Origin of the sequence: Mesorhizobium sp. CA14, from assembly GCF_020165195.1 — a bacterium.
Classification (GTDB): Bacteria; Pseudomonadota; Alphaproteobacteria; order Rhizobiales; family Rhizobiaceae; genus Mesorhizobium.
This window is the reverse complement of sequence record NZ_JAIUHR010000025.1, coordinates 57672-103376: the sequence shown is the minus strand read 5'-3', so window position 1 is coordinate 103376 and position 45705 is coordinate 57672. Positions and strand designations below refer to the sequence as shown.

Below are 45705 nucleotides of genomic sequence, written 5' to 3'. Positions count from 1 at the left end.
GCCATCTTTACTCAGCCGCCCTTGGCAATCCTGCGCCGAAATCTCCATGCCTTGCGACATCGTTGGCGCGAGCCACCACGAAAGCGCAAGTTTCAAGCCATGCCAAACCTATCTTAGCGCATATGCCCTCGAGGGGGAGATCATCCGCGCCAACAAAAAAGCCGCCGGGTTGCCCAGGCGGCTTTTGATTTCGAAGCTTCGAAGTCAGCTCAGTTCAGCTTGGCCTTCACGTCATTGAGCGCCGACTTGAACAGATCGGCGCCAGCCTTGGCATCGACCTTGGCGGCGAGCAGCGCGCGGGCGGCTTCGACGGCGATGTCGACGGCCGAGGCGCGCACTTCGCTGACGGCCTCGCGCTCGGCCTGGCTGATCTTCTGCTCGGCAAGCGCGGCGCGCCGGGCGACATAGTCCTCGGTCTTCTTGGCCGCTTCGGAAGCGAGCAGCTCAGCCTCGCGCTTGGCGGCGGCGACGATGTCGGCAGCCTCCTTCTCGGCTTCCTTGCGCTTCTGCTGATACTGACCAAGCAACTGCTGGGCTTCTTCACGAAGCTTGCGCGCCTCCTCGAGCTCAGCGCTGATCTTGGCCGCGCGCGAGTCGAGCGACTTGGTGAGCATAGCTGGCACCTTCAGATAGATGACGGCGCCGAGGAAGATGATCAGAGCGATGGTGGCCCAAAGCGTGGCGAGTGATGTGGCGTCCATGATCCCTATCCTCACCGGCTCGCGGATTTGACCGCGGCCGCGATCTCGGTCTTGTCGGCCTTGCCGCCGACAAGCGCCTCGACGATGGCCGACGTGGTGTCCTCGGCGATCGTGCCGACTTCCTTCATCGCCTTGGCCTTGATCGAGGCGATGCTCGCCTCGGCCTCGCCAAGCTTCTTCTCAAGCTCGGCCTCGAGCTTCTTGCGCGTGCTCTCGGCGTCCGCTTTGGCAGCGTCGCTTGCCTGCTGGCCGATCTTGTTGGCGTTGGCCTTGGCCTCCGCCAGTTCCTGCTCATAGGCAGCAACTGCGGCATCCGCCTCGTCCTTAAGCCTAGCGGCATGATCGAGGTCCTGGGTGATGCGGTCGTTGCGGACATCGATGATGCTGCCAAGACGCGGCATTACAACGCGCTTCAGGAACAGGTAGAAAAGCCCGAAGGTGATGACCAGCCACAGGATCTGCGACGGGAAGGTCTTGGCATCGAACGGCGGGAACGCTTCATGCTCCGCGGCAGGCACAGCGGTGCCTGCATGCGTATCGCCCTCGGCCGCGGCCGGCGCTGTTTCTTGCGCGTAGGCAGATGTCACGAACATCTCATTCCCCTGTCCATGGAACGGGGCCGCACCATGCGGCCCCTTTCGTCAGCTCTGGCTCTTACTTGAAGACCAGGAGCAGAGCGATCAGGAGCGAGAAGATGCCCAGAGCTTCGGTCACGGCGAAGCCGAAGATCAGGCGGCCGAACTGGCCGTCGGCAGCCGAGGGGTTGCGGAGCGCGCCCGAGAGGTAGCTGCCGAAGATGTTGCCGAGGCCGATGCCCGCGCCGCCCATGCCGATGCAGGCGATACCAGCGCCGATAGCAGCTGCTGCAGTTGCGTCCATTTCAAAACTCCTGTGGTTTCTCTATTCGTTGCAGTTGGTACGTTGGGTATGCTGGCGCCGGGGCGCCGGTGAAAATCAATGGCTCGGGTGCAGAGCGTCGTTCAGATACATGCAGGTCAGCACCGCGAACACATAGGCCTGCAGGAAGGCGACCAGCAGCTCGAGCGCGGAAAGCGCGACGGCCATCGCAAGCGGCAGGACCGAGCCGGCGATGCCCAGGGCGCCAAACGCGCTGAGGCTGACGACGAAGCCAGAGAACACTTTGAGCGTGATGTGGCCGGCCAGCATGTTGGCGAAAAGACGAACCGAGAGGCTGACCGGGCGCGAGACGAAGGAGATGACTTCGATCGCCACCACCAGCGGCAGGAGATAGCCCGGCACGCCATGCGGCACGAACAGCTTGAGGAAGCCGAAGCCGTGCTTGGCGAAGCCGTAGACGATGACGGTGCCGATGACCAGGATCGCCAGGGTGAAGGTGACGATGATGTGGCTGGTGACGGTGAAGAAATAGGGGAATAGGCCGATCAGGTTGGCGACCAGCACGAACATGAACAGCGAGAACACCAGCGGGAAGAACTGCATGCCCTGCTTGCCGGCGGCATCGCGCAGCATGTTGCCGACGAATTCGTAGGCCATCTCCGATACCGACTGCAGCCGGCCCGGGATGAGCGCGCGGCTCGCTGTGCTCATATAGAGGAAGGCCGAGGCCAGCACGATCGTCACGACCATGAACAGGGAAGAGTTGGTGAAAGAGACGTCGTAGCCGCCGATATGCAGCGGGATGATCGGATGGATCTGGAACTGGTGGATCGGATCGACCTTGTCAGCAGCAGCCACTTTAAATCCCCGTCAAAGCCACAACCGGCTTCTTAAGTTCACTTCAGCGCCTTGCGGCGCCCCACTTCATTCTTTCGGCTCGCGCGGCTTGCCGCCCTGGCCGAATTCGGATGCCAGTCCCGCCGAGCGCAGGACATTGAGTATACCGGCGCCAAAGCCCAGCAACAGGCCGACAATCAGACCCCAAGGCGCTGTTCCCGCCAGGCGGTCGATGATCCAGCCCAGGGCGACGCCGACCACCACCCCGGCGATGAACTCGCTGGACAGTTTCAGCGCCTGACCGTAACCGGTCGCAGCTTTCGCTTCGTCTTTCCCCTCGAGCCGGTCCGTGCGTCTCGTCGCAAGCGATGCTTCGAGATCGCGCCGGCGGCGCTCAAGTTCGTCGTCGCGGATAGTGGCTTCTGGCTGCCTGCCGCGGCCGGTTTCTCCGGTTCCGTCTGGCCCGGTTTTGTCGGCCATCGCAACCCCCCTGCCCGGGCAGACGATTGCCGTCCGTCCGCTTCTAAAGTCGCCGGCAACATAGTTAGAGGGTCCGCGCCCGTCAAGCCACGGGCCGAACTTCCAGGCGATCTATTTTTTTTAGGAAAATCAATGAGTTATCGAGGTGCGACATCGTGCCCTTCACGCCCGCGTGAGGACTCGGCGCGAATCCGCGCGACGAGCCGCGTCCGCCGGGGCATTCCGGGCGCCAGAGGAAGGACGGCCGGAGGCGTCGTTCAGGCGCCTCGGCTCGAGCCGCCTAAAGCGCGTCGCGATCTTTCAGATTCGCTCCATGCGCATTGGGCTTTTGATTTCGCGCATGTCTTGTCCCGAAACCGCTTACCACTTTCGGGAGGCATGCTTTAACGGCTTAGCTCCAGCCGCCGCCATAGGTGCGATAGAAGATATGCAGGCCGATCCTGGTCATGCGCTGCATGGCGCGCGCCCAGCCCGGATGGACGTAGTTGGCGTAGTAGTGAGTCGACGAGCCGACTTCGGGAATGAAGATCTTGCCGGCGGTGACGGCCATGGCGACCTCCTGGGCGGTCTTGTAGGAAGCCTGGTCGGTGATGCTCTTCTTCCTGCCGTCGCAGGCGAAGGAGAACTGGCAGCGGTTAAACCAATCGTCGTTCTGGTAGACGACGCCGCAGATCGTCTTCGGATAGGCCGGGTTGCGGACGCGGTTGAGGATGACCTGCGCCACCGCCGCCTGGCCGCGCACCGGCTCGCTGCGCGCCTCGAAATAGACGCCCTTGGCGAGGCATTCCTGTTCCGGCTTGGAGAAGACGGCCGCCGGCAGCGGGTTCTGCATCCAGGCGTGGTCGCCCTTGCCCATCGGCGGGATGAAGCGGCCGTTGTTCGGATCGTCCTGCAGCAACGCCTCGAAGGGCGAAGCCTTGGCGTAGTCGGGGGCCGACTGCGCATAGGCGGCGGCAAGGATGTCCGGCTTGTCGTTGTTGACGAGGGCGACGAGGGCCGCCGGCAAATCCGGATCCGGCTTCTTGTCTTCGCGCAGATGGAAGGCCTGGGCGATCTGGACTTCCTTGCCCTTGATGCCGGGCTTGGCAAAGGTGAGCTTCAGGCCGCTGTCCGTGCTGGAGCGCAGCAGCGAGGAGGTGCGCTTGAAAATCGAGCCGGCGCTGAAATTCTTGGGCGGCGCGACCGGCGAGACCTGGACGATACGGCCCTTCTTGTCGGCGCGCACGACACGATCTTCATCGGGTGTAGCGCCGGCGGCGTTGCCTTTGCCGCGGAAGGCGACGGTGCCCACGCCCGGCAAAATCATGCCGGAGCCGGAGAGCGAGCCGGTGGCGGTGGAATCGACGAAAGGCATTTCGGCGGCCTGCACCGAGCCGGCAGCGGATTTCTCGATATAGGCATTCCAGCGGACGTTGGACGATTCCAGGCCGGAGATCAGGCTTGCCATGTCCTGATAGGCGACGGCCGTCGGAAAGCCGATCCAAATGCCGAGCCCGAGCACCAAAGGAGGAAGAAAGGAACGTTTTTTCGCAACGGCGGCGGCGGCAAGCCGCATGGAAACGCGTCGATGCACTGAACTCTCCAGAACGCTACTGACCCCGGAGAGCCAAAATGAAGCATTAACCTTGATGCGGGGTTAACGACATCGATCATGTTCTTTTCATGTTTGAGGAAAGCCGGCTTGCAATTTCCACAGCGGGCAGATGAGGAAATCAGGCCCGGGTGGGTGCATCAGCTTTGGGTGAATCAAGCCTGGCGCAGGAAGATGGGCCAGGCGAGCGCCGCGCAGATTGCCGCGGCAAGCCACACGCCCGGCCATGCGAAGACCACCAGCAGCCACGGAATGGCGATCGGCACTAGGCAGAAGCCGATGAACACAAAACTGTTGGCAAGGCTGAGCGCGGTGCCGACGTGGCGGGCGCCGGCAAGTGTGGCAAGCTCGGTATAGGCGACCCCATGCCAGGCGGAGACGGATATGCCGGCGACGACGACCATCAGCGGCAGCAGCGGCAGCAGCAACGGCGATCCGGCGGCGCCGATCACCAGCAGCCACAGCGCCAGGAAGGCTAAGGCGCTCAGCGCGCTGCAGACTTTCAGGAACGGCCGGCGGTTGCCGTGGCGATCGGTGAAGCGGCCGCTCCAGACGCGCATCGCCATGGCGCCGGTCTGCACGGCGGCGAGGCTGGCGCTGGTCACAAAGGTGCCCATACCGGCGAAGTCATGCAGGAACACCGAGGCGAAGGTCAGCACCGCAACCTGCGGGAAGCATAGCAGGCCGATGGCGGTCGAGATGCGCCATACCTCGATGTTGCGCAAGGGCGCCGGGCCGCTTGCGGCAGTGGTGGGGTGACCGCCACCTTCCATCGGCGGCTCGTGCAGCCAGCGCCAGGCAAACCAGGCCGAGAGCGCGGAGACCACCGCAAGCAGGCCGAAGACCGCGGTGAAGCCCAAAGCCAACGCCAGCGACGGCAGGACGAGCGCGCCCAGCCCGCCGCCAAGCGGCACCGCCGTCTGCCTGATGCTCATGGCGAAGCCGCGCTCGCCCTCGCCGAACCAGCCCATGATGGCGCGGCCGCTGGAACCGTTGACGCTGCCGCCAAGGAGGCCGACGACGAGCAGGCTTGCCGAAAGCAGCGCGACGCCGGGTACCGCCATTTTTGTCGGCACGACGAGCATAGCCATAACAAAGAGCCATGCCGCCGTCGCGCCCAGTCCGGTCAAGAGCACGCGGCGGTCGCCCCAGCGATCGGTGAGCACGCCCCAAGGCAGTTCGCTCAGCGCCACGCCGAGGCCGAGAAGCCCGAGCGCCAGGCCGAGCGAGGCGTTGTCGAGATGGTAGCCCTGGCGCATGACCACCGCGGTCGCCGGAATGCCCGAGAAGGTGGCGGAGAAGCCGGCATTGGCGGCGACGCCGATGCCCAGAACTTTCCAGCGATGGTTGGGGCCGAAGGCGCGGCGGGCGGAGGCGCCGGCGCATGCGTCAGGCGGTTGGCAGTCGTTGTGTGCGACGATGGCGGACATGGTTCCATTCCCGTGACGGCCGGCTGACGGCTTGACGGACCGGATGTAGCGCCATAGCTTCGTCCATAAAATCAGGAAGTTTTTGACCAACAATCCTGAAAATCAGGATGATCTCATGCGCCGCATCACATTCGACCTCGATGTCCTCAGGACCTTCGTCACCGGAATGGAATTGGGCAGCTTCGCCAAGGCGGCCGAACGGCTCGGGCGCTCGACGTCCGCCGTCAGCGCGCAACTGAAGAAGCTGGAAGAGCAAGCCGCGACGCCGGTCTTCCGCAAGGCGGGACGCGGCCTGGCGCTCACCGAGGCCGGCGAGACGATGCTTAGCTATGCGCGGCGGCTGATCGAGCTCAATGACGAGGCTGCCTCCGCCATCCGCGACGTCGAGCTGGAGGGCTGGGTGCGGCTCGGCCTGCAGGAGGATTTCGGCGAGGCCGTGCTGCCCGAAGTGCTCGGCCGCTTTGCCCGCGCCCATCCCAAGGTGCGCATCGAAGCGCGGATCGGCCGCAGCCACGACCTGGCCGAGCGCGTCCTTACAGGCAATCTCGACATCGCCCTTGCCTGGCATGACGGCACGACCCTGCCTTACAGCCGGCATGTCGCCGACGTGCAGGCGCGCTGGATCGGCCCGGCCAAGCCGATCGAGGCAGGTCAGCGCAATGGCGAGCCGCTGCCGCTGGTGGTGTTCGAGGCGCCCTGCCTCTTGCGCACTGTCGCGACCGAAACGCTCGACCGCGCCGGCATGCCCTGGCGCATGGCTTTCTCCAGCCCCAGCCTCGGCGGTATCTGGGCAGCGGTGGCGGCGGGTCTCGGCCTGACGATCCGCACCGACATCGGCCTGCCAGCCAATGTCAGAGCAATCGCGCCGGGCGTGCTCGGGCTACCGGCGCTGCCGATGATGGCGCTGCACCTGCATCAGAAGGACGCCGAGCTCGACCCGGTGGCGACGCGGCTGGCGGAGATTCTCTTGCAGGCGGCGCTGGAGACGCTGCCGGATGGGGCGCGAGCCGGCGATGGATTGAGGGAGGTCGCTTAGCCTTTTTCGGACAGGCAGCGGCGGATCGGCCTATCCAGCGTCGCGTTCCGTCACACCCCCCTCTGTCCTGCCAGCGTTGCGAGGACTTACCCGCGACGGAGGATAAACATCAGCGCTTCTTCGCTCTGCCCGCAAACGGATTGTCCGAGGTACGCAGCGCCATGCGGATCGGCACGCCGGGCATGTCGAAGGCCTCACGCAGGCTGTTGGTCAGGTAGCGGACATAGGATTGCGGCATCGCGTCCGGCCGCGAGCAGGAGACGACGAAGCCCGGCGGCCGGGTCTTGGCCTGCGTGACGTATTTGATCTTCAACCGGCGACCGGCGACGGCGGGCGGCGGGTGATGCGCGAGGATACCTTCCAGCCAGCGGTTGAGCTTGCCGGTCGAGACGCGGCTGTTCCACACCTTGTGCGTCTTGATGACGCTTTCCATCAGCTTGTCGAGGCCACGGCCGGTCTCGGCCGAGACCGTCACCGCCTGGATGCCGCGCACCTGCGGCAAGAGCCGCTCGGTCTTTTCGCGCAGCTCGGCCAGCAATTCCTGCGGATTGTCGATCAGGTCCCATTTGTTGAAGGCGATCACCGGCGCCCTGCCCTCGCGGATGATGAGATCGGCGATCTGCAGGTCCTGCTTCTCGAAGGGGATGGTGGCGTCGAGCACGATGATGACGATCTCGGCGAAGCGGATGGCGCGCAGGCCATCCTGCACCGAGAGCACTTCCAGCTTTTCATGGATCCTGGATTTGCGGCGCATGCCGGCCGTGTCGAACAGCTTTATCCTGCGGCCGCGCCAGTCCCAGTCGACAGAGATCGAATCGCGGGTGATGCCGGCTTCCGGGCCGGTGAGCAGCCGCTCCTCGCCGATCAGCGCGTTGATCAGCGTCGACTTGCCGGCGTTCGGGCGGCCGACGACGGCGATGCGCAGCGGCTTGGTGTCGTCATAGGGTGTTTCGGCGTCAGGGTCGGCGATGTCCTCGCCGATCAGCACCTCGCTGGCGGCGATCTCATCGCTGTCCTCGTCGTCGTCCTCGCCGAAGGCGCGTTCCTCGCCGAGCGCTTCGATCACCGCGTCACGCAGGTCCGGCATGCCCTGGCCGTGCTCGGCCGAAACCGGGATCGGCTCGCCAAGGCCGAGCTCCCAGGCTTCCAGCATTCCCCCTTGAGCGCCGCGCGCCTCGGCCTTGTTGGCGACGAGCACCACCGGTTTGCCGGATTTGCGCACCACTTCGGCGAAGGTGCGGTCGTCCGGCATCAGGCCGGATTTGGCATCGACCGTAAAGAAGATGAGGTCGGCCTCGCGGATGGCGATCTCGGTCTGCTGGCGCATGCGGCCGGGCAGTGTCGAGGCGGCCGCGTCCTCGAAGCCGGCGGTGTCGATGACATCGAAGTGGAGATCGTAGAGCTTTGCCGCATGTACGCGGCGGTCGCGCGTCACACCAGGCGTGTCGTCGACAAGCGCCAGCTTCTTTCCGACCAGGCGATTGAAAAGAGTCGATTTGCCGACGTTAGGCCGGCCGATGATGGCGACTTTGAAGCCCATCCAGTCTACCGTTTATTTTGCATGTCGTTTGTCCCAAAACCGCTGCGCACTTTTGGGCGACATGCAATCACGAGGCGTTGCCCGACCCGCGGATCAGCTCGGACATCAGCTGTGCCCGCTGGCGCACATTGCGCGGGGCGGCTTCGTCCGAAGAGATCTGGTCGAACAGTTTGAGCGCGTCGGCCGACTTGCCGTCCTTCCAGGCGGCAAGGCCGAGCGCCTCGCGCGCCGAGTGGCGCAGCGGATTGGTGTCGGCGGTGAGCGCCTCGATGCGGCTTGAGACGTCGGCGTAGGAACCATGATCGACGAGCAGCAGCGCGGCCCTCAGCCGCGCGATGTCGCGGATGCCGGCGGGAATTGCGTTGTCGGCGGCGACCTCGTCGAAATCCTTGACCGCGCCGTCGACGTCGCCCTTGTCGGCCTTGACGGTCGCGGCGCGCATGCGGGCGAGCAGCGGATAGGCGCCGTAGCCGTCCTTCTCCAGCTGATCGAGCGCGGCGATCGCCTCGTCGCGCTTGCCGTCATTGGCGAGCTTCAACGCAGCCGAGAAGGCGTCGCCCGAACGGTTGGCGCGGCTCTCGTCCCAGTATCGGTAACCGACGACGGCCGCCGTTCCCAGCACGATCAGGATGGCGATGCCGAGAATGGCCGGGCCAAAACGATCCCACAGCGCCTGCGCCTGCTCGCGACGAATCTCTTCGTTGACTTCGCGGATAAAACTGTCGTCCGACATCAATCAAAACCATTGCTGCCCCGGAAGGGGGCGCTTCTTGAGCCCCGCGTTTTAGCGAAATTTCGTCGGCATGGAAGGGGGCGGGCCGGAAAATCGGCTGGGAATGCCCGGCGCCCACAGAGCTCGCCCGAACGCAACCGCGCCACATTTGCGCGATAGCCGGCTTCCGATCAGCCGGAGACATCCCCGCCAGAAGGTTGCCAATGCTTCGTTCGTACCGCGTCCTTGCATTCAGTCTCGCCTCGCTTGCCTCAGCCAATGCCGCCTTCGCCGATCCGCCGAAATCGCCAGCCGCTTTGCCGGCCAAACCGAAACAGGTCGTGCTGATCTCGTTCGACGCCGCCCGCGAGATCTCGCAATGGCAGCGCAGCCGGGCGCTGGCAAAGCGAACGGGCGCGCATTTCACCTATTTCCTGTCCTGCGTCTTCCTGCTCTCTCCCGAGACGCGGCTGCAATATGCCGGCCCCGGCAAGGCCGCCGGCAAATCCAATGTCGGCTTCGGCGCCTCGAAGCAGGATGTCGCCGAGCGGCTGGGACAGGTTCGGCTGGCCGCGGCCGAGGGCCACGACATCGGCAGCCATGCCTGCGGCCATTTCGACGGCAAGGACTGGAGCAAGGCCGACTGGCTGGCCGAATTCGCGTCCGCGCGGCGCATTTTCGAAAACGCCTATGCGATCAACGGTATTTCTCCCGAGCCGTCCGGCTGGCGCGATTTCGCCCGCCATACCGTAACCGGTTTTCGCGCGCCCTATCTGTCCACCGATAAGGCGCTCTACGAAGCGCTGCCCGAGGCCGGCTTTGAATACGACGCGAGCGGCGTTTCGAACGGCCCGGCCGTGGCGCCAACGAAGAACGGCACCACCCGCTTTGCGCTGCCGCAGATTCCGGAAGGGCCGAAATCGAAGCCGGTGGTCGCCATGGATTACAATCTTTATGTCCGCCACTCGGACGGCACCGAAAAGCCGGCCATGGCGGACGCATTTTCGGAACGCGCCTACCAGGCGTTCCATGCCGCTTTCGAGGCTCAGTACAACGGCAAGCGCCTGCCGCTGGAGCTCGGCTTCCACTTCACACTGATGAATAGCGGCGCCTACTGGAATGCGCTGGAGCGCTTCGCCGGCGAGGTCTGCGTGAAGGCCGATGTGGAGTGCATCAATTTCCGCGACTATGTCGCGCGCCAGCGCGCCGGCCAGGCACAGGCGAGTGTGGGCGGCTAACTGGACTGGCCGCGCTCTAGCTTGCCGGCTGATCTTCGGGACGCATGCCAGCTTGCTCGCGTTCTAGATAGTGCTGATCGATAATCGGCAATTGCTCGCCCTGCAGCGTCGCTTCGAAGGCTCGCAAACGTTTGTGCACCGACTGCAGTTCGACAATCGTCGACCAGGAATTCAGCAGGAACTGCAGCGAATTCGTCACCTTGCCGAAGGCGTTCGAGATCTGGTTCAGGGCGCCGAAGGTGATCTTGTGCGCAACCAGCGAGGGCCCGAGGATGAGCAACGAGAAGATGTTGTCGGCCTGCAGATAGGTGTAACGCACGACGTTGAAATAGATGTAGTGGAAATATAGTTTGAAATAATTGCGGCGGACATTGGCGAATAATTGTGTCGTCGTCGCCGGCTGAGCCCGGTCGGCATGATCTTCGCCGTAGACGAGTTCCTTGCGATAGGCTGCCTCGACGCGCTGGTTGCGGAACTGCAGGCCCGGCAGCTTGAGACCCGCCACCATGACGGAAATCGTCCCGAACAGACACCAGCCCAAGGCGGCAACGACCAGCGGCTGCGGGATCGCGCCGACGATCGGCAATTCGGTTATGTGGGCCTGCAGTTGAATCAAGACCGGCAGAAAGGCGATCAAGGTCATGATCGACTGGACGAAGGTCGAGCCGAGATCTTCCATGATCTGCGAGAAGCGCATCGTGTCTTCCTGGATACGCTGTGAAGCACCCTCGATGTGGCGCAGCCGGCCCCAGTTGGCCATGAAGTAATCGTTCATCGCGGTGCGCCAGCGAAAGATCCAGTGGCTGACGATGAAGGCATTGACCACCTGCACGTTCATGCCGACGAGCGCCAGCCAGGAGAAATCGGCCAATCCTATGTAAAATTCCGAGTCAGTCGATTTCGCTGTGCCCGACATCAGGCCCTGCACGTAATCGAAGAACGGACCATACCAATTGTTGACCGCCACCGAGACCTGAACGTTGAAATAGATGAAGAACAGGATGACGGCGGTCATCAGGATCGACCAGTTCTGCCACGGGTGCGGGGCGTACCAGCTCCAGAAGGCGTAGAAGATCACAACGCAAGCCGCGAAGTAGATGTAGAACCACAGGAACGGCTTCGACCACAGCACCGCGATGCCGATGATGGGCGGCGTGCCGGCCGCTGCCGGCGGCAGGCCGAAGACGGCGCCCAGCTGCTCGCCGCCGAAGAACCAGAACAGGATCGCCGCAAGGCTCCAGACGGCGGCCGATGTGAAGAAAAGCTTCGGCTGCGGGAAGAAGGATACGAACACTGTGGCGGGTTTCCTCGGTCTGACCGCAAATCAGCGGCGTTGCTGTTCGGCGGGCATAAAGTCACACATTAGGGGGAAAGAAAATGCCCGTGCCCGACGCCCGGTATCGAACAAGCCGCAAATCATGGCGATTTTGGCGCAGCCGACCAGGCAATGACGCCGGAGGCGAGCAGCGCCGCCGCCGCCAGGATCGAGGCAAGCACGTAATTGCCCCAGGCCTGGGCGAGCAGGCCGGCGGCGATCGGGCCGACAATCTGGCCAAGACCGAAGGCTGCCGTCATCACCGCGAAGATGCGGCGCGGCGCCCGCGGCGCGAGCTGCCTGCCCATCTGCAAGCCCAGCGCCGTGATGGCGATGAAGGTGCCGCCGAGCAGGACGCCTGCTATCAACGGTCCGGCTGCGCCCTTGACGACGACGCTGGCGGCGACGCCGACCACCTCGACCAGGCAGCTAGCAGCGTAGGCGGCATAGAGCCCTATCCGGCCGGCGAGCTTCTGCCAAAGCCATGTCGAGGGAAAGCCGGCCAGGCCGGCGACCATCCAGACAGTGGCCTCGAAGACGCGCCCGCCGCCGCCCTGGCGGACGATGGCGACCAGGAAAGTGGCCGTCACCACATAGCCGAAGCCGAACAGTCCGTAGGCGACGATCATCTTCACCAGGGACCCGTGCTTCGGCACCGCCGGCTCGCGCCCGTCGGTGACATTGGCCGGGGTGGTCGAGCCGGCGAGCAGCGCGACGACGAGCAGGCCGACGGCCGAAAGCGCTCCCGACCAGAGCCAGCCCGCGGCCCAGCCCGCATGTTCGGAGACGAGGATCGCCAGCAGCGCCGAGGACGCGGCAATGCCCAGGCCGACGCCGCCGAAATGCATCGCCTGCAAATCGCCGCGGCCGGCCTCTGCCAGATGGCTGAAGACGATCGAGGCCATGAACACCATGACGAAGGCGCTGGCGAGGCCGGCGAGGAAGCGGATGACGAGGAAGGCGGCCATCGTCTCGGTGAGCCCCATCGGGGCCGCGAGCACGGCGCTGGCGGCGAGGCCGGCGAACATCAGCATGCGCTCGCGGCCATGCGCCCAGCCTCCGGCAGCGGCCAAAGCGCCGATGAGGTAGCCGACATAATTGGCGGATGCGATCCAGCCGGCATCGGCCGGCGTCAAATGCAATCCTTCCATCATGCCGGGCAGGATAGGCGTGTAGACGAAGCGGCCGATGCCCATGGCGACGGCAAGCGCGACCATGCCGGCGAGAGCAAGCCGCAGGGAGATGGCGAGGCGTTCATTGCGGCGCAGAGTAATTGTGCGCGCAGGCGAAACAACGTGCTTGCGTTGGGCCAGGCGCGGACATCCCCTCACCTAGCCTCCGCTTCGCTCGGCTGACCTCTCCCCGGTGGGGAGAGGAGCCTGTCGGTGCCGGCGCCATCTCTTCTCCCCAAGGGAGGCCGCGAAGCGGCCGGATGAGGGGAGCGCCGCCGAAAAGGCCAATAACTTAGCGGCCAGCCGCGCCTGACGTTTCATATGCAGTGCGGCGGGCGGTCAGCCGGAAGGGCATATCGCCGAGCTCGCGCTCCGACATGGTATCGAGCACCGGATGCGACAACGGATCGGTGATCCAGTGTGCGATCTCGCCGTCCTCGCGCGGCCTCGCCTCGGCGCCGGACAGCCCTTTCAGAAAAGATAAAATCTTCATGGGCCACCTCGTGGTTCAAGGCTGTTCCAGGTAAATTCTGCCGTTTTCTATCCGGTTTCAATTGAGATTTCGGTCCGTTCACTTTAGAAAAACTGGATGGCTATGCTGAACCGCGTCCATCTCAACGGCCTGCGCGCCGTGGAAACCGTCGCCCGGCTGGGATCGCTGGCGGGAGCGGCGGCGGAGCTCAGCGTCTCGGTCAGCGCCGTCAGCCAGCAGGTCAAGCGCACGGAAAAGCAGTTGGGACAGGCGCTGTTCGAAAGAACGCCGGGCGGACTCGTGCCGACCGAATTCGGCGCCGCCTTCACGGCGCGGCTCAGCGCCGGCTTCCGCGAGCTTGCGCAAGCGGTGGCGCTGGCCAACGAGACCAACGAGTGCACGCTGGTCGTCTCGGTGGCGCCGGCTTTCGCCTCGAAATGGCTGCTGCCCCGGCTGTCGCGGCATTTCGCGCGCCATCCGAATGTGCTTTTGCGCATCGACGCGTCGGCCAGGGTCGCCGATCTCGACCGGTCCGACATCGATATCGCCATCCGGCTTGGCGACGGCAAATGGCCTGGCGGACGCGCCGAGCTTCTGCTTGCCCAGGAGGTGTTTCCGGTCTGCGCGCCCTCGATCGCGGCCAAGCTGAAATCGATCGGCGATCTGGCGCAGACCTGCGCGATCACCGACGAGCGGGCGATGTTCAGCTGGGACGGCTGGTTCGAGGCGGCGGGCGTCGAGCCGGTCACCTTCCAGAAAGGCGCGCGTTTCACCGATCCGATGCTTTGCCTGGAATCGGCGATCGCCGGTCATGGCGTGATGCTCGCCTGGCAGTTGCTGACCGCCGACGCGCTGGCCGACGGCCGGCTGGTCGCGCCCTTTGGGATCAGGGCCGAGAGCGGGCTGGGTTACTGGCTCGTGACCTCGGCCACCAAGAGCGAAAGCCGCAAGGTGCGCGACTTCAAGGCCTGGATCCGCGAGGAGATCGAGGCGACCATGGCGCAGTTCCGGGCGCTGGACAGCGCCGCATAACCGCTCCGCACTCTTCAGCGACGCGGTTCGTCCTGCTTGAGAGCAGGCCCAGTCGATCGCGGTGGAAAGGTCAATCGCAGCGGTCTATGTAAGGATGAGAACCCCAACATAACGGCAGGCAGGATCATGACCACACATTCGCGCGGCGTTTCGGCAAGCATCGACCCGGTGAAGCTCGACAGGCTGGCGGAAGTCGCCGTCAAGGTCGGGCTGCAGCTGCAGCCTGGCCAGGACCTTGTGCTGACCTCCTCGATCGCGGCGCTGCCACTGACCCGACGCATCGTCGAGCACGCCTACAAGGCGGGCGCCGGCATAGTGACGCCCATCTTCAATGACGACGAGATCACGCTGGCGCGTTTTCGCTATGGGGCAGACGCCGGCTTCGACCGCGCCGCCGGCTGGCTCTACGAAGGCATGGCGAAGGCGTTCTCCAATAATGCGGCGCGGCTCGCCGTGCGCGGCGAGGATCCGTCGCTGCTCTCGTCACAGGATCCGGCCAAGGTGGCGCGCGCCAACAAGGCGAACTCGATGGCTTACCAGCCGGCGCTGGAGAAGATCACCGGCTTCGACATCAACTGGAACATCGTCGCCTATCCCGACCTTGCGTGGGCTCGCCAAGTGTTTCCGGGCGAGCCCGACGACGTCGCGGTGGTGAAGCTCGCCGACGCCATCTTCTCGGCCTCGCGGGTCGATGTCGAGGACCCGATCGGCAACTGGAAGGCGCATAACGCCGCCTTGGCCGAGCGCACAAAATGGCTCAACGAGCACAGTTTCCACGCGCTGCATTTCACCGGACCGGGCACCGACCTGACCGTCGGGCTGGCGGATGGCCATGAATGGATGGGCGGCGCTTCGACGGCGAAGAACGGCATCACCTGCAACCCGAACATCCCGACCGAGGAGGTCTTCACCACGCCGCATGCAATGCGCGTCGAGGGCCATGTCTCCTCGACCAAGCCGCTCTCCTACCAGGGCACGCTGATCGACGACATCTCGGTGCGCTTCGAAGGCGGGCGGATCGTCGAGGCCAAAGCCTCGAAGGGCGAGGACGTGCTGCAGAAGGTGCTGGACACCGATGAAGGCGCGCGCCGTCTCGGCGAGGTGGCGCTGGTGCCGCATTCCTCGCCGATCGCGAAGAGCGGGCTGTTGTTCTTCAACACGCTGTTCGACGAGAACGCCGCTTGCCACATCGCGCTCGGGCAGTGCTATTCGAAATGCTTTGTCGACGGCGCGTCGCTCAGCCAGGACGAGATCGCGGAGCGCGGCGGCAACAAGAGCTTCATCCACATCGACTGGATGATTGGCTCCGACAAGATCGACATCGACGGCGTGGCCAAGGACGGCGGCCGCGTGCCGGTGATGCGCAAGGGCGAGTGGGCGTAACGGTACTTTGTTGGCGCAATTCCGAACGGACGGCCACGGCGAAGTCGCCGAGCGCTGCACGCTTTTCTTGGAATTGCTTGGCAAAGGAGGCGTAAGTGGCCTTCGACATTGCGGTGAAGCGTGTCTATGAGCCGCCGGCGAAAGCCGACGGCCGGCGGGTGCTGGTCGACCGGATCTGGCCGCGCGGCGTCAGCAAGAAGGACGCCGAGCTGACGCTATGGCTGAAGGAGATCGCGCCGAGCAACGAACTGCGCAAATGGTTCGGCCACGAGCCGGAGCGCTGGCCGGAATTCAAGAAGCGATATCGGGCCGAGCTTGATGCAAATAGCGAGGCGGTGGCGCAACTGCGCGGCCTGCTGCGCGAGGGCAAGGTGACGCTGCTCTACGGCGCGCATGACGAGGCGCACAACAATGCGGTGGCGCTGGCGGACTATTTGCGAGGGACGTGATGTATCCCGCTACGTTGGCGATAAGCGAAGGCGGAAGCGACGTCCGATTTCCCCCCTTGCGGGGGAGATGCCAGGCAGGGCAGAGGGGGTGCTGTCCCTCCAGCCTCTCAATAATCAAACTGCATACCCGAGGCAGCTTCGCGTCGACACGTCGGCCAACGCCGCGTTCCTTCACACCCCCCTCAGGCCTGCCGGCCATCTCCCCCGCAAAGGGGGAGATTGGCAGCTTCGGCGTCCCGCCCCTACTTCACCGCCTCCTCGTAAACCTCCGGCTTGAACCCCACTAATATCCGCTCGCCGACCTCCAGCACCGGCCGCTTGATCATCGTCGGTTTGGCGAGCATCAGCTGCTTCGCCTTCTTCTCGTCCAGCCCGGCCTTATCCGCTTCCGGCAGCTCGCGAAAGGTGGTGCTGCCTTTGTTGAGCAGCTTTTCCCAGCCGACCTTGCCGACCCAACCGCTGAGCCTGTCGGCCTCGATCCCCTCTGCCCGGTAGTCATGAAAGCGATACGGGACGTCATGGCTCTCCAGCCAGACACGCGCCTTCTTGATCGTGTCGCAGGTGGTGATGCCGTACATGGTGATGGTCAAAGCGGGCCTCTGTCAGATGAATTTTCGAATCCGGCAGAAGCCTAGGCCGGCCCCATAAGCTTTGCCAGCGCTTTGCGGCGGTGCGATTTTGGCCTTGCCAATACTAAGGGTTTTTCCTAAGTATCTTCCTGCAAAGATCACCTGACCGCCAGGCGGTCTCGGAAGGAACAGCCATGAGCCTGCAGATAGCAAGCCAGAACCCACCGCCCATCGACGGCATTTTTCGCGCGCTGGCCGATCCGACACGGCGGCGCGTCGTGGAGCGGCTGAACAGAAGTCCCGCCTCGGTCAGCGAGCTGGCGGAGCCGTTCGGCATGGCGCTCCCCTCCTTCGTCGAGCACCTGAAGGTGCTGGAAGGTTGCGGGCTGGTGCAGTCGCAAAAGGCCGGCCGGGTCAGGACTTACAGCCTCTCGCCCGAGCCGCTGAAGCTGGCGGAAAACTGGCTCGTCGAACAGCGCGCGCTGTGGGAGCGCCGGCTCGACCAGTTCGACGCCTATGTGATGAACCTCAAGGAGATTGAAAAGTGAGCTATCCGTTCAAGCCGAACCCGAAACTGGACCTGACGCTGGAGCACTTCCTCGACGCGCCGCGCGAACTCTTGTGGCGCGCCTGGACGAGGCCTGAGCATGTCAAGCAGTGGTTCACGCCGAAGCCGTGGGTCATCACCGACTGCGAGATCGACCTCCAGCCCGGCGGCCTGTTTCGCACGCGCATGCAATCGCCCGACGGCAAGGAGATCAACGACCGCCATTGCTGCTATCTCGAGATCGTGCCGAACGAGCGGCTGGTGTGGACCGACGCGCTGCTGCCGGGCTACCGGCCGTCCGGCGAGCCCTTCATCACCGCGGTCATCGCACTGACGCCCGAGGGCAAAGGCACGCGCTACACCGCTACCGCCATCCACCGCGACGAGGCGACGCGCAACAGCCATGAGGAGATGGGTTTCTTCGACGGCTGGGGCACGGTGGCCGACCAGCTTGCGGATTATGTGAAGACGATTTGAGAAGCAGACATGGCGGCCTGGATATCATCCGAGGTCGCCATGCCTACATCATGCTGCGAAGGGCGTTCGCAGCCCAAGGCCAGCAAGCCTCAGTAGTAGAAACGCTCTTCGCTGATCTTGCCGTTTTTGACCGTGTAGAGGCCAACCTCATCCATCTTTACGCGTTCGCCGGTCGATTTGGGCGTCACGTCGAAGCTGAAGCGTAGCGCGAACTGGTCGCCATTGACGTATGGCCCCTCGATCGAGCCGCCGTGAACCTCGTGGTTGGCTTCCCACCATGCGCCCTTTTCCTTGACGGCCTGCTTGCCGCTGCAGACGGCCATCGGCCCTTCCATCGCCTCGTAGCTGACGATGTCGTCGGCATTGTACTTCGCGGCGGCGCCGTGGTTGTCGCCTCGCTTGAGGAGCTCGGTGAAATCCTTGGCAATTTCGGCAGTGGTCATGATTTCCTCCCGGTTTGGACCAGACATCAAGTAGGTATCGATCGTTCGCCTGCCACCGACAGCCGGCTCCGCAGGTGACAAATCGTGTCAGGATGGTGGCGCCTGGCCTATGGCGCGGCTACCAGCGGCCAGCGGTTCAGATCTTTGTAGATCGTCAGGCCGCGCAGGCTGTGAACGAGAACGAACTCTCTTGCCACAAAACTGATCGGATCGATGGGCTGCCTGGGAATGAATTTCTTGTCATAGGCAAGCGTCATGTGCGGAACGAAATGATCTGCCGATTTGAGACCGTTTGCCTTCATCGCAACGCCAATCAACCGGCTGAGTTCGCAGACCGGTCCATCGTCTGCCAAAAGCACGAACGGACGCGATGGCGGCCTGCCTTTTGCCGCCGGGCGCCCGGGAAAACTCACGGCATAGCTAAACGTGACTTCAAACGCCGGCATTTCAACCAACTGGCCGGCTCGCTTTGCCGCGAATTCGATTTTCGATCTAAGTCTTTTGTAATCACCGACATGTCGTTGACTGACATGAAATCGCTCTTTCAGCAGCAGCGATCCGGTTATCCCGTTGAGATCGCACAGATGTTTCTGCAATGACCAAAACGCGGCACGATTCTTGGCCTGCAAAAACAGCGCGAAGAACACGCGATCCCGCAGCTTCGGCTGCAGTGGAGGAATCGGAATGCCGAAATCAAACTCTTGCTGCCGAGACATCTGTACTCGTTCGGCTGAGAACGCTCCTGTTACAACTCCTTACTAGAACAAAACAGGAACATTGGCGAGAGTCAAGAGCGGACGATCTTCACGTCTGTGAAGTCAATAACACCCGCGCTCGATCGCAAGCCGCCGAACCAGCGCCAGCACGCTGTCGATGGTCGGCGTCGGTTGGCCGGTCAGGCGGCCGAGCTCCTGAACGGCGGTGACCAGCGCATCGATCTCCATCGGACGGCCGCGTTCGAGATCCTGCAGCATCGAGGTCTTGTGCTCGCCGACATCCCCGGCCCCCTTGATGCGCCGGTCGACAGGGATGAGGAAGCGCACGCCGAGTCGCTCGCCGATCGCCTGCGCCTCCAGCATCATGGCGCGGGCGACGGCGCGTGTGGCGTCGTCAGCGACGATGGCCGCAAGCGTGCTGCCGGTGAGCGCCGAGATCGGATTGAAGGAAAGATTGCCCCAGAGTTTCACCCAGATCTCCGAGCGGATGTCCTCGCGCACCGGCGCCTGCAGCCCGGCCTTGACCATTTCGCGGGCAAGCGCGGTCACGCGCTGGCTCTTTTCGCCCGAAGGCTCGCCCAGGGAAAAGCGCGTGCCTTCGACATGGCGGATAAGGCCCGGCGCATCGACCTCGACAGCGGGATAGACGACGGAGCCGATGACACGTTCCGGCCCGATGCGCTGCCAGATCGTGCCGCCCGGATCGACCGCGTCGAGCCGTGTGCCTTCGAGTGCGCCGCCCGCCTTGTGGAAATACCACCAGGGCACGCCGTTCTGCATGGTGACGACGGCTGTCCCCTCGCCCAGGAGCGGCGCGATCTCGCCCAGCGCCGGGGCCAGCGAATGCGCCTTCAGCGCCAGCACGACATAATCCTGCACGCCGAGTTCCTCCGCGCGGGAGGCAGCTCTGACCTGCGTCACCGTTTCCTTGCCGTCCTCGATCAGCCGCAGGCCGTTGGCCTTGATCGCTTCGAGATGCGCGCCGCGCGCCATGATCGACAGATCGACAGAACCGGAGATCGCCAGCTTCGCGGCGAGGTAGCCGCCGATCGCGCCGGCGCCAAAGACTGTAACACGCATCAGCCGAGCCCGAGCTTGGCCGCCAGCCCGATGCGCTGCAGCTTGCCCGTCGCGCCCTTTGGGATCTCGTCGAGGATCACCACCTTGCGCGGCACCTTGAAGTCGGCGAGCCGGGTCGATGCAAAGCCACGGATATCGGCCTCGCTGGCGCTCTGGCCTTCGCGCAGCACGACAGCGGACGCCACCTCTTCGCCCAGCTTGTCATGCGGCATAGCGAAGGTGACGACCTGCGCCACCGCCGGATGATCCATCAGCACCTCGTCGACCTCGAGCGGTGAAATCTTTTCGCCGCCGCGATTGATGATCTCTTTCAGCCGGCCCGTGACGCGCAGGTAATTGTCCTCGTCGAGCACGCCCTGGTCGCCGGTGTGGAACCAGCCATGCGCGAAGGCGCTTGCATTGGCGTCCGGGTTCTTCTCGTAGCCTGCGGTGACGTTCGGGCCGCGAATGACGATCTCGCCGATCTCGCCGGCTTTGAGCAGCCGCCCGTCCGGCGCCATGACGGCGACTTCCGGCCCGGCCGACGCACCGACGCTGCCAGGCTTGCGCAATCCAGGCGGCAGCCGATTGGACGCCATCTGATGCGCGGCCTCCGTCATGCCGTAGGCCTCGATCACCGGACAGCCGAAGGTCTTCTCCAACTCGGCCATGACCTGCGCCGGCAATGACGCCGAGGAAGAGCGGATGAAGCGCAGCTTCGCCTCGGCGAGCTGCTCGGGATTGCGGGCGGCCCGCGGCAGGATCGCCTGATGCATTGTGGGCACGGCGGTATACCAGCTGGGCCTGGCCTCGGAGAGCCACGGGAAGAAACGCAGCGCGTTGAAGCCGGGCGTGCAGAAGACGCTGCCGCCGGCGGCGAGCGAGGAGAGCACCGCCGCGATCAGGCCATGGATATGGAACAGCGGCATGATGTTGAGGCAGCGGTCGGCCGGCGTCAGGCCGAGCGTCGCGCCGATATGCGCGGCCGAAGCGGCGAGATTGGCGTGGCTGAGCGGCACGAGTTTTGGGCGCGACGTGGTGCCTGAGGTGTGGAGGAGAAGCGCGACATCGCCATCTGCGGCCAGACCTGATGCGACTGGTGGTCCGACGGGATCGCCCTCGATCGCGAAGACACCGGAGGGCGCGCCTTCCGGCACCACGAGCCGTAGCACCGGAATGCCGAGGCGCTCGGCGACTTCGACCGAGGGACCTGCCTCATCCTTGCCGACAAGGATCGCCTTGACGCCGATATCGGTCAGGTAGAAATCGAGCTCGTCGGACCGGTAGGCCGGGTTGAGCGGCGCGGTGGACGCGGCCGCCGCCACGGCGATGAAGGCCGTGGCCATTTCCGGACCATTCGGCAGCACGATAGCAACGCGGTCTCCCCGGCCGATGCCGAGCGCGTTGAGCCGCGCCACGGTATCGCGGATCAGGCGGCGCAAGCCGCCATGCGAGAGCGCTGCCCGTTCGGGTGCGGCGATGGCCGGCGCGTCATCGGCGCCGGGCGCAAGACGATGGGCAAGATCGGTGGCGTTTTCGCTGTTTGTCATGGTTCCAGACTATGTTTCGAACGATCGGCTTATGTCCAGCGCCGCTCAATATCCGAGCGCCAGCCCGTCCTTGCGCGGATCGGATGCGCCGGTCAGCGTGCCCTTTTCCCAGTCGATCAGCACCGCCTGCCCGCCGCCCAGCGGGTGGTCGGGCTCGACCACCTTGTGGCCGAGCCGGCGCAGGCCTTCGATCGTCTCGGCGCGCACGCTTCGCTCGGCCTCGACGACGTCGTGGTTGTAGAACACCCGTGCCGCATCGATCGCCTGCTGCGGGTCCATGCCGAAGTCGATCATGTTGGTCAAAAGATGCACATGGCCAAACGGCTGGTAGCCGCCGCCCATTACGCCGAAGGGCATCACAGCGCGGCCGTTCCTCGTCATCATGCCCGGCATGATCGTGTGCATCGGGCGCTTGCCGGGCGCTATCGCGTTCGGGTGCTTCCGATCGAGGCGGAAGCTCGAGCCACGGTTCTGCAGCACGACACCGGTCTTCGGGCCGACGACGCCGCTGCCGAAGGAATAATAGGTCGAGTTGATGAAGCTCACCGCGTTGCGGTCGCGGTCGACGACGCTGATATAGACGGTGTCGCTGCCCGGAAGATCGAGACGCGGCAGATGGGTCATGGCGCGTTCGGGGTCGATAGCGGCGCGCAAGCTGTCGGCATAGGTGGCGGAGAGCAGCGCCTTGACCGGCACGTCGACATGATCCTGGTCGGCGAAGAACGCATCGCGATCCTGATAGGCGAGCCGGCCGGCTTCGATCTCGAGGTGCAGGCGCGCGGCACCCCCGGGATCGAGCGTACCGAGGTCGAAGCCCGAAAGCAGGTTCAGCATCAGAAGCGCGGTCAGGCCCTGGTTGTTGGGCGGCATCTGGTGGATGCCGTAGCCGCGATAGGCGGTGCTGACCGGGGTCCGGTAATCGCCCTTCGTGGCGGCGAAATCGTCGAGCGTATGCAGCCCGCCGAGCGCGCGAAGCCGACCGACGAGGTCCTCCGCGACCGCGCCTTCGTAGAAACCGGCGCGGCCTTTTTTCGCGATGATGCGCAAGGTCTCCGCCAGCTCAGGCTGGCGGTGGACATCGCCAGCTTTCGGCGGCTTGCCGCCGGGCAGGAAGATGCGCGTTGCCACCTCGTCCGCCGACAGGTCGGTCTCGGGGTCCTGCCAGTCGAAGGCGACGCGGTCGTGCACGACATAGCCTTCTTCCGCGTAACGGATGGCCGGAGCGAGCGCGTCGGCCAAACCCTTGCGGCCATGATCTTCCACCAGCCGGCACCAGGCGTCGACGGCGCCCGGGATAGTGACCGCGTGCGGACCCTGCTTCGGAAGCTCGCTAAATCCCTTGTCCAGATACCAGTCGACCGTCGCGGCCTTTGGAGCACGGCCCGAGCCGTTGAAGGCAAGCACGTTCCCGTCCCCCTTCGGGCAATAGAGGACAAAGCAGTCGCCGCCGATGCCGGTCGACTGCGGCTCGACCACGGCCTGCACCGCGGCCGCGCAAACCGCGGCGTCCATGGCGTTGCCGCCGGAGCGCAGCATGTCGATGGCCGCAAGCGTGGCGAGTGGATGCGAGGTCGCGGCCATCACCTCGGTAGTGCGGACCGGCGAGCGGCCGGGGAACTGGAAGTCACGCATTCGGTTCAAGGTATCCCTGTATCAACGTCCACGGCCGAAAAGCTGGGCGGCGGACAACAAGACGATCGATAGCACGATCAGGCAAGTCGAAATGGCGGCGATCGTCGGATCGATCTGATCACGCAGCGCATTGAACATGCGCCGCGTCAGCGTCGTGGTCTCGCCGCCGGAGATGAACAGCGACACCACCACCTCGTCGAAGGAGGTGATGAAGGCAAACAGCGCGCCGGACACGATCGAGAAGCGTATCTGCGGCATCGTCACCTGGAAGAAGGCGGAGAAGCGGCCTGCGCCGAGACTGCGCGCCACCATCTCCTGGTTCATGTCGTAGGAGCGCAGGCCCGAAAGGACTGTCAACACGACCAGCGGCAGCGCCTGCACTGTGTGCGCGATGACCAAGCCGGTCAGTGTGTTGTTGAGGCCGATGCGGGCATAGAGGAAAAAGGTGCCGATGCCGATCAGGATGACGGGGATGATCAGTGAGGCGGTGAGCAGCGCGTTGATCGCGCCGGTCAGCCGCAGTGTGCGGGCGTTGATGGCGTAGGCCGCGGCGGTGCCGAGCAGCGTTGCGACGACAGCCGTCATCACCGCAACCTTGACCGATACGACGGTGGCGTCGCGCCATTCGACCGAGCCGAAATAACTTTCATACCAGCGCAGCGACCATTCCTGCGGCGGGAACTCTAAGAGCGACGAGTCGGAAAAGGACATGATGACGATGATCACCGACGGGGCGATCAGGAACAGCATGACAAGGCCGCCGAGCGCGTAGAGCCAAAGGCGTTGCCGATGCGAGATGGGCAGGGCATTTTCCATGCTCATCGCTGACTCCATACACCGGTGGCGCGGGCGCCGAGCAGCCAGCGGAAGAGGCCGAGCAGCGCCAGCGTGACGGCGAGCAGCACGACGCCGAGGGCAGCGCCCGCACCCCAGTTGGAATAGAGGCTGGTGGTCTGCTCCATGCGCATCGCCCACATGATGACCTTGCCGCCACCCATCAGCGCCGGAGTGACGAAGAAGCCGAGGCACAGCACGAAGACGATGACCACGCCCGAGGCAAGGCCGGGCAGCGACAGCGGGAAGAAGATCTGCCGGAAGGTGGCGGCCGGGCTGGCGCCGAGATTCATACCGGCGCGCAGGCAGTCGACGTCGATGGTCTTCATCGAGGCGTAGAGCGGCAGCACGAGGAAGGGCAACATGATGTGGGTCATGCCGATCACCACGCCCGCGAAATTGTTGGCGAGCGGCAGCGGCTGGCCGATGACGCCGATATCCATCAGCCATGTGTTGACCAGTCCCTTGCGCTGCAGGATGACGAGCCAGGCATAAGTGCGCACCAGCACCGAGGTCCAGAACGGCAGGATGACGAAGATCAGGCAGACCCCGGCGGCGCGGCGCGGCAATTGCGACAGCATATAGGCCAGCGGATAGCCGAACAGCACGCAGGCGCCGGTGACGGCGAAAGCCACCTTGAAGGTGGTGACGAAGGTCTTGATGTAGGAGGCCTGCTCGAAAAAGCGCGCATAATTGGCGGCGCTGAGCTGATCACTCTCGTCGAACAGCGAAAGCCAGAACAGCCAGCCGATCGGCACGATGATGACGGCGAAGACCAGAAGCAGTCCGGGCGACAAAAGCGCGAACAGGCCACGCGCCTCCCGCCGCGCGTCGGCGCTAAGCTTATCGGCATTGAGCGCGCGGTCGGGCCTGCCGACATGGTCGAGACTGACGGATCCGATGCTCATTGGTCCGCCACCAGCACCACGTCCTGCGCATCGATGCCGAGCGTTATCGGCTCGCCCGGCGCCGGCAGTCTCGCCAACACGTCGGAGCGGCAATAGTCGCGCAAAATCACCTGCCGGCCGTCCTTGAGCGTCGCATAGCAGACGAAGCTGTCGCCTTGATAGATGACGTCGCCGACCGTTGCCGGCAGCGCATTGATGTCGCCAGTCTGTTCGCTGGCGATCAGGCGCAGCTTTTCCGGCCGCACCACCATCACGTGCCGGCCCGAGGACGGCATTGCATCCTTCATGCGCAGCTTGTTGCCTTCATGCCAGACGCCGCCATTGCGGCATTCGACCGGAATGAAGCTGGATTCGCCGATGAAGCCGGCAACGAACTTTGTTTTCGGCCTGGCGTAGAGGACTTCCGGCTGATCAATCTGCTCGATGCGCCCGGCATTCATGACGGCGACGCGGTCCGACATGGTGATCGCCTCACGCTGGTCGTGCGTGACGTAGACCGTCGTCATACCGAGCCGGCGGTGCAGGTTGCGCAGCTCGATCTGCATATGCTCGCGCAGGCTCTTGTCGAGCGCGGACAGTGGCTCATCCATCAAGACGATGCGCGGCTCGAAGACGATGGCGCGGGCCAAGGCCACACGCTGGCGCTGACCGCCGGAGAGCTGGTCGACACGCCGCTCGCCGAGGCCTTTCAACTGCACTAGGTCCAGCGCCCTCTCGACACGCTCGGCCGTTTCGGCCGTCGACACGCGGCGCTGCTTCAACGGAAAGGCGATGTTGTGGAAGACATTCATATGCGGAAACAACGCATAGTTCTGGAACACCATGCCGATGTTGCGCTTGTGCGGCGGCATGGTGATGATCTCCTCGCCGCCGACCTTGATGGAGCCGGCATTGGCCCGCACGAAGCCGGCCAGGATCATCAAGAGCGTCGTCTTTCCCGAGCCGGACGGCCCGAGCAGCGTCAGGAATTCGCCCGCCGCCACATCGAGGCTGAGATCGCTGAGGATGGAGACAGCACCGAAGCGCTTCTCGATACCGCTGATGCCTATGGGAAGCGCGGACTGCGCGAGAGACAAGAGCATCTCCTTCAACTCCGGATCTTTTTCGCGAAACGATGCGGAGCGGCATATCGGAAGCCGCTCCGACAGTTTCTTGTTACGCAATTCCGGACGGAAAAACGCTGCGCACTTTTCCTGGAATTGCTTAGCGTTACTGCTGGATCAGGTTGTTGAACTTCTCGGTCGCCTCGACGAGCGTGTCGCGCCAGAATGCGGGATCCTGCAGCACCTGCTTCTTGACGTTCTCGGGCGCGGAATTGATGTCCTTGATCCGCTCCGGCGGGATCTTGCCGGTCTCGAAAGCCTTCTCGTTGGCCGGGCCATTGTCGACATAGAGCGGCAGGTTGGCCTGGAGGTCGGGGCTGACGAATTTGGCCAGCGCCTTCATGGCGATGTCCCTGTTCTTCGAGCCCTTCGGGATGACCATGCAGTCGGCGGTGAGCACGCCTTGATCGAAGGAGAAGCTGACCGGCGCGCCTTGCTTCTTCAGCGTGCCGGCGCGGCCGTTCCAGATGCTCGCCATGTCGACCTCGCCGTCCTTGACGAGTTGCATGGCCTGCGCGCCGGAGGTCCACCAGGCATCGATATGGCCCTTGACCTTGTCGACGGATTGCAGCGCGCCGTCGATGTCGACAGGATAGACCTTGTCGATCGGAATGCCCTTGGCGAGTGCGGCGACGCTCAGGGTTTCCGTCGCCTGGCTGCCGGAGAGCGCACGGCGTCCAGGGAATTTCTCGACGTCCCAGAAGTCGGCCCAGGTCTTGGGGCCTTTGTCGCCAAACACGTCCGTGCGATAGATCAGCACGACGGAGGTGTAGGAGATGCCGACCCAGTCGTCATGCACGAGCTTCGGGTTGATGCCGGTCTTGTCGATGACATTGTAGTCGAGCTTCTCGAACAGGCCTTCCTTCGAGCCGCGCGCGCATTCGTCGGCGCCAAGCTCTGTGATGTCCCATTTGACGGCATTGCCGGTGACCTGCAGGCGCACGTCGTCGAGGCCGTTGGTGGTATCCTGCTTGATGGTGATGCCGAGTTCCTTGGCCGTCGGATCGAAGAAGGCCTTGGTCTGCGCTTCCTGATAGGTGCCGCCCCATGAGGCGACCGTGATGGTGTCGGCGGCCGAGGCCGGAACGGCGACCGTGGCCAGCAGGCCGGCGGCGGCCACGCCATAAATACAGAGTCTCTTCGTCATTTTCGCTTCTCCAACCGGTGTTCCCGTTATCGTTGATTTGGTATGCGAATTTGTATACAATTTTGAGTGTAATTTTTCGGAGGCCGATGTCAACATGGAGCATCGGGTTTTTTGGTGGTGGGGGAGCAAAGACGGTTCGGAGCGGCCGCTCGCCCGAAACGGCTTGTTCAGGCAGACGCTAAAAGGCACTAGACTGCGATTCCATGACTGACCGTTGGAGGCGGACGCTTGAGCAAGGAGAGAAAGAACACGCTGCGCGACTCGGTGTTCGAGGCGCTGAAGGCGTTGATCATCACCGGCCAGATTCCTCCAGGCGGCCGGGTGACGGAAAACGAAATCGCTGAGCGCCTGAAGGTGAGCCGCACGCCGGTGCGCGAGGCCTTCAACCGGCTGGAGCGCGACGGGCTGGTGATCGGGCGGCCGCGCCAGGGCTATTTGGTGGCCGAGTTCAACCTGACCATGTTCCGCGAGGCTTTCGATATCCGCGAATTGCTCGACGGGCGCGCGACCGAACTGGCGGCGGCCAACGCGACCGCCGCCGACAAGGCGCGGCTGCGCGAGATGCTCGCCGAATGCGAGCGACTGGCGGCGATCCCGGATCGCAGCACGCGGGAGAAATTCGAGGAGCTCCAGGTCGGCATCGACCTGCACCGGGTGATCGCCGAAATCAGCGGCAATGAGATGCTGCATGGCATGCTTTGCGGCATCCTCGACAAATGCCAGCAATATGTCTGGACGGAGCTGTTGTGGCTGGACGAATGGAAGCTCACCCGCGAGGAACATGCCGGCATCGTCGACGCGATCTGCGCTGGTGACGTCACGCTGGCCGGCGAGCGCGCCCGCGCGCATGTGCGCGGCTCGCGCGAGAACATATTGCGCCTGCTGCAGGCTAAGTCCGACTATCAGGGATACTTTGCCAAGGCGTCTTGAGCCCAGCCCCGTTCCATCAGCTTGAAAGCATGGGGCAGTTGGCGCCGCGCCGCAGGCTGACATAGGCCACGTCGCCGACGCCGAATTGAGAACCGTCGGCGCGGCGCGGCGCGTCGATGACGATCGGAGTGCCCTGCCCCAGCTCGGCATGCAGGCGCAGCGTGCGGCCGTGAAAGACGACGCCGCTGACCCGCGCGGGCGCGGTGCCTTCGCCGGCTTCACCAGCAACCAGGAGATCTTCCGGACGCACGCCGATGGTGCGCATGTCGCCGGCGGCCGGCGTCTCGCCGCTGTCGGAAGTCGCCTCCAGCGGCAAGTCGCCGGCGGCAAAGTGCAGGCGCTCGCCGTCGCGGCCGAGGAAGCGCGACTGCAACAGGTTCATCGTGCCGATGAAAGAGGCGACGAAACGCGTTGCCGGACGATCGTAGAGCATGGCCGGCGGCGCGATCTGCTCGATGCGGCCCTTGTTCATGACGACGATGCGGTCGGAGATCGACAGCGCTTCGGTCTGATCGTGCGTGACCATGACGAAGGTGGTGCCCAGCCGCGACTGCAGCCGCTTCAGCTCGACCTGCATCTGCTCGCGCAGATGCGCGTCGAGCGCCGACAGCGGCTCGTCGAGCAAAAGCACGCGCGGCTCGCAGACGATGGCGCGGGCTAAGGCGACGCGCTGGCGCTGACCGCCGGACAATTCCGAGACGCGTGCGCGCAGCTTGTCGGCGAGGCCTACCATGTCGAGCGCCTCGCGGACCCGTTTGGCCTGCTCGGCGCCGGTGAGTTTGCGCAGCGACAGGCCGAAGCCGACATTGGCCGCGACATCCATATGCGGGAACAGCGCGTAGTCCTGGAAGACCGTGTTGACCGGCCGGTCGAAGGGCCGCAGGCCGGTGATGTCGCGGCCTTCGAGCAGGACGTTGCCGCTCGACGGGCTTTCGAAGCCGGCGATGACGCGCAAGCTCGTCGTCTTGCCGCAGCCGGAGGGGCCGAGCAGGGTCAGGAACTCGCCCATGACAATGTCGAGATCGACCGTATCGAGACCGACCACACCACCCGGAAAAGCCTTCGAGACTTTGTCGAGACGAACGAGCGCGTCAGGCGCCATCGCGCACCTCGGACGGCTTCGTCGTGTTGACCCACAGGATCTGGCAGCGCTCGGCGCCGGGATTGCGGAAGGCATGCAGCAGCGTGCTCTTGAAGGCGAAGCTGTCGCCGGCTTTCAGCACATAGGTCGTGGCGTCCACCACCAGCTCGACTTCGCCGGTCATGACGAAGCCGAATTCGTGGCCGGCATGGGCGTAGGCTTCCGCCGTGCCGCCGCCGGCCTCTACGGTGACCAGCATGCCGGTAAGCGTGGCGGCGGGCGGCGACAACAACGCCTTGGCGATGCCTTCGGATTTCACCGGGATCGAGCGCCGCTTGTCGGCACGCACGCAATAGAGATCGTTGACCGCTTCATTGCCGTCCGTGATCAGCGCCGAAGGCTCGATATCGAGCGCCGCCGCCAGCGGCCAGATCACCTTGACGCGCAGCGAGGACATGCCCCGCTCGATCTGGCTGAGCGCACCGATAGAGATGCCGGCCTTGGCCGCGAGCTCGGCCAGCGACAGCTTGCGCTCGAGCCTGAGCGCACGCACGCGCCGGCCAACGCGAATATCGGCGTCGTCTTTCGGCTTTGCCGCCGCTTCGTCAAGAATGTCCATGCGTTGGTCCTTGTTGTCTTTCCACCGGTGCGGCGCAGCGCCGCCAGGCTCCCCCTTCTCCCCTGTGGGAGAAGGTGTCGCCGAAGGCGACGGATGAGGGGTGCTCCAGCGAAATGAGACGTCGGCGTTCCCTGGATCACCCCTCATCCGTCTCGGCGCTGCGCGCCGATCCACCTTCTCCCACAAGGGGAGAAGGGGGAGCTAGTCAGCCCCCGGCCTTCACCTTCTCGAACATCTTCGCCATATCGTCATTCTGCTTCATCGGCCCGGTGAAGATGGTGCTCTTCAGCATCACGTCCGGATCCGCAGGCAGCTGCAGCTTGTCCAGCTCTTCCTTCGATACCCCGGTAAACGCGGTCGAGAGCGAGCTGCCATAGCCATAGGACTGGATCAGGAACTTGCCCGAGTCGGCATCGAGCCGGCTGTTGATGAAGTCATAGGCGAGATCGACATTCTTGGCGTCCTTGAGCATGACGAAGCCGCAAGCCCAAGTCAGCATGCCTTCTTTCGGCTTCATGAACTCGACCGGCACGCCCTGCTTCTTGAGCGAGGTGGCGGACGCGTTCCAGGTCATGGCGGCGACCAGCTGGCCGCTGGCCAGCGCCTGCTCGACCGAGGTCATGTCGGTGGTGTAACTCGACAGCAGCGGTCGCTGCTCGCGCAGCTTTTCGGCCACCTTGTCCATCTGGTCCGGCGTCATGTCGAAGGGGTTCACACCCGCCAGGAGGGCCGCGACGATCGGCGTGTCGTGCACGGCGTCGATGGTCGCCATACGGCCGGCATATTGCTTGTCCCACAGAAGTTTCCAGCTCGCCTCGGGGTTCTTCACTAGGTCGGTGCGGTAGAGGATCGAGGTGTTGCCCCAATCCCACGGCACCATCCACACCTTGCCGTCGCCGGCCTGCAGGTCGGGCAGGTTCTTGAACACCGGGAAGATCGAATCCCAGTTCTTGATGCGCTTGGTGTCGATGGGCTGCAGCAGGCCTTCCTTGTTCCAGCGCGCCACCTTGTCGTAGCAGGGATGCGCGATGTCGGGCCTGAAGCCGGCCTTGACCTTGGTGAAAGCGTCGTCGTCGTCGCCGAAGATCGTCGCCTCGACGCCATCCGGATGCGCGGCAAGGAAGCTCTTGTTGAAGTCGGGCAATTCGTAGCCCGACCAGGTGAAATATTGCAACTTGTCGGCGGCAAGTGCGGCCGTCGACGACAGCGCGAGCGCCAGTGCGGCAAGGCCGGCCCGGGCTTTTTGTCCGGCGAGCGATTTCAGGTGGACTGTCATTTTCGTTCTCCTCTTCTTTGTTGTGGTTCAGGCTGGATTGCGACGCGCGGCGCCGAGGCCGCGATGACGAAGGATTTCGGCTGTGCCGGCGATAATGAAGGAGACAGTGAGGATCACCGTGCCGAGCGCCATCACGGTCGGCAGCGAACGCGGAAAGCGCAGCTGGCTCCAGATGTAGAGCGGCAGCGTGGGCTCGGTGCCGGCAAGGAAAAAGACGACGATGAACTCGTCGAAGGAAATCAGGAAGGAGAGCATGAAAGCCGACAGCACGGCGGGCAAGCTGAGCGGCAGCATGACGCGCCGGAACGTCGTCCAGTCGGAAGCGCCGAGGTCGAGCGCCGCCTCGCGGATCGTCTTCGGGATGGCAACGAAGCGGCTGCGCATCACCACGACCGTCGTCGGCAGCGCGACTAGGATGTGGCCGAGCACGATGGAAACGCGCGATGGGCCGAGGCCGATCAGATTGACCAGGATCAGCAGCGAAATGCCTGCGATGACGCCGGGGATCAGGATCGGCAGCCGGGCGATGGCGCTGATCGTAGCGGCAACCGGCGAGCGGCCGTAGAGATCCATGTAGGAAACGGTGATGCCGCAGAGCGTCGCGCCGAAGGCGGCGATGACGCCGATGACCAGGCTGTTGGCCAGGGCGCCGGAGAGCGCCGGATTGCCGTAGAGCGTGCGGTACCATTCAAGCGTAAAACCCTGCAGTGGGAATGCCGCCTGGATGGAATTGTTGAAGGAAAACAGCGGTATCAAAAGCACCGGCAGATAAAGGAAGACGAGATAGCCAAGCACATAAAGGCCGAGCCAGCGGCCGCCTGCGTTGATGTCGGCCCGGGCGCTCATGTGCGGCTGCCGAACCGGCGGTCGGCGCCGCGCGCGACCAGCACCACGCACAGGATGACCAGCATGACGCAGACCGAGAGCGCGGCGCCGAACGGCCAGTCATTGGCCTTGCCGAATTGCGACTGGATCAGCGTGCCGATCATGGTGCTGGCCGGACCGCCGACCATGGCCGGCGTGACATAGTCGCCGACCGTCGGCACGAAGACGACGAGGGCGGCGGCGAGCACGCCGGGCATTGAGTTGGGCAGCACGACGCGGCGGAACGAAGTGAAGGGTCGCGCGCCAAGATCGGAGGCGGCTTCAAGCAGCGATTTGGGGATCGTGTCCAGCGCCACGTAGATCGGCAGGATGGCGAAAGGCGCATAGGCGTGGGCGAGTGTCACCACCACCGCGGCCGGCGTGTTGAGGAAGGCGAGCGTCGGCTGCGACCAGAGGCCGGTCTCGATGAAGGCCGAATTCAGCACGCCATTATAGGCAAGCACGATCTTCCAGGCGAAGACGCGCAAAAGATAGCTGGTCCAGAACGGCAGCGTGACCAGGAAGAGCAGCAGGTTGCGGCGCCGCCCGGCATGGAAGGCGAGGTAATAGGCGACCGGATAGGCGGTAACGACGGTGGCGAGCGTCACCAGGCCGGCGATAACCAGCGAGCGCAACATCACTGTCCAGTAGAGCGGACCGGTAGCGACGGTGACGAAATTTTCGACCGTCAGGCTAACCCCGAGCAGCGAGCCGTCATTTCCCCTGAAGGCGAGGAAGAGCACCAGGCCGAGCGCGAACAGGATCAGGAAGAAGGTGACCAGCCCACCGGGCAGCAGCATGGCGAAACGGAAGACCGGCGAGATGCGGTTTTCCGGCAAGGGCCGTGTTGCGGCGATGGTCGACATCGAAGTGCCTATCGGCTCCATCGGATTTTTGAAATCGTCTGATGCTTTTTCATATTCATGAAACTGTCAAGCAGATTCGCTTGTGCGCTGCACGCATTCGGCGTCAACGCTCGAACGCGTCGAGCATGCGGTACCAGGTGATTGCCGCGGCGACGCCGACTTGGCGGAAGGCGTGGAACGGGATCGGCCGGATCGGCGACAGCGGGAAAGGCAATTGGCTGACGTCTCCGGTCGCGAGGTAATCGGCCATGCGCTTGCCGAGCGCGCTCATCAGCCCGACGCCCCTGCCCTGACAGCCGACGACCGCGAGCAGACCCTTTTCCGGCTCATGCAGATGCGGCAGGTGATCCGGCGTCAGCGCCACGCGGCCGAACCAGCGTTTCTCGATCGCGATGCCGGCAAGCGCCGGATAGAGGCGCAGCAGCGCGCGTTCGCAATGCGCCCAGTCGGCGGCGCTTGAAGGCAGCGCCATGCGGCCGCGGCCACCCAGCACCATCCGGCCATCGGGACTCCGGCGGTAATAGACGAGGATGCGGCGGGAATCGGAAACGGCCTGGCCGCCCGGCAGGATGCTTGCGGCAAGCTCGGCCGGCAGCGGCGCGGTGGCGATCTGGAAGGAATGCAGCGGCACGATCGTCTGGGCGAGGCCAGGCAGCAGTCCGTCCGTATAGGCGTTGGTGGCGAGCACGACCGCCTTGGCGCGCAAATCAGTGCCGCGTTGCGTCGAGACTCGCCAGGCGCCGGCTTCGTTGCGGAGCTTCACCACCCTTTGTTGCTCCACGATTCTGGCGCCGGCGGCCGAGGCGACGCGGGCGAGCTCGAGCGTGTAGGACAGCGGATCGATGACCCCTGCCCGGCGGTCCAGCCAGCCGCCGAGATAGCCCTTGGCGCCGGTCATCGCCGCGATCTCGGCCTGGTCGAGCAATTTGACGTCGGCGCCCCGCGAGCGCCATTGGCGATCCCGGTTCGCCGCTGCCTTCAGTGCGGTCTCGGTGTGCGCGGCCTGGATCCAGCCGTTGCGCGTGAACGGCACCGCCAGCTTCTCGTCGCGGATCACGTCGAACACGGCATCGGCCGTCGAGGCGGCGAACGCGACCAGGGCTTCGCCGCGCTCCTTGCCGAAGTGTTCGATCAGCCACTCCGGATCGTATTTGAGGCCGGGAATGACCTGGCCGCCATTGAGGCCCGAAGCGCCTTGCCCGATCGCGCCGGCATCCAGCACCTGAACGGAAAGGCCTGCGCGCGCTGCATGGAGCGCGGTCGACAGCCCCATGATGCCGCCGCCGACGATGACCGCGTCAAGCACGCCGCCGGCCGAAAGCTCAGACTGGAACGCGGTGGCCGCCAAGGGCTTTCGCCAGATCGGATCGGAAAAGGCTGCGGCCAAGAGGATCACCTACGCGCTGAAGCTTCGTGAAAATCCTATTGCCCATTTCATATATTTGAAAGAGCGCTTCGATGGGCCAGTTCGGCCGTGGCTGTGTGACAGCACATCCATGGTCATAAATGTTGCGGCCGGCGGGATAGACGTTTCCGCGAAATCGGGGAAAAGTGCCGCGCGCGAAAAATTGAGAGGAATGATGCCATGACCGATCCGACCCGCCTGCCCGCCGATGGAATTTTCGTCGGCCGCGCCAAGACCAGCGCCGCTTCCCATCCGTTGGTGGTGACGGTGCGGGAGGGCGAGGTGATCGACATCACCTCGAGCGCGGCGCCCACGGTGCGCGATCTTTGCGAGTTGAAGGATCCGGCTGATTATCTGCGCTCGGCCAAGGGCAAGGCGATCGGCGCGCTGGAAGAGATAGCGGCGAACAGCTTCGAGGCCAAGCGTGACGCCGGGAAGCCCATCCTCCTGTCGCCCGTCGACCTGCAGGCGGTGAAGGCCTCCGGCGTCACCTTTGTCGTCAGCCTGCTCGAGCGCGTCATCGAGGAACAGGCGCGCGGCTCGGCGGAGAAAGCCGACGCCATCCGCGCCGACATCGCCGGGCTGATCGGCCACGATCTGTCGAAGCTCAAGCCCGGCTCGCCGGAAGCGATGGAGATCAAGGCCAAGCTGATCTCGCGCGGCGCCTGGTCGCAATATCTCGAAGTGGGCATCGGCCCGGACGCCGAGATCTTCACCAAATGCCAGCCGATGGCTTCCGTCGGCTTCGGCGCCGATGTCGGACTACATCCAGTCTCCACCTGGAACAATCCGGAGCCGGAGATCGCCATGATCGCCGACAGTTCGGGCCGCATCGTCGGCGCCACGCTCGGCAACGACGTCAATCTGCGCGACGTCGAAGGACGCTCGGCGCTGCTGCTCGGCAAGGCCAAGGACAACAACGCCTCCGCCTCGCTCGGCCCCTTCATCCGCCTCTTCGACGAAACCTTCTCCATCGCCGACGTGAAGCGCGCCACGGTGCGGCTCAGCGTCGAGGGCGAGGACGGCTTCTCGCTGGAAGGCGCGAGCTCGATGGCGGAAATCAGCCGCTCGCCGGAGGAACTGGTCAAGGCGGCGATGGGCCCGCATCACCAATATCCCGATGGGCTGGCACTCTATCTCGGCACCATGTTCGTGCCCTCGAAGGACCGCGGCGAGAAGGGCAAGGGTTTTACGCACAAGGTCGGCGACATCGTCACCATCTCGTCGGAAAAGCTCGGCGCGCTCACCAACCGCGTGCGCCTGTCACCCGACTGTCCGCACTGGACCTACGGCGCCAGCCACCTGATGCGCGACCTCGCCAAGGCGGGTCTGATCTAACGCCGCACCAGAAGGGCGGTTGCTTGGAGGCCACCGTGCAGCGGATGGTCGATGGTGCCGCTTGCCCAACGAATATCACCGCAGCTGATGCAATCTGATGGGATTGCTGATGGCGCGCGCGCCTGTGCCAACATCCATTTGCGATGGAGGCTTGCCAGCGCCTGAAAAAGAGAATGCTCTAGACGTTCCGGTCGGCGCCGGCAGGAGATGCGGTCCAAGGTCGCATCGCGCCGATCAGGAGGAGAGTTTCAACATGGGAGGAAATCGAATGCTTTCGCGGCTAAGACTGCTCGTGCTTGGCTTGATTGCGGCTATCGCCATTCCGGCGATGGCCGAGGCCAAGACGTTCTACTGGATTTCGCATGGCGGCCCGGCCGATCCGGTCTGGACCTACTTCCTGGCCGGCGCCAAGCAATGGGCGAGCGACACTGGCAACAAGGTCAATACGTCCTTCCACAACGGCGATGTGGCCTCGCAGCAGGAGGCTGTCCGCGCCGCCATCTCGGCCAAGGCGGACGGCATCGTCACCACCAGCCCCGATCCGGGCAGCCTTGTCGAGATCGTCAAGGAAGCGCGCGCGGCCAACATTCCGATCATCAACTTCAACACGCCCGATCCGAAGGCCAACTTCAACGCCTATGTCGGCGGTGACAACGTCACCTTCGGCAAGCACTGGGCGCAATACCTGGTCGACAAAGGCCTGGTGAAGAAGGGCGACTTCGTCTGGATGCCGGTCGAGGTCCCCGGCGCCACCTACGGCGTGCAGGAAGAAGAAGGCATCAAGAGCGTGTTCGGACCGGCCGGCATCACCTATGAGGTGACCGAAGCGACGCTCGACCAGGCTGAAGTGATCAACCGCATGGTCGACTATCTCACCGCCCACAAAGGCAAGGTGAAGGCCATCATCGGCCTCGGCGACCTCGTCACCGGCTCGATCAAGCGCGTGTTCGACCAAGCCGGCGTCAAGCCGGGCGAAATCCCGGTCGTCGGCTGGGGCAACTCGCTCGACACCACGCAGGAAGTGCTGAACGGCTATGTCAATGCCGGGCAGTGGCAGGACCCGCAGGCGACCAGCTATGTGGCGCTTTCACTGGCCAACATGGCCGCCAGCGGCATCCCCCCGGGCTTCAACGTCATCACTGGAGCGCTCTATGAGAAGGACACCGCCGGCGTCTACGACAAGATCCTGTCCGGCAAATAATCCCTGACATTTGCGGTCGCGGCTTTCGGGCCGCGATCGCTTTCCTGTACCGTCGAGCCCTGTCTGGTCGGAGCGGGCTTCAGCAATCATTCACGCCGCGGGCTCAATGGAAAACCGTTCCTTCGTTCAAAGTTTCATCGCGCGAGCGGAATTCGGTCCGCTGGTGCTGCTTATCGTCGAGCTCGTCGTCTTCTGGGGCATCAATCCCGACTTCCTGTCGCCGCAGAACATCTCCAACATCCTGGCCTTCACCGTCGAGCTCGGCCTGATCGCACTGGCAATGACCTTGCTGATGACATCGGGCGAATTCGACCTTTCGGTCGGCTCGCTGTTCGGCTTCTCGCCGGTGCTGATGTGGACGCTCTTTAACAGCGGCGTCACCTCGCTGGAGGTGGGCCTGCTGATCGCGCTGATCGTTGCTGCCCTCATCGGGCTGGTGAATGGCTGGTTTGTCACCCAGCTCAAGATCCCGTCCTTCCTGGTGACGCTCGGCATGCTGCTGGTCGTGCGCGGCTCGGCGCTGTTCATCACCGACGGTTTCCCGCAGCGCACCTGGAGCGCGGAAGGCAGCTGGCTGGCGAACATCCTGGTCGGCGATTTCTATGTCGGACCGTTCCGCATCTATGCATCGCTGTTCTGGTTCATCGGCGCTGCGATCGTGCTGGGCTATGTGCTGACGCAGAGCCGCACCGGAAACTGGATCCAGGCGGCCGGCGGCAATCCGAACGCGGCCCGCGCGCGCGGCGTCAACGTCAGCCGCGTCAAGGTCGGCCTGTTCATCCTGTCGGCGGTGATGGCCTCGCTCGCCGGCGTGATCTCGTCGCTGCGCACCTCCGCGGCCAATCCCAACAGCGGCACGGGCTACGAGCTCGAGGTCATCGCCATGGTGGTGATCGGCGGCACGGCGCTGACCGGCGGGCGCGGCACCATCATCGGCACGGTGCTCGGCATCCTGATCCTGCGCGTGATGCGCAACGGCATCGTGCTGATCGGCGTGCCGGGGCTCGCCTACAATATCTTCATCGGCGCGATCATCCTCGGCATGATGGCGCTGCATTCATGGCTGGAACGCCGGCACCAGGCGGGGACTTAGAACCATGGCCGAACCGCTCATCCGCATGGAAAATATCCGCAAGTCCTACGGGCGCGTGCAGGCGCTGGTGGACGCCAATTTCCATGTCAATGAAAAGGAGATCGTCGGCCTGCTGGGCGACAACGGCGCCGGCAAATCGACGCTGATCAAGGTGCTGTCGGGCGCCGTGCCGCTGACCAGCGGCGACATCTTCATCCGCGGCAAGAAGGTCACACTGCGCAGCACCAGCGACGCCATCGCCCACGGCATCGAGACGATCTACCAGGATTCGGCTCTGGTCACTCAGCTGTCGATCGCGCGCAACCTGTTCCTCGGACGCGAGCCGATCAAAGCGCCGCGCTTCCTGAACCGCATGGACCAGGACGCGATGAACGCGGTGGCGCGCGACCTGCTCAGGCAGGTCGGCATCACCAAGAACATCCCGCCGACGACAGCGATCGGCTCGCTGTCGGGCGGCGAGCGGCAGGCTGTGGCGATCGCGCGCGCCATGCATTTCGACAGCGATCTCATCATCCTCGACGAACCGACCAACAATCTCGGCGTCGCCGAGACGCAAGGGGTCTTGAGCTTCGTGCGCAGCGCCCGCGATTCCGGCCATTCCTGCATCTTCATCGCGCATAACATCCATCACGTCTTCCAGGTGGTCGACCGCATCGTGGTGATGCGCCGAGGCAAGGTGGTGGCCGACGACATCGATCCGAAAAAGACAACGGTCGCCGAGGTCGAGCGCGTCATCACCGGCATGTCGGACAAGGAAATCCGCGACGCGATTTCCGACGGCCCGCAGCAGCATGGCTGAGGGCTGACCGGAAGCCGCTTCACGCCCGCCGCTGGCACAGGATTGCATCGGCGCCTATGACTGGACCCATGAAAGCCACCGTAGCCGACATCGCCCGGAGCTGCGGCCTGTCGACCGCGACGGTCGACCGGGTGCTCAACAACCGCCCAGGCGCAAGCGCGGCCAATCGGCAGCGCGTGCTGGAAGCGGCCAAGCAGCTCGGCTATCTGCCGACGCTCGACCAGGTCGTGCTGCCGTCGAAGCCGGCGCATCTCGAATTCTTCCTGCCGATCGGCTCCAACGCCTTCATGGCCGATCTCGCCCATCACATCGAGGATTATGCCCAGCGCCTGCCCCTGGTCGCCTCCTGCCGCATCCACAACCTTGCCGGCATTTCGCCGGGTGCGCTGCAGAGTGCTGTGGAGAACCTGTCGCTCAAGGCCAATGGCGTCGGTGTCATCGCCGTCGATCATCCGCGCACGCGCAACATCCTGCGCGAGTTGGTCGATGCCGGGATCAGGCTGGTCGCGCTGATTTCCGATGTGCCGGCGGCACCCCGCTCGGCCTATGTCGGCATCGACAACCGGGTGGCGGGTCGCACCGCGGCGCTGCTGATGGGCCGCTTCCTCGGCGGCCGCACCGGGCATCTGGCGATGGTGGTCGGCTCGCGCTCCTATCGCGGCCACGAGGAGCGCGAGATGGGTTTTCGTTCGGTGCTGAGCGAAGAGTTTCCCAACCTCACGGTCTCAAGCGCCGCCGAGAGCAATGACGACCCGGATGCCAGCTACCGCGCGACCGTCAAGGCGCTGCACAACGAACCGGAGTTGCTCGGCATCTATTGCGTCGGCGCCGGACGGTCCGGCGTGGCCAAGGCCTTGCTCGAGGTCAAACCGCGCAAGAAGCCGGTCTTCATCTGCCACGACCTGACCAAGGAAACGCGCCGCTATCTCGTCGACGATCTCGCCGACGTTGTCATCGACCAGAATGCGCGGCTGATCGCCGAGCAGTCGGTGATCCGCCTGCTCGGCTCCATCGCCTCGTCGGCGCCGTACCTGACCAAGAAATTCATCGAGCCGCGGCTGATCTTCAAGGAAAACGTGCCGGTGCAGTAGCGCGGGCGGCTGCTCGCTTATTTGTCTGACGATTGATCCCGCAATTCTGCACAGCAGCTATGCAGGTTTCGCAATTGCCGAATCGTTAGGCACCTCGTATTTATCTGGGCGTCGGCCGTCTCCTCCTCCCAGATGTGATGCCGACGCTGAGTGCGGTACTCCTCCTCCCGTGCCGTATTCGAAATCGAGCCCGCTGCCACCTCCTCCCGGCAGCGGGCTTTTTCTTTGCGTGCCAAAGGCGGAGGCGAAGCTACCTAATGCTGACCAGATACGCGCCTAGCCTTTTGCCGTCACCAGATTGGAGCTGAGTTCGAAAGCGACTCCCGATCCATCCGCATAAGACTGCAGCACGGGCGCGCTCCCGCTCATGATATCCTCCACGACGTGCTTGCGTTCCTGATCGGCCATTGCCTTGCCGGCGGCGCTCATGCCAACCAGGGCCATCGTGTTCAACCGCAGGAGAGGCGCCCCGTCCTCAAAGCGTATCCTGCGCGATATTGTCCTTGATCGGACGTCGTGGAAACCGGCGTCCCGGAGCAGCACCTCGATCAGCGCCGCATTCCCAAAGCTGTGGCGCAGGTCCACCACTGGACCGAGGAGGCGCTCGGCGACGCGGCGAAGATCCCGAAAGAAGGGGATTTCATCATCGGGGTGCCACGTGGCAACGGCCAGCCGGCCGCCCTGCGCCAGCGCTCGCCGCATCTCCGCCGCCGCAGCGGACTTGTCGGGAAAGAACTGCAGCCCCTGCTGGCAGACGATCACGTCGAACTGCTCTCTGTCACCGAGCGGCAGTGCACCGGCGTTACCGACGCGCCAATCGATATCCGGCGCCACGGTGCGCGCGACAGCAAGCATATCTGCGTTGATGTCGATGCCGAGGACATATCCGGCGGCACCGAGCCGTTCCCTGGCAACCCGGGCAACTATTCCCGTGCCGCAGGCGATGTCCAACACACGATGGCCTGGAGACAGCTTCAGTTCTTCGAAGGTCACTTCGGCCCAGGGGCGGAAGAGAGGACCCACGAGCCAGCGCTCATACATCTCCGGAAAACTTGCCTGACCCATCGTCTAGCGCCCGTTTCAGGAACAGCATAACAGATTCAGGACGAGGCGAAGAGATCAGCGCGCCCGGAACGAAGCAATCAGGCTTTCGGCCATGCGCACGAATTGCGCGCTCGGGCCTTCGGCGCCGACGCTCTGCATCGAGACGCGCGCGCCTTCGAGCAGCAGCGACAGCGTGTCGGCAAGAAGCTCGGCCTGGCCGATGCCGGCATCGCGACAAAGCGCAACAAGCTTTTCGCGCTGGGCTTCCTTCAGTTCCTTGATGACGCGTCTTGCCGGGTGATCGGTCTCGGTGAGCTCGACGGCGGCATTGGCCATATCGCAGCCGCGGCTATCGGCGCTCAGCAGCTCCGAAGCCTTTTGGACCCAAGCGTGCAGCTGGGCGAGCTTGTCGCCGGGATGCTTGGCCTCGAATTCGTCCCAGATTCTCGAAGCCTTCGCCGCCGTTGCGCGCAGGCATTCGACGATCAATTCGTCCTTGGACTCGAAGTGACGGTAAAGCGTCATCTTGTTGGTGCCGGCAGCCTCGGTGATGGCGTCGACGCCCACACCCTTGATGCCGTGCTTGTGGAACATGTCCTGCGCCGTCTCCAGGATTCGGTCCCGGGGACGGGAACGCTCCGCAACGCCGTCAGTCATCATGCTCTCCTTTCGTCGTTTCCAAAAAAACCGTCGCCACCTCTTGACTAGGGTGTTACCGGTCTGTAACTTCCAGCATGTTACTTACTGGTAACACCTATATCACTCGCCGTCAAACGACAAGGCCCTCCGATAGCCCTGCCAGAGTGAGATGGGACGCAAAACCTGCCTGTCATGCGGCTTCGGCCGGTGAAGAACGAGAAAAGCGGTCCGTGATCAAGCGATGGGGGCCGAGCAAGGAGCCACTCCTATGCAAAAGCGCAAAGACCTGACGATCGACGAAGCCATCCGGGATCCGATGATCCGGCTGGTGATGAAGGCGGACGGGATCGACCCCAAAGCCTTCGAACGGATGCTGCGCCAGCGCGCGGCTGACCGGACGCCGGGCAATATCCCGCCATCCTTCCTGCAGGATTCCGGCTCCGGCCTGGCCCGGCGCCTGCGCCATTTCGCAAACCCGTTCGGCGAGGCGTCCGCATCATGGTGAACTTCTTCATCCACCGCCCGATCTTCGCGTCGGCGATCGCCATCATCATGGTCCTCGCCGGCGCGATCGCCTATTTCCTGTTGCCGGTCTCGCAGTTCCCCGACATCACGCCGCCGCAGGTCGTGGTCAGCGCCCACTATCCGGGCGCCAGCGCGCAGGTCGTTGCCGATACGGTCACCACGCCGCTCGAGCAGCAGATCAACGGCGTGCAGGGCATGACCTACATGTCGTCGACGAGCTCCAATGACGGCTCTTCGACAATCACCATCACCTTCGATGTCGGCTATCCGCTGAGCACGGCGGCGGTCGACGTGCAGAATCGCGTCAGCCAAGCGGCATCCTCCCTGCCGGCTATCGTCAACCAGGGCGGCGTCACGATCAAGAAGCAGAACCCCAATTTCGTGCTGATCGTCGACCTGACCTCGCCCGACGGTTCGGTCGATCCGGTGGCGCTGAGCAATCTCGCCTATCTGCAGGTGGTCGATCCGCTGAAGCGCCTGCCCGGCGTCGGCGACGTGCAGATTTTCGGCGAGCGCCGCTATTCGATGCGCGTTTGGCTCGATCCGGACAAATTGGCCAATCTCGGCATCACCGCCGTCGACGTGCAGAACGCGATCTCCGAGCAGAACGTGCAAGTGGCAGCGGGCAAGATCGGCCAGTCGCCGGCGCCTGCCGGCACCGCCTTCGAGATGCAGGTCAATGCGGTGGGCCGCCTCAGCGACCCGAAGGAATTCGGCGACATCGTCGTGCGCGCCAATTCGCAGAACGGCTCGCTTGTGCGGCTGCGCGACGTCGCCCGCATCGAACTCGGCGCGCTGCAATATTCGTCCTCCGCCTTCTTCGGCAAGGACCCGACCGTGGTTTTGGCCGTCTACCAGATGCCCGGCTCCAACGCGCTCGACCTGCAGCAGCGGGTCAAGGACAAGATGCAGGAGCTGTCGAAGCGCTTCCCGAAGGGCGTCAGCTATGCCATGCATTACGACACGACGCGTTTCGTGTCGGCCTCGATGCACGACGTGCTGATTACGCTCGGCGAAGCGCTGGTGCTGGTGGTGGCGGTGGTGTTCATCTTCCTCCAGAGCTGGCGCACCACCATCATCCCGACCATCGCCATTCCCGTCTCGCTGATCGCGACGCTGGCGGTGATGTACATGCTGGGCTTCTCGCTCAACATGCTCTCGCTGCTCGGCATGGTGCTGGCGATCGGCCTTGTCGTCGACGACGCGATTGTCGTGGTCGAGAATGTCGAACGTCAGCTCGAGGCAGGACTCAAGCCGCTGGCCGCTACGCGCGCGGCGATGGCCGAGGTGACCGGGCCGATCATCGCCACCACGGCGGTGCTGATGGCGGTGTTCGTTCCCGTCGCTTTCATCCCGGGCGTCTCGGGCCGGCTCTACAACCAGTTCGCGTTGACCGTCGCGATCTCCGTCGGCATCTCCGCCTTCAACTCGCTGACGCTGTCGCCTGCGCTGAGCGCCGCGTTCCTGCGGCATCGCGGCGAGACCCAGTTCGTGCTGTTCCGCTGGTTCAACGCCGGCTTCGACTGGCTGTCACATGCCTATGCCCATGGCGTGCGCATTCTGATCAAGCTGCGCTGGATCATGCTTGGCCTGTTCGCGGCCGGCCTCGTCGCCACCTATTTCGTCTGGCAGAAACTACCCTCGACCTTCCTGCCGGTCGAGGACCAGGGCTATTTCTTCGTGGTCATCCAGTTGCCCGACGGCGCGTCGCTCGAACGCACCGACGCGGTGGCGCAGAAAGCGCGCGACATCCTGCAGAACACGCCCGGCGTCGACATTGTCGGCTCGATCAGCGGCCTGAACTTCCTGACCAGCGCCGCGCAGTCGAACTCGGCCGTCGAGTTCGCCATTCTGAAGCCTTGGGACGAACGCGGACCTGACCAGAGCGCGTCGAAACTGGTCGAGCAGGTGCGCGGCAAGCTGTTGCAGATGCCAGATGCGTTCGCGCTCTCGTTCGACCCGCCATCGATCCCGGGGATAGGCACTACCGGTGGTTTCGAGTTCCAGGTCGAGGACCTGTCCGGTCGCGGCAGCGCTGCGCTGAACGACGTCACGCAGGCGCTGATCGCCGAGGCGCGCAAGCAGCCGGAGCTCAACCCGCAGCAGTTGTTCTCGTCCTTCTCGACCTCGACACCGCAGTTCAACTACGACCTCGACCGCAGCAAGGCGAAGCTGCTCGGCCTCAACCTGCCGGACGTCTTCAACACGCTGCAGATCTATCTCGGCTCGCTCTATGTCAACGACTTCAACCTGTTCGGCCGCACCTTCCGCGTGACCATTCAGGCCGACAAGGATGCGCGTGCCGACGCGACCGACATCTCAAGGCTCTATGTGCGCAATGCGTCGGGCGGCATGGTGCCGCTGAGCACGCTGGGCAAGCTGGTGCCGATCGTCGGACCGGAGACCGTGCCGCATTACAACAACAACGCCTCTGCCCTTATCAATGGCGGTGCTGCCCCCGGCTTCTCGTCCGGACAGGCGGTGGCGGCCATGGAGCGGGCGGCAGCGAATGTGCTGCCGCGCGACTTCGGCTATGAATGGACCGGCATCACCTATCAGGAGCTCAAGGCCGGATCGATCGCGTCGGTCGTCTTCGGGCTGGCGATCGTCTTCGTCTTCCTGATCCTGGCGGCGCAGTATGAAAGCTGGGCGATGCCCTTCATGGTGCTGCTTGCCGTGCCGCTCGCTTTGTTCGGCGCTTTCATAGTGCTGTTGCTGCGCGGCATGCAGATCGACGTCTACTCGCAGATCGGCTTCGTCATGCTGATCGGCCTGGCGGCGAAGAACGCGATCCTGATCGTCGAGTTCGCCAGACGCCGGCGCGAGGAAGGCTTGACCATCGTCGAGGCGGCGATGGAAGCCGCAAGGCTGAGGCTGCGGCCGATCCTGATGACCGCCTTCGCCTTCATCCTCGGCGTGCTGCCGCTGATGTTCGCAACGGGCGCGGGCGCGGCCAGCCGGCAATCGATCGGCACCACCGTCTTCGGCGGCATGGTGGCGGCGACCATCCTGTCGCTGGTCTTCGTGCCTGTCTTCTACGCCGTCATCGAGCAGTTGCGCGAACGCGGCGAAAAGGAACCTGCCAAGGCGCACGACGATGCGCCTCAGCAAGACGACATTGAACCGACCGCCGAGCCGGCGCTTCAACCGCTCGCCCAGGCGGCTGAATAAGATTGGAGATCAAAATGCGTAGATGGAAAATCGCCTTGGGTACGGCCGTCGCGCTGGGCGCGATCTCGGTGGCCAGCGTGCACTTTCTCGACATGGGCAATTTGAGCGGCGGCGCAGCGGGTGCTGCGCCAGCGCCGGCGGCCTTCGTCATGCCGGTGCCAGTGGTGAATGTCGTGAAGAAGACGCTGCCGATCTATCTCGACTATGCGGCGCGGGTGGAACCGATCCGCAGCATCACGCTGCAGGCGCGCGTGCCGGGCTATCTGCAGGAGCAGACGGCGGCCGACGGCAGCGACGTCAAGAAGGGCGACCTGCTCTACCGTATCGCCCCCGACGACTATCAGGCCGCGCTCGACCAGGCGAAGGCGCAGGTGCAGCGGGATACCGCGACGCTCGAATATGCAAAGTCCAATCTCGGCCGCGGCACCGACCTTGCCAAGGCCGGCTATCTCGACAAGGACAGCTTCGACCAGCGCACCAGCAATCTGCGCACGGCCCAGGCCGCCCTTGCCGTCGACCAGGCGGCGGTGCG

The 45705-nt window shown here is 64.2% G+C and carries 47 protein-coding genes (1 of these 47 cut by a window edge); 17 read left to right on the top strand and 30 right to left on the bottom strand.

What is annotated here, in order from left to right:
• Positions 1-209: 209 nt before the first annotated feature.
• From LB565_RS22885 to LB565_RS22855, 7 genes are all read right to left on the bottom strand, one after another.
• Positions 210-701 carry a F0F1 ATP synthase subunit B gene (locus LB565_RS22885; protein WP_224588033.1) on the bottom strand — a complete coding sequence of 164 codons (492 nt, stop codon included), beginning with the start codon at positions 699-701 and terminating at the stop codon, positions 210-212.
• An 11-nt stretch (positions 702-712) separates the two neighbouring features.
• Positions 713-1294, bottom strand: a complete 582-nt coding sequence (locus LB565_RS22880; protein ID WP_224588032.1) for a F0F1 ATP synthase subunit B — start codon at positions 1292-1294, stop codon at positions 713-715.
• 61 nt (positions 1295-1355) lie between these two features.
• On the bottom strand, positions 1356-1580 hold the full coding sequence (locus tag LB565_RS22875) for a F0F1 ATP synthase subunit C (protein ID WP_027164582.1): 225 nt from the start codon (positions 1578-1580) through the stop codon (positions 1356-1358).
• 75 nt (positions 1581-1655) lie between these two features.
• Positions 1656-2417, bottom strand: coding sequence for a F0F1 ATP synthase subunit A (locus LB565_RS22870; RefSeq protein WP_224588031.1), 762 nt, complete (start codon positions 2415-2417; stop codon positions 1656-1658).
• A 66-nt stretch (positions 2418-2483) separates the two neighbouring features.
• Entirely contained in the window at positions 2484-2876 is a 393-nt protein-coding gene (locus LB565_RS22865) for an AtpZ/AtpI family protein (RefSeq protein ID WP_224588030.1), read from the bottom strand.
• Positions 2877-3267: 391 nt separating this feature from the next.
• Positions 3268-4449: a cell wall hydrolase gene (locus LB565_RS22860; RefSeq protein WP_224588029.1), complete on the bottom strand. Its 1182-nt coding sequence runs from the start codon at positions 4447-4449 to the stop codon at positions 3268-3270.
• A gap of 173 nt (positions 4450-4622) precedes the next feature.
• On the bottom strand, positions 4623-5897 hold the full coding sequence (locus LB565_RS22855) for an MFS transporter (protein ID WP_224588028.1): 1275 nt from the start codon (positions 5895-5897) through the stop codon (positions 4623-4625).
• Between the two features lie 115 nt (positions 5898-6012).
• Here LB565_RS22855 and LB565_RS22850 point away from each other — a divergent pair, with 115 nt between their 5' ends.
• Complete coding sequence (locus tag LB565_RS22850) at positions 6013-6933, top strand: LysR substrate-binding domain-containing protein (RefSeq protein ID WP_224588027.1); 921 nt, start codon at positions 6013-6015, stop codon at positions 6931-6933.
• A 109-nt stretch (positions 6934-7042) separates the two neighbouring features.
• Here the strand turns inward: LB565_RS22850 and der are convergent, their stop codons facing one another.
• A complete protein-coding gene (der, locus tag LB565_RS22845) occupies positions 7043-8473 on the bottom strand; it encodes a ribosome biogenesis GTPase Der (RefSeq protein ID WP_224588026.1) in 1431 nt (476 codons plus the stop codon).
• A gap of 67 nt (positions 8474-8540) precedes the next feature.
• Entirely contained in the window at positions 8541-9206 is a 666-nt protein-coding gene (locus LB565_RS22840) for a tetratricopeptide repeat protein (protein ID WP_224588025.1), read from the bottom strand.
• Positions 9207-9409: 203 nt separating this feature from the next.
• Here LB565_RS22840 and LB565_RS22835 point away from each other — a divergent pair, with 203 nt between their 5' ends.
• Positions 9410-10423: a polysaccharide deacetylase family protein gene (locus tag LB565_RS22835; protein WP_224588023.1), complete on the top strand. Its 1014-nt coding sequence runs from the start codon at positions 9410-9412 to the stop codon at positions 10421-10423.
• A gap of 16 nt (positions 10424-10439) precedes the next feature.
• Here LB565_RS22835 and sbmA read toward each other — a convergent pair whose 3' ends face one another.
• The 3 genes from sbmA to LB565_RS22820 all read right to left on the bottom strand — a co-directional run bounded on the left by sbmA (position 10440) and on the right by LB565_RS22820 (position 13403).
• Positions 10440-11717, bottom strand: coding sequence for a peptide antibiotic transporter SbmA (gene sbmA, locus LB565_RS22830; RefSeq protein ID WP_224588021.1), 1278 nt, complete (start codon positions 11715-11717; stop codon positions 10440-10442).
• 122 nt (positions 11718-11839) lie between these two features.
• Positions 11840-12955 (bottom strand): YbfB/YjiJ family MFS transporter, encoded by a 1116-nt coding sequence (locus LB565_RS22825; protein WP_224588039.1) that lies wholly within the window; start codon positions 12953-12955, stop codon positions 11840-11842.
• 247 nt (positions 12956-13202) lie between these two features.
• Positions 13203-13403 carry a hypothetical protein gene (locus tag LB565_RS22820; RefSeq protein ID WP_224588020.1) on the bottom strand — a complete coding sequence of 67 codons (201 nt, stop codon included), beginning with the start codon at positions 13401-13403 and terminating at the stop codon, positions 13203-13205.
• Between the two features lie 96 nt (positions 13404-13499).
• Between LB565_RS22820 and LB565_RS22815 the strand changes: the two genes are divergently transcribed.
• The 3 genes from LB565_RS22815 (at position 13500) to LB565_RS22805 (ending at position 16246) form a co-directional block, all read left to right on the top strand.
• Complete coding sequence (locus tag LB565_RS22815) at positions 13500-14414, top strand: LysR substrate-binding domain-containing protein (RefSeq protein WP_224588018.1); 915 nt, start codon at positions 13500-13502, stop codon at positions 14412-14414.
• Between the two features lie 126 nt (positions 14415-14540).
• Positions 14541-15797: an aminopeptidase gene (locus tag LB565_RS22810; RefSeq protein ID WP_224588016.1), complete on the top strand. Its 1257-nt coding sequence runs from the start codon at positions 14541-14543 to the stop codon at positions 15795-15797.
• A 95-nt stretch (positions 15798-15892) separates the two neighbouring features.
• Positions 15893-16246 carry a DUF488 domain-containing protein gene (locus LB565_RS22805; RefSeq protein ID WP_224588013.1) on the top strand — a complete coding sequence of 118 codons (354 nt, stop codon included), beginning with the start codon at positions 15893-15895 and terminating at the stop codon, positions 16244-16246.
• Positions 16247-16488: 242 nt separating this feature from the next.
• Here the strand turns inward: LB565_RS22805 and LB565_RS22800 are convergent, their stop codons facing one another.
• Positions 16489-16836, bottom strand: coding sequence for an ArsC family reductase (locus tag LB565_RS22800; protein WP_224588012.1), 348 nt, complete (start codon positions 16834-16836; stop codon positions 16489-16491).
• A 173-nt stretch (positions 16837-17009) separates the two neighbouring features.
• On the opposite strand from LB565_RS22800, the gene LB565_RS22795 reads away from it, so the two are divergent.
• Together LB565_RS22795 and LB565_RS22790 are read left to right on the top strand one after the other, a co-directional pair.
• Positions 17010-17363: an ArsR/SmtB family transcription factor gene (locus LB565_RS22795; RefSeq protein WP_224588010.1), complete on the top strand. Its 354-nt coding sequence runs from the start codon at positions 17010-17012 to the stop codon at positions 17361-17363.
• Positions 17360-17839 carry an SRPBCC family protein gene (locus tag LB565_RS22790; protein ID WP_224588005.1) on the top strand — a complete coding sequence of 160 codons (480 nt, stop codon included), beginning with the start codon at positions 17360-17362 and terminating at the stop codon, positions 17837-17839. Before LB565_RS22795 ends, LB565_RS22790 begins: the two co-directional genes overlap by 4 nt.
• An 89-nt stretch (positions 17840-17928) precedes the next feature.
• Here the strand turns inward: LB565_RS22790 and LB565_RS22785 are convergent, their stop codons facing one another.
• From LB565_RS22785 to LB565_RS22745, 9 genes are all read right to left on the bottom strand, one after another.
• Complete coding sequence (locus LB565_RS22785) at positions 17929-18282, bottom strand: nuclear transport factor 2 family protein (protein WP_224587998.1); 354 nt, start codon at positions 18280-18282, stop codon at positions 17929-17931.
• A gap of 107 nt (positions 18283-18389) precedes the next feature.
• Positions 18390-18998 (bottom strand): 2'-5' RNA ligase family protein, encoded by a 609-nt coding sequence (locus tag LB565_RS22780; protein ID WP_224587997.1) that lies wholly within the window; start codon positions 18996-18998, stop codon positions 18390-18392.
• Between the two features lie 102 nt (positions 18999-19100).
• Positions 19101-20078: a 2-dehydropantoate 2-reductase gene (locus LB565_RS22775; RefSeq protein WP_224587996.1), complete on the bottom strand. Its 978-nt coding sequence runs from the start codon at positions 20076-20078 to the stop codon at positions 19101-19103.
• Positions 20078-21607, bottom strand: a complete 1530-nt coding sequence (locus tag LB565_RS22770; protein ID WP_224587995.1) for an acyl--CoA ligase — start codon at positions 21605-21607, stop codon at positions 20078-20080. The genes LB565_RS22775 and LB565_RS22770 overlap by 1 nt, the downstream gene beginning before the upstream one ends.
• 45 nt (positions 21608-21652) lie before the next feature.
• Positions 21653-23239 carry a gamma-glutamyltransferase gene (gene ggt / locus LB565_RS22765; RefSeq protein ID WP_224587994.1) on the bottom strand — a complete coding sequence of 529 codons (1587 nt, stop codon included), beginning with the start codon at positions 23237-23239 and terminating at the stop codon, positions 21653-21655.
• A 21-nt stretch (positions 23240-23260) separates the two neighbouring features.
• Positions 23261-24061: an ABC transporter permease gene (locus tag LB565_RS22760; RefSeq protein WP_224587993.1), complete on the bottom strand. Its 801-nt coding sequence runs from the start codon at positions 24059-24061 to the stop codon at positions 23261-23263.
• On the bottom strand, positions 24058-24981 hold the full coding sequence (locus tag LB565_RS22755; protein WP_224587992.1) for an ABC transporter permease: 924 nt from the start codon (positions 24979-24981) through the stop codon (positions 24058-24060). The genes LB565_RS22760 and LB565_RS22755 overlap by 4 nt, the downstream gene beginning before the upstream one ends.
• Positions 24978-26057: an ABC transporter ATP-binding protein gene (locus tag LB565_RS22750; RefSeq protein WP_224587991.1), complete on the bottom strand. Its 1080-nt coding sequence runs from the start codon at positions 26055-26057 to the stop codon at positions 24978-24980. The genes LB565_RS22755 and LB565_RS22750 overlap by 4 nt, the downstream gene beginning before the upstream one ends.
• 133 nt (positions 26058-26190) lie before the next feature.
• Positions 26191-27231, bottom strand: coding sequence for an ABC transporter substrate-binding protein (locus tag LB565_RS22745; protein ID WP_224587990.1), 1041 nt, complete (start codon positions 27229-27231; stop codon positions 26191-26193).
• A gap of 228 nt (positions 27232-27459) precedes the next feature.
• Between LB565_RS22745 and LB565_RS22740 the strand changes: the two genes are divergently transcribed.
• Positions 27460-28161: a GntR family transcriptional regulator gene (locus tag LB565_RS22740; RefSeq protein ID WP_224587988.1), complete on the top strand. Its 702-nt coding sequence runs from the start codon at positions 27460-27462 to the stop codon at positions 28159-28161.
• A gap of 16 nt (positions 28162-28177) precedes the next feature.
• On the opposite strand, the gene LB565_RS22735 is transcribed toward LB565_RS22740, so the two are convergent.
• The 6 genes from LB565_RS22735 to LB565_RS22710 all read right to left on the bottom strand — a co-directional run bounded on the left by LB565_RS22735 (position 28178) and on the right by LB565_RS22710 (position 34215).
• Positions 28178-29263, bottom strand: a complete 1086-nt coding sequence (locus LB565_RS22735; RefSeq protein WP_224587986.1) for an ABC transporter ATP-binding protein — start codon at positions 29261-29263, stop codon at positions 28178-28180.
• The gene (locus LB565_RS22730) at positions 29253-29861 is read right to left on the bottom strand and encodes a cupin domain-containing protein (protein WP_224587984.1); all 609 of its coding nucleotides are present in this window, start codon (positions 29859-29861) and stop codon (positions 29253-29255) included. Before LB565_RS22730 ends, LB565_RS22735 begins: the two co-directional genes overlap by 11 nt.
• A 205-nt stretch (positions 29862-30066) precedes the next feature.
• Positions 30067-31137 (bottom strand): ABC transporter substrate-binding protein, encoded by a 1071-nt coding sequence (locus tag LB565_RS22725; protein ID WP_224587982.1) that lies wholly within the window; start codon positions 31135-31137, stop codon positions 30067-30069.
• Positions 31138-31164: 27 nt separating this feature from the next.
• Positions 31165-31983 carry an ABC transporter permease gene (locus LB565_RS22720; RefSeq protein ID WP_224587980.1) on the bottom strand — a complete coding sequence of 273 codons (819 nt, stop codon included), beginning with the start codon at positions 31981-31983 and terminating at the stop codon, positions 31165-31167.
• The gene (locus LB565_RS22715; RefSeq protein WP_224587978.1) at positions 31980-32867 is read right to left on the bottom strand and encodes an ABC transporter permease; all 888 of its coding nucleotides are present in this window, start codon (positions 32865-32867) and stop codon (positions 31980-31982) included. The genes LB565_RS22720 and LB565_RS22715 overlap by 4 nt, the downstream gene beginning before the upstream one ends.
• Positions 32868-32970: 103 nt before the next feature.
• Positions 32971-34215 carry an NAD(P)/FAD-dependent oxidoreductase gene (locus tag LB565_RS22710; RefSeq protein ID WP_263488602.1) on the bottom strand — a complete coding sequence of 415 codons (1245 nt, stop codon included), beginning with the start codon at positions 34213-34215 and terminating at the stop codon, positions 32971-32973.
• Between LB565_RS22710 and LB565_RS22705 the strand changes: the two genes are divergently transcribed.
• The 6 genes from LB565_RS22705 (at position 34205) to LB565_RS22680 (ending at position 39794) form a co-directional block, all read left to right on the top strand.
• Positions 34205-34456 (top strand): hypothetical protein, encoded by a 252-nt coding sequence (locus tag LB565_RS22705; protein WP_224588041.1) that lies wholly within the window; start codon positions 34205-34207, stop codon positions 34454-34456. The genes LB565_RS22710 and LB565_RS22705 overlap by 11 nt on opposite strands.
• On the top strand, positions 34453-35610 hold the full coding sequence (locus LB565_RS22700; protein ID WP_224587976.1) for a fumarylacetoacetate hydrolase family protein: 1158 nt from the start codon (positions 34453-34455) through the stop codon (positions 35608-35610). The genes LB565_RS22705 and LB565_RS22700 overlap by 4 nt, the downstream gene beginning before the upstream one ends.
• Before the next feature lie 268 nt (positions 35611-35878).
• Complete coding sequence (locus tag LB565_RS22695) at positions 35879-36811, top strand: substrate-binding domain-containing protein (protein WP_140844574.1); 933 nt, start codon at positions 35879-35881, stop codon at positions 36809-36811.
• A 106-nt stretch (positions 36812-36917) separates the two neighbouring features.
• Complete coding sequence (locus tag LB565_RS22690) at positions 36918-37904, top strand: ABC transporter permease (RefSeq protein WP_224587971.1); 987 nt, start codon at positions 36918-36920, stop codon at positions 37902-37904.
• A gap of 4 nt (positions 37905-37908) precedes the next feature.
• Positions 37909-38703 (top strand): ATP-binding cassette domain-containing protein, encoded by a 795-nt coding sequence (locus tag LB565_RS22685; protein ID WP_224587970.1) that lies wholly within the window; start codon positions 37909-37911, stop codon positions 38701-38703.
• Between the two features lie 68 nt (positions 38704-38771).
• Positions 38772-39794 (top strand): LacI family DNA-binding transcriptional regulator, encoded by a 1023-nt coding sequence (locus LB565_RS22680; protein WP_224587968.1) that lies wholly within the window; start codon positions 38772-38774, stop codon positions 39792-39794.
• Between the two features lie 276 nt (positions 39795-40070).
• Here the strand turns inward: LB565_RS22680 and LB565_RS22675 are convergent, their stop codons facing one another.
• Positions 40071-40859: a class I SAM-dependent methyltransferase gene (locus LB565_RS22675; RefSeq protein ID WP_224587966.1), complete on the bottom strand. Its 789-nt coding sequence runs from the start codon at positions 40857-40859 to the stop codon at positions 40071-40073.
• A gap of 54 nt (positions 40860-40913) precedes the next feature.
• Positions 40914-41495 carry a TetR/AcrR family transcriptional regulator gene (locus LB565_RS22670; RefSeq protein ID WP_140544202.1) on the bottom strand — a complete coding sequence of 194 codons (582 nt, stop codon included), beginning with the start codon at positions 41493-41495 and terminating at the stop codon, positions 40914-40916.
• 250 nt (positions 41496-41745) lie between these two features.
• Here LB565_RS22670 and LB565_RS22665 point away from each other — a divergent pair, with 250 nt between their 5' ends.
• The 3 genes in view from LB565_RS22665 to LB565_RS22655 are tightly spaced (at most 14 nt apart) and all read left to right on the top strand, a layout consistent with a single transcriptional unit that may run on beyond the window.
• Complete coding sequence (locus LB565_RS22665) at positions 41746-41982, top strand: hypothetical protein (RefSeq protein ID WP_224587964.1); 237 nt, start codon at positions 41746-41748, stop codon at positions 41980-41982.
• Positions 41976-45173, top strand: a complete 3198-nt coding sequence (locus LB565_RS22660) for an efflux RND transporter permease subunit (RefSeq protein WP_224587963.1) — start codon at positions 41976-41978, stop codon at positions 45171-45173. The genes LB565_RS22665 and LB565_RS22660 overlap by 7 nt, the downstream gene beginning before the upstream one ends.
• 14 nt (positions 45174-45187) lie before the next feature.
• Positions 45188-45705: the 5' portion of an efflux RND transporter periplasmic adaptor subunit gene (locus LB565_RS22655; protein ID WP_224587961.1), read on the top strand. It continues 631 nt past the right edge of the window; the window shows 518 of its 1149 coding nt (coding positions 1-518); the start codon lies at positions 45188-45190; the stop codon falls past the right edge of the window.

Coding starts and splice junctions, on each gene's coding strand:
- LB565_RS22885 (WP_224588033.1), bottom strand. CDS start 701: ATGGACGCCACATCACTCGCCACGCTTTGGGCCACCATCGCTCTGATC.
- LB565_RS22880 (WP_224588032.1), bottom strand. CDS start 1,294: ATGTTCGTGACATCTGCCTACGCGCAAGAAACAGCGCCGGCCGCGGCC.
- LB565_RS22875 (WP_027164582.1), bottom strand. CDS start 1,580: ATGGACGCAACTGCAGCAGCTGCTATCGGCGCTGGTATCGCCTGCATC.
- LB565_RS22865 (WP_224588030.1), bottom strand. CDS start 2,876: ATGGCCGACAAAACCGGGCCAGACGGAACCGGAGAAACCGGCCGCGGC.
- LB565_RS22855 (WP_224588028.1), bottom strand. CDS start 5,897: ATGTCCGCCATCGTCGCACACAACGACTGCCAACCGCCTGACGCATGC.
- LB565_RS22850 (WP_224588027.1), top strand. CDS start 6,013: ATGCGCCGCATCACATTCGACCTCGATGTCCTCAGGACCTTCGTCACC.
- der (WP_224588026.1), bottom strand. CDS start 8,473: ATGGGCTTCAAAGTCGCCATCATCGGCCGGCCTAACGTCGGCAAATCG.
- LB565_RS22840 (WP_224588025.1), bottom strand. CDS start 9,206: ATGTCGGACGACAGTTTTATCCGCGAAGTCAACGAAGAGATTCGTCGC.
- LB565_RS22835 (WP_224588023.1), top strand. CDS start 9,410: ATGCTTCGTTCGTACCGCGTCCTTGCATTCAGTCTCGCCTCGCTTGCC.
- LB565_RS22825 (WP_224588039.1), bottom strand. CDS start 12,955: ATGGTCGCGCTTGCCGTCGCCATGGGCATCGGCCGCTTCGTCTACACG.
- LB565_RS22820 (WP_224588020.1), bottom strand. CDS start 13,403: ATGAAGATTTTATCTTTTCTGAAAGGGCTGTCCGGCGCCGAGGCGAGG.
- LB565_RS22815 (WP_224588018.1), top strand. CDS start 13,500: ATGGCTATGCTGAACCGCGTCCATCTCAACGGCCTGCGCGCCGTGGAA.
- LB565_RS22810 (WP_224588016.1), top strand. CDS start 14,541: ATGACCACACATTCGCGCGGCGTTTCGGCAAGCATCGACCCGGTGAAG.
- LB565_RS22795 (WP_224588010.1), top strand. CDS start 17,010: ATGAGCCTGCAGATAGCAAGCCAGAACCCACCGCCCATCGACGGCATT.
- LB565_RS22785 (WP_224587998.1), bottom strand. CDS start 18,282: ATGACCACTGCCGAAATTGCCAAGGATTTCACCGAGCTCCTCAAGCGA.
- LB565_RS22780 (WP_224587997.1), bottom strand. CDS start 18,998: ATGTCTCGGCAGCAAGAGTTTGATTTCGGCATTCCGATTCCTCCACTG.
- LB565_RS22775 (WP_224587996.1), bottom strand. CDS start 20,078: ATGCGTGTTACAGTCTTTGGCGCCGGCGCGATCGGCGGCTACCTCGCC.
- LB565_RS22770 (WP_224587995.1), bottom strand. CDS start 21,607: ATGACAAACAGCGAAAACGCCACCGATCTTGCCCATCGTCTTGCGCCC.
- ggt (WP_224587994.1), bottom strand. CDS start 23,239: ATGCGTGACTTCCAGTTCCCCGGCCGCTCGCCGGTCCGCACTACCGAG.
- LB565_RS22760 (WP_224587993.1), bottom strand. CDS start 24,061: ATGAGCATGGAAAATGCCCTGCCCATCTCGCATCGGCAACGCCTTTGG.
- LB565_RS22755 (WP_224587992.1), bottom strand. CDS start 24,981: ATGAGCATCGGATCCGTCAGTCTCGACCATGTCGGCAGGCCCGACCGC.
- LB565_RS22745 (WP_224587990.1), bottom strand. CDS start 27,231: ATGACGAAGAGACTCTGTATTTATGGCGTGGCCGCCGCCGGCCTGCTG.
- LB565_RS22735 (WP_224587986.1), bottom strand. CDS start 29,263: ATGGCGCCTGACGCGCTCGTTCGTCTCGACAAAGTCTCGAAGGCTTTT.
- LB565_RS22730 (WP_224587984.1), bottom strand. CDS start 29,861: ATGGACATTCTTGACGAAGCGGCGGCAAAGCCGAAAGACGACGCCGAT.
- LB565_RS22725 (WP_224587982.1), bottom strand. CDS start 31,137: ATGACAGTCCACCTGAAATCGCTCGCCGGACAAAAAGCCCGGGCCGGC.
- LB565_RS22720 (WP_224587980.1), bottom strand. CDS start 31,983: ATGAGCGCCCGGGCCGACATCAACGCAGGCGGCCGCTGGCTCGGCCTT.
- LB565_RS22715 (WP_224587978.1), bottom strand. CDS start 32,867: ATGTCGACCATCGCCGCAACACGGCCCTTGCCGGAAAACCGCATCTCG.
- LB565_RS22700 (WP_224587976.1), top strand. CDS start 34,453: ATGACCGATCCGACCCGCCTGCCCGCCGATGGAATTTTCGTCGGCCGC.
- LB565_RS22695 (WP_140844574.1), top strand. CDS start 35,879: ATGCTTTCGCGGCTAAGACTGCTCGTGCTTGGCTTGATTGCGGCTATC.
- LB565_RS22690 (WP_224587971.1), top strand. CDS start 36,918: ATGGAAAACCGTTCCTTCGTTCAAAGTTTCATCGCGCGAGCGGAATTC.
- LB565_RS22685 (WP_224587970.1), top strand. CDS start 37,909: ATGGCCGAACCGCTCATCCGCATGGAAAATATCCGCAAGTCCTACGGG.
- LB565_RS22680 (WP_224587968.1), top strand. CDS start 38,772: ATGAAAGCCACCGTAGCCGACATCGCCCGGAGCTGCGGCCTGTCGACC.
- LB565_RS22675 (WP_224587966.1), bottom strand. CDS start 40,859: ATGGGTCAGGCAAGTTTTCCGGAGATGTATGAGCGCTGGCTCGTGGGT.
- LB565_RS22670 (WP_140544202.1), bottom strand. CDS start 41,495: ATGACTGACGGCGTTGCGGAGCGTTCCCGTCCCCGGGACCGAATCCTG.
- LB565_RS22665 (WP_224587964.1), top strand. CDS start 41,746: ATGCAAAAGCGCAAAGACCTGACGATCGACGAAGCCATCCGGGATCCG.
- LB565_RS22660 (WP_224587963.1), top strand. CDS start 41,976: ATGGTGAACTTCTTCATCCACCGCCCGATCTTCGCGTCGGCGATCGCC.